General features: G+C 67.9%; 44 protein-coding genes, 1 tRNA gene and 1 other RNA gene. 28 read left to right on the top strand and 18 right to left on the bottom strand.

The features are described 5' to 3' along the window. From WKI94_RS02805 to deoC, 6 genes are all read right to left on the bottom strand, one after another. Nucleotides 1–1,673, bottom strand: a 1,673-nt coding sequence (locus tag WKI94_RS02805; protein WP_337844252.1) for a penicillin-binding transpeptidase domain-containing protein, incomplete at its 3' end; no start/stop codon positions are given. Continuing rightward, complete coding sequence (locus WKI94_RS02800) at nt 1,670–2,110, bottom strand: rod shape-determining protein MreD (RefSeq protein ID WP_337844251.1); 441 nt, start codon at nt 2,108–2,110, stop codon at nt 1,670–1,672. The genes WKI94_RS02800 and WKI94_RS02805, both read right to left, overlap by 4 nt. A 10-nt stretch (nt 2,111–2,120) precedes the next feature. Further along, nucleotides 2,121–2,906, bottom strand: a complete 786-nt coding sequence (gene mreC / locus WKI94_RS02795; RefSeq protein ID WP_337844250.1) for a rod shape-determining protein MreC — start codon at nt 2,904–2,906, stop codon at nt 2,121–2,123. Continuing rightward, on the bottom strand, nt 2,903–3,466 hold the full coding sequence (locus WKI94_RS02790) for a Maf family protein (RefSeq protein WP_337844249.1): 564 nt from the start codon (nt 3,464–3,466) through the stop codon (nt 2,903–2,905). The genes mreC and WKI94_RS02790 overlap by 4 nt, the downstream gene beginning before the upstream one ends. Beyond that, entirely contained in the window at nt 3,442–4,578 is a 1,137-nt protein-coding gene (locus tag WKI94_RS02785) for a phospholipase D-like domain-containing protein (RefSeq protein WP_337844248.1), read from the bottom strand. Before WKI94_RS02785 ends, WKI94_RS02790 begins: the two co-directional genes overlap by 25 nt. Continuing rightward, the gene (gene deoC / locus WKI94_RS02780; RefSeq protein ID WP_337844247.1) at nt 4,578–5,237 is read right to left on the bottom strand and encodes a deoxyribose-phosphate aldolase; all 660 of its coding nucleotides are present in this window, start codon (nt 5,235–5,237) and stop codon (nt 4,578–4,580) included. Before deoC ends, WKI94_RS02785 begins: the two co-directional genes overlap by 1 nt. Nucleotides 5,238–5,319: 82 nt before the next feature. On the opposite strand from deoC, the gene ychF reads away from it, so the two are divergent. The 18 genes from ychF to WKI94_RS02690 all read left to right on the top strand — a co-directional run bounded on the left by ychF (nt 5,320) and on the right by WKI94_RS02690 (nt 26,152). Continuing rightward, nucleotides 5,320–6,426, top strand: coding sequence for a redox-regulated ATPase YchF (gene ychF, locus WKI94_RS02775; RefSeq protein ID WP_337844246.1), 1,107 nt, complete (start codon nt 5,320–5,322; stop codon nt 6,424–6,426). Between the two features lie 49 nt (nt 6,427–6,475). Then, a tRNA-Gln gene (locus WKI94_RS02770) sits at nt 6,476–6,549 on the top strand. 46 nt (nt 6,550–6,595) lie between these two features. Beyond that, nucleotides 6,596–6,955: a response regulator gene (locus tag WKI94_RS02765; protein ID WP_337844245.1), complete on the top strand. Its 360-nt coding sequence runs from the start codon at nt 6,596–6,598 to the stop codon at nt 6,953–6,955. Between the two features lie 29 nt (nt 6,956–6,984). Beyond that, on the top strand, nt 6,985–9,045 hold the full coding sequence (locus tag WKI94_RS02760) for a transglycosylase domain-containing protein (protein ID WP_337844244.1): 2,061 nt from the start codon (nt 6,985–6,987) through the stop codon (nt 9,043–9,045). A 16-nt stretch (nt 9,046–9,061) separates the two neighbouring features. Beyond that, complete coding sequence (locus WKI94_RS02755) at nt 9,062–9,784, top strand: RNA methyltransferase (RefSeq protein ID WP_337844243.1); 723 nt, start codon at nt 9,062–9,064, stop codon at nt 9,782–9,784. Beyond that, nucleotides 9,771–11,318, top strand: a complete 1,548-nt coding sequence (locus WKI94_RS02750; RefSeq protein WP_337844242.1) for a sensor histidine kinase — start codon at nt 9,771–9,773, stop codon at nt 11,316–11,318. The genes WKI94_RS02755 and WKI94_RS02750 overlap by 14 nt, the downstream gene beginning before the upstream one ends. A gap of 5 nt (nt 11,319–11,323) precedes the next feature. Next, complete coding sequence (locus WKI94_RS02745) at nt 11,324–11,806, top strand: low molecular weight protein-tyrosine-phosphatase (protein ID WP_337844241.1); 483 nt, start codon at nt 11,324–11,326, stop codon at nt 11,804–11,806. Beyond that, nucleotides 11,784–12,575 carry a fructosamine kinase family protein gene (locus WKI94_RS02740; RefSeq protein WP_337844240.1) on the top strand — a complete coding sequence of 264 codons (792 nt, stop codon included), beginning with the start codon at nt 11,784–11,786 and terminating at the stop codon, nt 12,573–12,575. The genes WKI94_RS02745 and WKI94_RS02740 overlap by 23 nt, the downstream gene beginning before the upstream one ends. 4 nt (nt 12,576–12,579) lie before the next feature. Next, entirely contained in the window at nt 12,580–13,347 is a 768-nt protein-coding gene (locus tag WKI94_RS02735) for a DUF4388 domain-containing protein (protein ID WP_337844239.1), read from the top strand. A 104-nt stretch (nt 13,348–13,451) separates the two neighbouring features. After that, complete coding sequence (locus WKI94_RS02730) at nt 13,452–14,297, top strand: pseudouridine-5'-phosphate glycosidase (RefSeq protein ID WP_337844238.1); 846 nt, start codon at nt 13,452–13,454, stop codon at nt 14,295–14,297. A gap of 4 nt (nt 14,298–14,301) precedes the next feature. Further along, nucleotides 14,302–15,165: a RodZ domain-containing protein gene (locus tag WKI94_RS02725; protein WP_337844237.1), complete on the top strand. Its 864-nt coding sequence runs from the start codon at nt 14,302–14,304 to the stop codon at nt 15,163–15,165. A 41-nt stretch (nt 15,166–15,206) separates the two neighbouring features. Further along, nucleotides 15,207–16,511, top strand: a complete 1,305-nt coding sequence (gene rimO, locus WKI94_RS02720; protein WP_337844236.1) for a 30S ribosomal protein S12 methylthiotransferase RimO — start codon at nt 15,207–15,209, stop codon at nt 16,509–16,511. 12 nt (nt 16,512–16,523) lie between these two features. After that, nucleotides 16,524–17,861, top strand: coding sequence for a Trk system potassium transporter TrkA (trkA, locus tag WKI94_RS02715; protein ID WP_337844235.1), 1,338 nt, complete (start codon nt 16,524–16,526; stop codon nt 17,859–17,861). Next, nucleotides 17,833–19,311, top strand: coding sequence for a TrkH family potassium uptake protein (locus WKI94_RS02710; RefSeq protein WP_337844234.1), 1,479 nt, complete (start codon nt 17,833–17,835; stop codon nt 19,309–19,311). The genes trkA and WKI94_RS02710 overlap by 29 nt, the downstream gene beginning before the upstream one ends. Before the next feature lie 8 nt (nt 19,312–19,319). After that, nucleotides 19,320–21,767 carry an alpha-glucan family phosphorylase gene (glgP, locus tag WKI94_RS02705; protein ID WP_337844233.1) on the top strand — a complete coding sequence of 816 codons (2,448 nt, stop codon included), beginning with the start codon at nt 19,320–19,322 and terminating at the stop codon, nt 21,765–21,767. Nucleotides 21,768–21,879: 112 nt separating this feature from the next. Beyond that, nucleotides 21,880–22,644 carry an ABC transporter substrate-binding protein gene (locus WKI94_RS02700; protein WP_337844232.1) on the top strand — a complete coding sequence of 255 codons (765 nt, stop codon included), beginning with the start codon at nt 21,880–21,882 and terminating at the stop codon, nt 22,642–22,644. Nucleotides 22,645–22,751: 107 nt separating this feature from the next. Continuing rightward, entirely contained in the window at nt 22,752–23,537 is a 786-nt protein-coding gene (locus WKI94_RS02695) for an amino acid ABC transporter permease (RefSeq protein WP_337844254.1), read from the top strand. 26 nt (nt 23,538–23,563) lie between these two features. Then, nucleotides 23,564–26,152, top strand: coding sequence for a valine--tRNA ligase (locus tag WKI94_RS02690; protein ID WP_337844231.1), 2,589 nt, complete (start codon nt 23,564–23,566; stop codon nt 26,150–26,152). Here the strand turns inward: WKI94_RS02690 and WKI94_RS02685 are convergent. From WKI94_RS02685 to trpC, 5 genes are read right to left on the bottom strand one after another with little or no spacing between them, the layout of a single operon-like run. Further along, a complete protein-coding gene (locus tag WKI94_RS02685) occupies nt 26,136–26,699 on the bottom strand; it encodes a hypothetical protein (RefSeq protein ID WP_337844230.1) in 564 nt (187 codons plus the stop codon). The genes WKI94_RS02690 and WKI94_RS02685 overlap by 17 nt on opposite strands. Next, nucleotides 26,683–28,647: a DHH family phosphoesterase gene (locus tag WKI94_RS02680; protein WP_337844229.1), complete on the bottom strand. Its 1,965-nt coding sequence runs from the start codon at nt 28,645–28,647 to the stop codon at nt 26,683–26,685. Before WKI94_RS02680 ends, WKI94_RS02685 begins: the two co-directional genes overlap by 17 nt. Then, nucleotides 28,644–28,958, bottom strand: coding sequence for a LapA family protein (locus WKI94_RS02675; RefSeq protein WP_337844228.1), 315 nt, complete (start codon nt 28,956–28,958; stop codon nt 28,644–28,646). Before WKI94_RS02675 ends, WKI94_RS02680 begins: the two co-directional genes overlap by 4 nt. Continuing rightward, nucleotides 28,955–29,653, bottom strand: coding sequence for a 1-(5-phosphoribosyl)-5-[(5-phosphoribosylamino)methylideneamino]imidazole-4-carboxamide isomerase (gene hisA / locus WKI94_RS02670; RefSeq protein WP_337844227.1), 699 nt, complete (start codon nt 29,651–29,653; stop codon nt 28,955–28,957). The genes WKI94_RS02675 and hisA overlap by 4 nt, the downstream gene beginning before the upstream one ends. 4 nt (nt 29,654–29,657) lie before the next feature. Next, nucleotides 29,658–30,425 carry an indole-3-glycerol phosphate synthase TrpC gene (trpC, locus tag WKI94_RS02665; RefSeq protein WP_337844226.1) on the bottom strand — a complete coding sequence of 256 codons (768 nt, stop codon included), beginning with the start codon at nt 30,423–30,425 and terminating at the stop codon, nt 29,658–29,660. A gap of 113 nt (nt 30,426–30,538) precedes the next feature. On the opposite strand from trpC, the gene WKI94_RS02660 reads away from it, so the two are divergent. Together WKI94_RS02660 and WKI94_RS02655 are read left to right on the top strand one after the other, a co-directional pair. Then, nucleotides 30,539–31,600, top strand: coding sequence for a hypothetical protein (locus WKI94_RS02660; protein ID WP_337844225.1), 1,062 nt, complete (start codon nt 30,539–30,541; stop codon nt 31,598–31,600). A gap of 221 nt (nt 31,601–31,821) precedes the next feature. Beyond that, a complete protein-coding gene (locus WKI94_RS02655) occupies nt 31,822–32,670 on the top strand; it encodes a patatin-like phospholipase family protein (protein WP_337844224.1) in 849 nt (282 codons plus the stop codon). Here WKI94_RS02655 and WKI94_RS02650 read toward each other — a convergent pair. Next, complete coding sequence (locus WKI94_RS02650; protein ID WP_337844223.1) at nt 32,591–33,034, bottom strand: hypothetical protein; 444 nt, start codon at nt 33,032–33,034, stop codon at nt 32,591–32,593. The two genes, WKI94_RS02655 and WKI94_RS02650, sit on opposite strands and share 80 nt — an antisense overlap. A 43-nt stretch (nt 33,035–33,077) precedes the next feature. Between WKI94_RS02650 and WKI94_RS02645 the strand changes: the two genes are divergently transcribed. Genes WKI94_RS02645 through WKI94_RS02630 form a run of 4 tightly spaced genes read left to right on the top strand, consistent with a single transcriptional unit; the run spans nt 33,078 to nt 36,901 of the window. Further along, a complete protein-coding gene (locus WKI94_RS02645) occupies nt 33,078–34,190 on the top strand; it encodes an acyl-CoA dehydrogenase family protein (RefSeq protein WP_337844222.1) in 1,113 nt (370 codons plus the stop codon). Next, the gene (locus WKI94_RS02640) at nt 34,175–35,329 is read left to right on the top strand and encodes a thiolase family protein (RefSeq protein ID WP_337844221.1); all 1,155 of its coding nucleotides are present in this window, start codon (nt 34,175–34,177) and stop codon (nt 35,327–35,329) included. Before WKI94_RS02645 ends, WKI94_RS02640 begins: the two co-directional genes overlap by 16 nt. An 11-nt stretch (nt 35,330–35,340) precedes the next feature. Next, nucleotides 35,341–36,069: an SDR family NAD(P)-dependent oxidoreductase gene (locus tag WKI94_RS02635; protein WP_337844220.1), complete on the top strand. Its 729-nt coding sequence runs from the start codon at nt 35,341–35,343 to the stop codon at nt 36,067–36,069. Beyond that, nucleotides 36,041–36,901, top strand: coding sequence for a CoA transferase (locus WKI94_RS02630; RefSeq protein ID WP_337844219.1), 861 nt, complete (start codon nt 36,041–36,043; stop codon nt 36,899–36,901). The genes WKI94_RS02635 and WKI94_RS02630 overlap by 29 nt, the downstream gene beginning before the upstream one ends. A 23-nt stretch (nt 36,902–36,924) precedes the next feature. Here the strand turns inward: WKI94_RS02630 and secD are convergent, their stop codons facing one another. From secD to rimP, 6 genes are all read right to left on the bottom strand, one after another. After that, nucleotides 36,925–39,132 (bottom strand): protein translocase subunit SecD, encoded by a 2,208-nt coding sequence (gene secD / locus WKI94_RS02625; RefSeq protein WP_337844218.1) that lies wholly within the window; start codon nt 39,130–39,132, stop codon nt 36,925–36,927. 63 nt (nt 39,133–39,195) lie between these two features. Then, on the bottom strand, nt 39,196–39,462 hold the full coding sequence (locus WKI94_RS02620; RefSeq protein ID WP_337844217.1) for a hypothetical protein: 267 nt from the start codon (nt 39,460–39,462) through the stop codon (nt 39,196–39,198). A gap of 20 nt (nt 39,463–39,482) precedes the next feature. After that, nucleotides 39,483–41,198, bottom strand: coding sequence for a translation initiation factor IF-2 (gene infB, locus WKI94_RS02615; protein ID WP_337844216.1), 1,716 nt, complete (start codon nt 41,196–41,198; stop codon nt 39,483–39,485). Further along, complete coding sequence (locus WKI94_RS02610; RefSeq protein WP_337844215.1) at nt 41,104–41,442, bottom strand: YlxR family protein; 339 nt, start codon at nt 41,440–41,442, stop codon at nt 41,104–41,106. Before WKI94_RS02610 ends, infB begins: the two co-directional genes overlap by 95 nt. Further along, on the bottom strand, nt 41,439–42,602 hold the full coding sequence (gene nusA, locus WKI94_RS02605) for a transcription termination factor NusA (protein ID WP_337844214.1): 1,164 nt from the start codon (nt 42,600–42,602) through the stop codon (nt 41,439–41,441). Before nusA ends, WKI94_RS02610 begins: the two co-directional genes overlap by 4 nt. A 10-nt stretch (nt 42,603–42,612) precedes the next feature. After that, the gene (gene rimP, locus WKI94_RS02600) at nt 42,613–43,038 is read right to left on the bottom strand and encodes a ribosome maturation factor RimP (protein ID WP_337844253.1); all 426 of its coding nucleotides are present in this window, start codon (nt 43,036–43,038) and stop codon (nt 42,613–42,615) included. 157 nt (nt 43,039–43,195) lie between these two features. Here rimP and ssrA point away from each other — a divergent pair. From ssrA to WKI94_RS02580, 4 genes are all read left to right on the top strand, one after another. Continuing rightward, nucleotides 43,196–43,544: a transfer-messenger RNA gene (gene ssrA, locus WKI94_RS02595) on the top strand. A 68-nt stretch (nt 43,545–43,612) separates the two neighbouring features. After that, nucleotides 43,613–43,849, top strand: coding sequence for a CopG family transcriptional regulator (locus tag WKI94_RS02590; protein WP_337844213.1), 237 nt, complete (start codon nt 43,613–43,615; stop codon nt 43,847–43,849). Then, nucleotides 43,836–44,087 carry a PIN domain-containing protein gene (locus WKI94_RS02585; RefSeq protein WP_337844212.1) on the top strand — a complete coding sequence of 84 codons (252 nt, stop codon included), beginning with the start codon at nt 43,836–43,838 and terminating at the stop codon, nt 44,085–44,087. Before WKI94_RS02590 ends, WKI94_RS02585 begins: the two co-directional genes overlap by 14 nt. After that, complete coding sequence (locus tag WKI94_RS02580) at nt 44,014–44,238, top strand: PIN domain-containing protein (RefSeq protein ID WP_337844211.1); 225 nt, start codon at nt 44,014–44,016, stop codon at nt 44,236–44,238. The genes WKI94_RS02585 and WKI94_RS02580 overlap by 74 nt, the downstream gene beginning before the upstream one ends. The last annotated feature ends 123 nt before the right edge of the window (nt 44,239–44,361 follow it).

The following is a 44,361-nucleotide window of genomic DNA, read 5'->3' as shown; positions in this document are numbered from 1 at the left end:
CTCCCCTCCCCGCCGTTTTCAAAGAAGGCCACCACCACCAGGGGGGGGTAGGGGCTTCCCGGGTCCGTGGGGCCGTAGCCCATGTACCAGGCGTGCTCTAGCCCAGCCCGTTTGCCCGGGGTTTCCGCGGTGCCCGTCTTGCCCGCGGTGGGGACGGGGAAGCTCCCCAGGACGTGACGGGCGGTGCCCTCGGTGACGGTTTTCCGCAGGCCCTCCTGGAGGACGTTCCAGAACCTGCCCGGCACCGCCTCCACCCTAGGAGGCACCTCCTTCCCCCCGATGGCCTTCACCAGGCGGAGCCTGGGCTTCCGGCCCCCCTGGGCGATGGTGGAAAGCATCCGAGCGATCTGAGTAGGGGTGGCCAGGACTGGCCCCTGGCCGATGGCCACGGAGAGGGTTTCCCCCGGGTACCAGGGCTCCCCCAAGGCCTCTTCCTTCCAGGCCCGGGTGGGAAGGAGCCCCCTCCTCTCCGCGATCTCCAGCCCCGTGGCCTCCCCTAGGCCCAAAAGGCCCGCCCGCCGGGCCAGCCGGTCCACTACCCCTAGGGGGTCTTGGGCCACCGCCTGGTAGTACCAGGTGTTGCAGCTCCAGGCGATGGCCTCCCGCACGGTCATGGGGCCCATGTCCCGCCCCGCCCAGTTCCGCCGCACCTGCCCCCCGTAGACGATGTAAGGGGAGCAGCGGTAGGCGGTGCTTGGGGTGACGTACCCCTCCTCCAGGAGGGTGTAGCTGGTGGCCAGCTTGAAGGTGGAGCCCGGGGTGTAGGGCTGGACCGCCCGGTTCAGGAGGGGGAGATCCTTGTCCTCCAGGAGGGCCTGGACCTCCTTGGGCACCGGCCTTTGGGCGAAAAGGGCGGGGTTGAAGGCGGGGGCGCTGGCCATGGCCAGGACCTCCCCCGTGCGGGGGTCCAGGGCCACGATGGCCCCCTTGACCTTCGTGGCCGGGGGAAGCCCCTTGGCCTTGCGCCCGGCGTTGATGTCCGAAAGGGCCTCCTCCAGGGCTTGCTCCGCCGCCCTTTGCAGGTCCAGGTCTAGGGTGAGGACCACGTCCTGCCCCGGGGTGGGCTCCTCCAGCACGGTTTCCTTCAGGCGCTCGCCCCGGACGTTCACCTCCACCGCTCTCACCCCCCGCTTCCCCCGGAGGTAGGGCTCCAGGGCGGCCTCGAGGCCTGCCTGGCCCACCTCCTCGTCCGGGCTATACCCCCTTTTGACCTGCTCGGCGTTGGCCCGGAGGACATAGCCCAGCACAGGACCGGAGATGGGGTTAGGGTAGGTGCGCTCTATGCGCTCTACCAGCCTTAGGTTTTCCTGCCCCGCGGTGAGCTCCGCCAGGGTGGGCACCAACCCCTCCGGCACCCCTGCCTTGAGGACCGTGGGACCTTGGACTGTGGGGAGCTCCTTAAGCCCGAGCAGGGACAGGAGCCTTTCCCTAAAGGCCACCTCCCCCCCTTCATAGACCAGGTCCACCACCACCCGGTCCTGGGCGATGACCCGCCCTTTGCGGTCCAGGATCCGGCCCCTGGGGGCGGGGATCCCCTCGGTCTTCAGGTAGTTCCCCAGGCTACGGGTGGCGTAGCGCTCGTACTCCAAGACCTGGAGCTGCCAGGCCCGAAGACCAAGGAGGCCCAAAGCCAGGAGGAAAAAAATGGTGAGGGCATAAAGCCTCCCGGTCATAGCCGCCTCAGGAGGAGGTAAAAGGGAAAGGTGAGGAGCCCTTCGCCCAGGAGGGTGGCCCAGGCCAGGGGAGGGAGCTCCAGCCGGAGCCAGTAGGCCACCAGGAAGTACCCCGCCCACTTGGCCAGGAAGGCGTAGAGGAAGGCGAGCCCCATTCCAAGGCCTTCCCCCGCCACCAGGCGCTGGCCTGCCCCGTAGTGGGCGTAGGTGGCCACGAGGAGCCCCACCCCGTGGAGCCCAAGGAGGCCAAAGCCCAGGAGGTCCTGGAGGAGGCCTAAAGCGAAGGCCGCGGGCAGGCCCAGGAAGTAGGGCCTCGAGGCGGCGTACCAGAGGGCGTAGGCCAGGAAGAGGTCAGGGCCCATCCAGCCCTCGGGGAGCAGGGTGGCGAAAAGCCCCGAGAGGAAGAGGATGCCGAGGAAAAGGAGGAAGGTGCGCATCCCCACACCTCTAAAGGGGCCTCAGCACGATGACCTCCTCCAACAGGGAGGGCTCCACCAAAGGCCGCACCCAGGCCCATTGTTTCAGCCCTCCCTGCGCCTTTTCCACCCGCTCCACCCGCCCCACAGGGATGCCGTTGGGGAAGAGGCCCAAAGCGGCCCCACTTAGGAGGAGGTCCCCAGGCTTCACGCCCACCGTAGGGGGGAACTCCGCCAGGAGCCGGTCCGGGGGGGCGCCCCGGGCCACCCCCCGCCCGGGGGTGCCTTCGGGCCGCACCCCCACCCGGCTTTCCGGGTCCAGCAGGGTGCGCACCAGGGCCCGCTCCTCCTCCACCTCTACGATGAGGCCCACCAGGCCCTGAGGGGCGGCCACGGGCATCCCGGGGCGGAGGCCTTGGCGGCTTCCCATGCCGAGGATAAGCCGCCGGTAGAGGCCGGAGAGGTCCTCCCCCACCACGGGGGCCACGGCCACCACCCCCGGGGCCTTGGCCTTCACCTCCAGGGCCCGGGCTAGGCGCTCCACCTCGAGGCGAAGCCGGGCGTTTTCCGAGCGGAGGAGGGCCAGCTCCTCCTTTAGGGCCAGGTTCTCCGCGTAGAGGTCCTGCCGGTTTAGGAGGGCGGAAAGGCCTGCCCGGACGTTTTGCCCCAGGCGATGGCCCAGCTGGGGCAGGGGGGCGGTGAGGGGGGAGAGGAGGAGGGCCGCCTGGGGGGCGAGGGGCCGGGTGAGGGCGGAAAGGGCCAGGGCCAGGCCCAAGAGGAGGAGAAAGAGCCCCCGTCGGAGCGCCCTTTCGCTCACGGCCGGAACCCCCTTTCCCAAAGGAGGGCGAAGACCCGGGCGATGGGGAGGCCCATGACGGTGTAGAAGTCCCCCTGGATCTCCTCCAGGAGGACCATCCCGAGCCCCTGGGCCCCGTACCCGCCCGCCTTGTCCAGCCCCTCGCCGCTTTTCACATACCAGGCGATCTCCTCCTCGCTTAGGGCGTGGAAGCGCACCCGGGCGGTGTGGACCTCCAGGAGGACCTCCCCCGGGGTCCTTAGGTAGAAGGCGGTGTGCACCTGGTGCACCCTGCCGGAAAGGGCCCGGAGGAAGGCCCGGTTCTCCTCGGGATCCCTAGGCTTCCCCAAGGCCCTCCCCTCGAGGTCCACCACCGTGTCCGCCGCCAGGACCCACGCCCCCACTACCCCCTTCCCCTTCCGTTCCGCCAGGGCTAGGGCCAGGGCCTTGGGAGGGAGGCCTTCCCCTTCTTCCTCCACCTCGGGGACCACCACCTCCACCCGGTAGCCTAGGGCCTCGAGGAGGGCTTTTCGCCTGGGGCTTCCCGAGGCTAGGATCAAAGGGGGTTTCCCGCTTCCCAAAGCCTAAGCACCTCCTTCCGGTAGCGCTCCGCCAGGGCCTCGTCCTTGAGGACCAAGAGGTTTTCGTTGTTCACCGCCCGTGCCCGGTAGGAAAAGTTGTAGCTTCCGGTGATTACCCAGGTCCTGTCCACCACCATCACTTTGTGGTGCAGGGTGTAGGGGTTGCCGTCTTTGCGCACAGGGATCCCTGCCCGAAGAAGGGATTCCTCCTCGCTGGAGCCCAGGTTCCGGGTTTCCAGGAGGACCTGGACCCTCACCCCCCGGGTCTTGGCCTCGGCGAGGGCCCTTAGGAGCTCCTCGTCCGTGAGGACGAAGGCCGCCACCAGCACCTCTTCCCGAGCTATCTGGAGACGTTCCAGAATAGCTCTCTGGCCCCTTTCCCCGCCCGCGGGGCTGAAGTAGGCCGTGCCCTCAAGAGGCTGACCAAGCCCTTCCAGGCGGAAGGCCACGGGCATCCCCAGGCCCTCCTTCTGCCCCCCGTAAAGGGCGAGGAACTCCCGCCGGTACCCCTCTGCCAGGGTAGGGGAGAAGAGGAGGAGGCTGTTTTCGTTGTTGCGGGCGAAGGCGTTCCAGGTCATGTTGGTGCTCCCGGTGAAGACCGCCTTCCGGTCCACCACCAGGAACTTGTGGTGCATGAAGCCTTCCCGCTCGTCAAAGCACACGGGGATCCCCGCGATCTCCTCGCACCCTTCCCCCAGGGGCCGGATGTGGCCTTGAAGGAGGCTTTTCGTCACCCTCGGGGGTTCCTCCCTTTGGCCCAGCTTGGCCCCCACCAGGTAGCGGCGGAAATCCTCCCGGTAGTCGCTTTCCCCGTAGATCTTCACCTCCACCCCCCGGGCTTTGGCCTGGAGGAGGGCCTGGGCGATTTGGAGGTCCCGGAACTCGTAAAAGGCCCCTAGAGCCTCCTCTTTTGCCCCTTCCAGGAGGGCCTGGAGGCGGGCCTTGGCCCTTTCCCCCTCCTCCGGCATGAAGAAGGCTTCCAGGGGCCCCGCTTCCCGGGGTGGGGGAGGTGCGGGCCTGAACTCCTGGAAGAGCCAAAGGAGAAAGAGGATGAGGAGGACCAAATACCCGGGAAGGCCCCCGATGGTGCACTTCCGCCTCCTCCGGGCCATCAGTACCCTGCTCCCTCTTCGCCCCTTACCAGGGCCACCCCGCTGGAGGTGCCGAGCCGGCTGGCCCCGGCTTCCAAGAGGGCCAGGGCGGCCTCCCGGGTGCGGATGCCTCCTGCGGCCTTCACCTGGGCCCGCTCCCCGGCCACGGCCTTGAGGAGCTTTACGTCCTCCACCGTGGCCCCCCGGGGGCCGAAGCCGGTGGAGGTCTTGAGGAAGTCCGCCCCGCCCCGGATGGCGGCCTCGGCCATGGCCTTGAGGCCATCCGGCCCAAAGTACCCCGTTTCCAGGATGACCTTGAGGACCGCCCCCGGTGCCGCCTCCCGCACCGCCCGCACCTCGGCCTCCAAATAGGCGTAGTCCCCGGCCTGGGCCCGGCCCAGGTGGACCACCATGTCTATCTCGTCCGCCCCCTGAGCCCTGGCCCAGGCGGCCTCCAGGGCCTTCACCTCCCTGGCCTGGTAGCCCAAGGGAAAGCCCACCACCGTCACCAGCCGGAAGGGCGCCTCGGGGAAGGTCCGGCGCACCAGGGGCACGTAGCTTGGGGGGATGCAGAGGCCAAAGAAGCCGTAGGTAAGGGCCTCCTCCGCGGCCTTAAGGATCTCGTCTTGGGTGGCCGTGGGGCGAAGGAGGGTGTGGTCAATGTGGGCCTCGAGGTCCATACCCTGCCATCATACGGGAGGGCGTGCTAAGATGGGTTAGGCCCCGGATGGGGCCTTTTCTTAGGTCTTTTCTGAGGTGAAGATGCTGGCCGTAGGCATTGTGGGACTACCCAACGTGGGCAAGAGCACCCTCTTCAACGCCCTCACCCGGGCGAACGCCCTGGCTGCCAACTACCCCTTCGCCACCATAGACAAGAATGTGGGGGTGGTGCCCCTTTCCGACGAGCGGCTTTACGCTCTGCAGAAGGTCTTCGCCAAGGGGGAGCGCCTGCCCCCCATTGTGCCCACCCATGTGGAGTTCGTGGACATCGCCGGGCTCGTCCGGGGGGCCCATAGGGGAGAGGGGCTTGGCAACCAGTTTTTGGCCCACATCCGCGAGGTGGCGGCCATCGCCCACGTGGTGCGCTGTTTCCCTGACCCCGACGTGGTCCACGTGATGGGCCGGGTGGACCCCCTGGAGGACGCGGAGGTAGTGGAGACCGAGCTCCTCCTCGCGGACCTGGCCACCTTGGAGCGGCGCTTGGAACGGCTTAGGAAGGAGGCCCGGATCCAGAAGGAGAAGGAGCCCCTCCTTAGGGCGGCGGAGGGGCTTTACGCCCACCTCCAGGGGGGCAAGCCCGCCCGCACCTACCCCCTGGATGAGGAGGTGAGGGTCTTCCTCAAGGAGACCCCCCTCCTCACCGCCAAGCCCGTGATCTACGTGGCCAACGTGGCCGAGGAGGACCTGCCCGAGGGGAAGGGTAACCCCTACGTGGCTGCCCTGAAGGCCAAGGCCCGGGAGGAAGGGGCGGAGGTGGTGGTGGTCTCCGCCAAGCTGGAGGCGGAGCTGGCCGAGCTTCCCGAGGAGGAGGCCCAAGCGCTTCTGGAAAGCTATGGCCTTAAGGAAAGCGGCCTCCAGCGCCTGGCCCGGGCGGGGTACAGGGCCTTGGGCCTCCTCACCTTCTTCACCGCGGGGGAAAAAGAGGTGCGGGCCTGGACCGTGCGCCGAGGGGCCAAGGCCCCCGAGGCCGCGGGGGAGATCCACTCGGACATGGAGCGGGGCTTCATCCGGGCGGAGGTCATCCCCTGGGACAAGCTGGTGGAGGCTGGGGGGTGGGCCCGGGCCAAGGAGCGGGGCTGGGTGCGCCTCGAGGGCCGGGACTACGAGGTGCAGGATGGGGATGTCCTCTACATCCTCTTCAACGTTTGACGCAGGCCCCCCCTTGGGCTACAATCCCCCTTGGGCCTAGGGTCCGCGCTGGGGCGTCGTCTAATGGCAGGACAGCGGACTTTGGATCCGCCGGTCGTGGTTCGAGTCCACGCGCCCCAGCCAAATTTTTTTTCATAGGGTTTTCGCATCCTCTCGGTAAACTAACCCCGTGGCGGCCCCATCGGATGCCCTTCTCTTTATGAGCCGCAACGAAGCCCTGAGGGCTTACCTGGAGCTGGTCCTTATGGAGAAGGGCATCCCCCTGGTCCACTTTGACTCTGCCAAGGAAGGCCTCTTCTGGCTGGTGGACCACACCCCCCGGGCCATCCTGCTGGACACCGATCTGGACGTGGACCCCTTCTCCGTGGCCGCCCGCATCCGCCACGTGCGCCGCCTGAAGGAGGTGCTCCTAGGGGTGATCATTGAGCCCCAGGAGAAGCTCAGGACCACCGCAGAGGTGGTGCGGGTGAAGGCCTTGGAAAAGCCCCTTACCCGGGAGAAGCTTCTCCGCTTCCTCCAGCTGGGCTAAGCCTTAGGCCTTGTAAACTATTCCCCAGCATGCGCCTTTTGCGCTTCCTCCTCTTCGTGTTCCTGGCGGCCTTGCTGGGCGCTGGAGCGGGGCTTGGGTACCTGGCCTACGCCCTCACCCGGGACCTCCCCGACCTCGTGGCCTTAGACCGCCTCCGCCTCACCGCCACCTCCACCCTCTACGCCCGGGACGGTTCCCTTGTGGCCAGCCTGGCCAGTGTGGAGGAGGGGCGGGCCATCCACCGGAACCTGGTGCGCCTTTCCGAGGTTTCCCCTGCCGCCCTCGCCGCCCTCGTCTTCTCCGAGGACCGGCGCTTTTTCAGCCACTACGGCCTGGACTTCGTCCGCCTCGTGGGAGCTCTTTGGGCCATCCTGAAGGGGGACCTCCAGGGGGGGAGCACCATCACCACCCAGGTTATCAAGAACACCCTCCTCAAGGACCTGGCCCAGGCCCGCACCCTGGAGCGCAAGTTCAAGGAGTGGGCCCTGGCCCTGGAGCTGGAGCGGCGCTACACCAAGGCCGAGATCCTGGAGATGTACCTGAACGTGGTCCCCTGGGGGGGGAACGCCGTGGGGATCAAGGGGGCGGCGGAGGCCTACTTCGGTAAGGACCCTGCGGCCCTCACCCTGGCGGAGGGGCTTTACCTGGCCTCCATCGTGCCCGCGCCCAACGCCCGCTACGCCGACCTTAAGGGTGTGCGGGCCCGCATGCGCCTCCTCCTGGACGGGATGGTGGCCGAGGGCTGGGTGAGCCCGGAGGTGGCGGAGGCCGCCTGGCGGGAGCCCCTTGCGCCCAAGGGCTGGCGGGTGCGCTACGACGGGGAGGGGAACCTTTTGGAGGCGGAACTGGTGGACCCCGAGGCCAGGATCCTGAGGGCGGTGGACTTCCGCTCGGCCCCCCACTTTGTCCTGGAGGTGAGGCGCTTCCTCGAGGCCCGCTTCGGCAAGGAGAAGGTCTACGGCGAGGGGGGGCTTAGGGTCTACACCACCCTAGACCCCGCCATGCAACGGGCGGCGGAGGCCGCGGCCAAAGGGGCCCGGCTTCCCGAGGGGGCGGAGCTGGCCATCGTGGGCCTGGACCCGGAAACGGGGGAGGTCCTCGCCCTGGTGGGGGGGATCCGCCGCGAGGGGGACGAGTACAACCGGGCCACCCGCGCCCTGAGGAACCCCGGAAGCGCGGTGAAGCCCTTCGTCTACGCGGTGGCCCTGGAATCGGGCTGGACCCAGGCCAGCCTGGTCCCCGACCGGCCCCTGGAGTTCCCAGACCCTAGCCAAAAGGACGGGGTCTGGCGGCCCAAGAACTTCTCCGGCACCTTCCTAAACCGGGAGGTCACCCTGCGCTACGCCCTGGATCTCTCCCTAAACCTCCCCGCGGTCTACACCGCCCACCAGGTGGGTATAGAGAAGGTGGCGGAGAGGCTGGCCCGGGCGGGGTTTTACGTGCGCTACCCCACCTTGGCCATCGCCATCGGCGGGGCCTCCATCACCCCTTTGGACCTGGCGGCGGCCTACGCCGCCTTCGTGAACGGGGGGTACCGGGTGGCCCCCACCTTCGTCACCCGGGTGGAGGACGCGCGGGGCCAGGTCCTCTACCAGGCCACACCCGAGCGGGTCCGCCTTTTCTCCCCCGAGGTGGCCTACCAGGGCTGGGACCTCCTCAAGGGCTATGTGTACGACCTGGGGGAGAAGGGCCTGGCCAAGGGGGCCCGCATCCCAGGGCGGGTGGTGGGGGGGAAGACGGGCACCACCAACGAGGCCCGGGACCTTTGGTTCGCTGGGGTGACCCGGGGGCTTTCCGCGGTGGTCTGGGTGGGGCGGGATGACAACCGCCCCATGCGCATGGGGGGGCGGGAGCCCTCCAGCTCCGTGGTCAACCCCCCCATCTGGCGGGCCTTCGTGGCCGAGGCCCTAAGGGGCCGCCCGGGAGGGGACTTCCCACCACCCCCGGGCCTGGTGGCGGTGCGGGTGGACCTCCTCACCGGCCTCCCCTCGCCCGATGGGGTGACCATGTACTTCCCCCGGGGCCAAGAGCCCCAGTCCCCTCCCCCGGTGGAGGCGCCCGAGGGGGGGCTGCCCCCAGAGGCGCCATAAAAAGAAGGAGGCTTCCGTGGCGGACGTGCGCATCGTTTTGGTGGAGCCCCAGGAGCCCATGAACCTGGGCGCGGTGGCCCGGGCCATGCGCAACTTCGGCCTAAAGGAGCTTTACGTGGTGAACCCGGGGCCTAGGGTGGGCCCCCCCTGGGCCAAGGAGGCCTACTGGCTTGCGGTGCACGCGGAGGAGGTGTTGGAGGGGGCCAAGGCGGTGGGCTCCTTGGAGGAGGCCCTGGAGGGGGTTCACCTGGTGGTGGCCACCACCGGGCGCCCCAGGGAGCTCTACCCCGCCCCGGTGCGCACCCCCAAGGAGGTGGCCCAGGTCCTAAGGCGCACCCGGGGTAAGGCGGCCTTGGTTTTTGGCCGGGAAACCTTCGGCCTCACCAACGAGGAGCTGGATCTGGCCCACCTCGTCGGCTCCATCCCCACCGCCCCGGAGCAGCCCAGCCTGAACCTGGCCCAGGCGGTGGTGGTCTTCGCCTACGAGCTTTTTGCCCTGGGGCAGGGGGAAGGGGAGGAGGGGGTTGCGGAGCTTAGGGCCCTCGAGGCCTTCTTCCAGGACCTGGGCCGCTACCTTTTGGAGATCGGCTTTACCGACCAAAACCGCTTCCCCTACGCCATGCGCCGCCTGAGGCGCATCTTCCACAAGGCCCTCCTCACCCCAGGGGAGGTGCAGATGCTGAGGGGGCTTCTCCACCAAAGCCGCTACGCCATGGGGAGGAAGGATGCTGGGGACTAACCTCTACCAGTTGGTGCGGCTGGCCCAGCGGGTCCTGCCCCCCCTCATCGCCTTGGTGGTGGTCCTCTTTGAGGTGGCCCTCCTGCCTTACCGCTACGCGGACTTCGCCTTTTGGGTGCGCCTCGGCTTTTACGGCCTGGTGGGGTCCTTGGTTACCTTTGCCGTTTTGGAGTGGATCGCCCAGGAGGTGCTGGAGAAGGCCCGGGCGGAAAGGGCTTTGGAGGAGGCCAACCGGCGCCTGAGGGCCGCGGGGCGGGTCTTCCGCGAGGCCCTGGAGAGCGAGAACCTGGAGGAGGCCGTGCTGCGCATCGCCCAGGCCCTGGAGGGGGAGCTCGGTTTCCCCGTGGTGGTGGAGGCGGAAGGGGTGCGCTCGGGGGAGGAGTGTGGGGGGGTGAGGGTGGAGCTTCCGGGGCTTAGGGGATACCTGGAGGCCTGCACCTCCGAGCCTGACCGGCCCTTTTTGGAGGTCCTGGCCCACGAGGTGGGGAGTGCCCTCCAGTCGGTGGTGGCCAAAAGCCGGGACCTCCTCACCCTCTACGAGGTGGACCAGGCCCTGAAGGCCGAGGCCAACTTGGAAAGGCTTCTGGAAGGGCTTTTGGAAAGGATTCGCGCCTGGGCGGAGGCCGAGGGGGGCGGGGTTTTGCTCCTGGACGAGGAGGGGTTTTTGGTGCCCCGGGTGGTCCAGGGCCTGGACCTCCCGCCCCACCCCTTCTTCCCCGAGGGGCCGTGGCGGGGGGCCTTGGAGGGGCCCCTCTTCGTGGCCCCAGGCACCTTGGCCATTCCCCTGAAGGCCCGGGGGACGGTGGGGGTGCTGGTCCTGCGGGGGAGGGGGCTTTCCCAACGCATCCCCTTCCTCTCCTTCCTGGCCTCCCAGGTGGCCCTGGCGGTGCGGAACGCCCAGGCCTATCTGAGGGCGGAGGAGCTCGCCATCAACGAGGAGAGGAACCGCATCGCCCGGGAGATCCACGACGGCATTGCCCAGAGCCTGGCCTTCATGGCGCTCAAGCTGGATTTGGCCGAAAGGATTCTGGATAAGGACAAGGAGGCGGCCATGAAGGCCCTTTCGGAGGTGAAGGAAACCCTGAGGGCCCAGATCCGGGAGGTGCGGCGGAGCATCTTCGCCCTAAGGCCCATAGACCTGGAGCGGTATGGCTTCCTGGAGTCCGTGCGCCGCTACGCCCAGGCCTTCGCTGAGCAGGCGGGCTTCCGCGTCCACCTGGCCCTGCCCGAGGAGGTGGGGCTTTCCCAGGCCAGCGAGCTCGTCCTCTTCCGCGTGCTCCAGGAGGCCCTCACCAACGCCGCCAAGCACGGCCGGCCCAGCCGGGTGGAGGTGATCCTGGAACCCTTGGGGGAACGGGGGGCAAGGCTCGTGGTGCGGGACAACGGGCGGGGCTTCCAGACCCCCGAGGCGGGGGCCTTAGGGGGGTTTGGCCTCACCCAGATGCGGGAGCGGGTGGAGGCCCGGGGCGGGCGGTTTTGGGTGCGCTCGGAGCCGGGGAAGGGGACGGAGGTGGGGGCGGAGCTCCCCTACTGAGTACCATGGAAGGCATGGAGCGCTCCATCCGCGTGCTCTTTGTCTGCCTGGGCAACATCTGCCGTAGCCCCATGGCCGAGGGGCTTTTCCGCAAGCTTCTGAAGGAAGCGGGCCTCGAGGCGCGCTTTGAGGTGGACTCCGCGGGCACCGGGGCCTGGCATGCGGGGGAGCCCATGGACCCCAGGGCCCGGCGGGTTCTGGAGGAGAAGGGGGCCTACTTCCCCCACGTGGCCCGGCAGCTCACCCGGGAGGACGTGGAGCGCTTTGACCACATCCTGGTCATGGACCGGGAGAACCTCCGGGAGGTCCTAAGGCGCTTCCCCGAGGCCCAGGGCAAGGTGCGCCTGGTGCTGGAACCCTTGGGCGGGGGGGAGGTGCCCGACCCCTACTATGGGGACCTGCACGAGTGCCGGGAGGTGGCCCTCCTCCTGGAGGAGGCCCTGAGGCGACACCTGGAGGCCTGGGTTGGACCCCAAAGGGCTTCTTGAGCGGGCGGGGCTTCCCCCCTACCCCCTAGAACCCCTTGCTGGAGGGGATATCGCCCGGGTCTACCGGGCAGGGCCCTATGTGGTCAAGGTCCACCCTAACCCCCCCAAGGGCCTCTTCCCGGCAGAGGCGCGGGGGCTAAAGGCCCTGGAGGAGGCGGGGGTGCGGGTGCCCCGGGTCTTCTGGGTGGGGGAGGAGGGGCTTGTCCTGGAGTACCTCCCCCCAGGCCCGGAGGACTGGAAGGCCCTGGCCCGGGCCCTGGCCCGGCTCCATAGGGCGGGGCAGGAGGGGTACCGGGCGGAGCCGGGCTTCCTCGGCACCTTTCCCCTGCCTGGGGGGGAGGGAAAGGGCTGGGGGGCCTTCTTCTTTGAGGCCCGCATTCTGCCCCTTCTGGAGGCCACGAGGCTTCTCCTCGGGGCCCTGGCCCAGGAGGTGGAGCGGGCTTTTCTAAAGCCCCTTCCCACCGAAGGGCCCGTCCTCCTCCACGGGGACCTCTGGCAGGGGAACGTCCACTTTGCCCAAGGGGGGCCCGCCCTTCTGGACCCCTCCCCCTTCGTGGGGGAACGGGGGGTGGACCTGGCCATGATGGGCCTTTTTGGGGGGTTCCCCAGGGCCTTTTGGGAGGCCTACGAGGCCCTTTGCCCCATCCCCGAGGCGGTGCGGCGGGCCCTTCCCTGCTACCAGATCTACTACCTCCTGGCCCACGTACACTTCTTCGGGGCGGGCTACCTTCCCGCCCTGAGGCGCGCCCTTTCCGCCTGCGTATCCTAAGGGGGTGGAAGGGGATTTCCGGCTTCTTGGGCCCATAGACCTCCTCCAGCTCCTCGCCCAGGGGGGGAAGACGGGGGTCTTCCAGGTCCTGCCCCAGCCCTCGAGGCCGGTGGAGGGAGAAGCCTACCTGGAGAAGGGGCGGCCGGTGCACGCCCACCTTGGGGAGAAGGAGGGGCCTGAGGCTTTCTTGGAAATCCTTCTGCGGAAAGAGGGGGCCTTCCGCTTCCTCCTCGGGGTCCGGTCGCCCCGCACCACCCTCGAGGCCCCCCTGGAGGCCTACCTCCTGCGCGCGGTCCAGCTTTTGGACGAGCGGGTGGAGGTGGGCCCCTTTGACCGCTTGAGCCCTTCCCCTAGGGCAAGCCAGGCCACCTTAGACCCCGAGGCCCTGGCCCTCCTTCTGGCCTTAAGGGAAGGGGATAGCCCCCTGGACCTCTCCGCCCGCACGGGGCTTCCCCTGGGGGAGGTCCTGAAGCGCTTGGGCCAGCTGGCGAGGCTTCGCTTCCTCTCTGTAAGCCCCCGCGCCCCCAGGACCGCCCGGCTCCGGGTGGCCCTGGGGGGGAGGCAGCCCGAGATGGAGGCCCTGCTCTACGAGGCCTGGAAGGCCCATTTCGGCCCTTTTCGCCGGGTGTGGGTGAAGGCGGGGGAAAGGCTTTTCGCCCTGGAGGCCCACCCCCGGCCTGGCCTAGGGGTGGAGCTTTTCCTGCCTCCGGAGCACCTCCTCTTCCACGGGCTTAAGGTGGGGGAAGAGGTCTTGGTCTGGCCGGAGGTCTAGGTACCCCACCGAAGCTTTCGCTTCGGTGGGGGCCCCGCGCGCCTTCCCTCCAAGCCCCGTGAGGAGGTTTCAATGCCGCCTAGGGCTTAGGTATACTTACACCCATGCCCGAAGCCCTGGTGGCCCTGGAGTCGGCCCTCCTCACCCACGGCCTGCCCTACCCCCCGAACCTGGAGACCGCCCTGGCCCTGGAGAGGGCGGTGCGGGCGGAAGGGGCTACCCCCAAGACGGTGGGGCTGGTGGACGGGGCGGTGCGGGTGGGCCTTACCGAGGAGGAGATGGCCCGCCTGGCCCAAGGGGGCGCGGAGAAGGCGAGCCTTTGGAACCTGGCGGCCCTGGTGGCGAAGGGCAAGAGCGCGGGGACCACGGTGGCGGCCACGGTCCACCTGGCCCACCGCCACGGGATCCCCGTTTTCGCCACCGGTGGGATCGGGGGCGTGCACCCCGAACCCTTTGACGAGAGCGCGGACCTCTTTGCCCTCTCCCGCACCCCCATCCTGGTGGTGGCCTCGGGGCCCAAGGCCATCCTGGACCTCGAGGCCACCTTAGAGCGCCTGGAGACCCTGGGGGTCAGCGTGGTGGGCTACCGCACGGACCGCCTCCCCGCCTTCTGCAGCCCCGACTCCCCCTACCCCCTCCCGGCCCGGGTGGAGACCCCTTTGGAGGCGGCCCTCCTCTTCCAGAAGGCGCGGGCCTTGGGCCTGGGGGCGGTCCTCCTCCTGAACCCCGTGTCCCAGGGCCTTCCCTACGGGGAGGTGGCGCGGTGGGTGGAGGAGGCAAACCGCATGGCGGCCCGGGAAGGGGTGAGGGGTAAGGCCCTCACCCCCTACCTCCTAAGGCGGCTTTCCGAGCTTTCGGGCGGGGAGACGGACCGGGTGAACCGGAGGCTATTGGAGGAGAACGCCCGCCTGGCGGCCCGGGTGAGCCTGGCCCTTATGGGGCTAGAATAGGCCTGTGTGCGAGCTAGGGGCGAGGCTCAAGGAGGCGCGGGAGGCCAAGGGGCTTTCGCTGAAGGAGGCGGCCCAGGCCTTATCCCTGAAGGCCAAGGTCCTGGAGGCCCTGGAGACCTGCCGCTTTGAGGAGCTTCCCGAGCCTCCCTTGGCCAAGGGCTACCTCCGCCGCTACGCCCTCCTTTTGGGCCTGGACCCCGAGCCCCTTTTGGCCCTGTACCCGGTGAGGCCAGCGGAGGCCCCCCCTCCGCCCCCCTCGAGGCGGGGCCTTCCCCTCTGGCCCCTTGCCCTCCTCCTCCTCCTCGCCCTTTTGGGCCTTGGCGGCTTCCTCCTCCTTCGCCCCAAGCCGGCCCCGGTGGTGGAGGTGCCCGAGGCCCCGCCCCCTCTCCCGAAGCGCCACGTCCTGCGCCTGCAGACGGACCCTCCAGGGGCACGGGCTTACCTGGACGGGTTTTACCTGGGCCAGACCCCCCTCGTCACCCCGCCCTTGGAGGGGGGAAGGCGGGTCCTGCGCCTGGAGCTTCCCGGGTACAAGCCCTTGGAGGAGACCCTGGCCCTGGACCGGGACCTCGAGCTCCGCCTGGCCCTTAAGCCCCTGCCCAAGGAGGAGGCCCCGCCTCCGGCCCAAGAGGGTCAGGACCTGATCCTCCGCTTAGAGGGCCGGAGCTGGCTCCGGGTGACCCAGGGGGAGAAGCGGCTCTATGAGGGCATCCCCGAGGTGGGGGCCGAGCTTTCCTTCCCCTTGCCGGTGGAGGTGCGCGCCGGGAACCCGGGGGCGGTCCGGGTCATCCTGGCGGGGCGGGACCTGGGGCCCATGGGGGAGCCCGGCCGGCCCCTCACCCGCCGCTTTGAAGCGCCTTCACAGTGAGGTATACTTGCCCTTTAGGGCTTCGGCCCTTCGGGAGATCTATGGCGAAAATCGGCTTCGTAAGCCTGGGCTGCCCCAAGGCCCTGGTGGACTCCGAGCAGATCCTTTCCCGCCTCAAGGCCTTAGGCTACGAGACGAGCCCCACCTACGAGGAGGCGGAGCTGGTGGTGGTGAACACCTGCGGCTTCATCACCCCGGCCATAGAGGAGAGCCTCGAGGCCATCGGCGAGGCCCTTAGGGAAAACGGCAAGGTGGTGGTGACGGGCTGCCTCGGGGCCCGCCCCGAGGTCATCCGGGCCAAGCACCCCGAGGTCCTGGAGGTTACGGGCCCGGGGGAGGTGGACAGGGTCCTGGAGGCGGTGCAAAAGGTCCTCCCCCCCCGGCGGGATCCTTTCTTGGACCTGGTCCCCCCCCAGGTCAAGCTCACCCCCCGCCACTACGCCTACGTGAAGATCAGCGAGGGGTGCGATCACCGCTGTAGCTTCTGCATCATCCCCAAGCTCCGGGGAGGGCTCCGCTCCCGCGACGCAGCGGACATCCTCGCCGAGGCGGCCAGGCTCGTGGCCACGGGCACCAAGGAGCTTCTCCTCATCGCCCAGGACCTCTCCGCCTACGGGGTGGACCTAGGCCACCGGCCAAGCTTCTTTGGGGACCGGTTGGTGAAGGCCGACCTCAAGGATCTCCTTTCCGCCATGGCGGAGCTTGGGGCCTGGATCAGGCTCCACTACGTCTACCCCCACCCCAAGGTCCAGGAGCTCCTCCCCCTCATGGCCGAGGGCAAGGTCCTGCCCTACCTGGACGTGCCCCTCCAGCACGCTTCCCCCAGGATCCTCAGGCTCATGCGCCGCCCCGGGGGGGCGGAGAGCCACCTCAAGACCCTGGAGGCCTGGCGCAAGGAGGTGCCCCACCTGGCGGTGCGTTCCAGCTTCATCGTGGGCTTTCCCGGGGAGACGGAGGAGGACTTCCAGATCCTCCTGGACTTCCTGAAGGAGGCCCGGCTGGACCGGGTGGGGGTCTTCACCTACTCCGAGGTGGAGGGGGCAGAGGCCAACGCCCTCCCCGGCCATGTCCCCGAGGAGGTGAAGGAGGAGCGCCGCGCCCGGCTCATGGCGCTGCAGGAGAGGATCAGCCTGGAGAAAAACCGGGCTCTATTGGGAAAGGTCCTGGAGGTCCTGGTGGACGAGCTGCCCGAGCCCGCCTTGGCCGTGGGCCGCACCTACCGCGATTCCCCCGGCATAGACGGGGTGGTCTACGTGGAGACGGACGGCACCGTGCGGGTAGGGGAGAGGATCCCCGTGCGCATCACCCGGGCCGAGGTCCACGACCTTCACGGGGTCCAGGTTTAGGATAGGGGCGGTATGTACATCGTCATCGCGGGCGGCGGGGAGGTGGGGGGGGAGCTGGCCCGCACCCTGGAGAGGGCCCACGAGGTGGTGGTCATTGACCGCAATCCCCAAGCCCGGGACCGCCTGGCCCACCTGGACGTAAAGGTGGTGGTGGGGGGGGCCACGGACCCCGACACCCTCAGGGAGGCAGGGGTGGAGCGGGCCGACCTCTTCATCGCCTCCACGGACTCCGACGAGGTGAACCTCCTGGCATCTCTCCTGGCCAAGGGGCTTGGGGCCAGGGCCGCCCTCTGCTTCGTGGGCAAGGGGGGGTACGTGGATGTCCTAGCCGACCCCCGCACCGCGGAGATCCTGGGCACCCGCATAGACAAGGTCCTCTGGCCTCAAAGGGCCCTGGCCCGGGAGATCGTGGAGGTCATCCTGGTGCCCGAAGCGGTGGACGTGGAGCTTTTGGCCGAGGGTCGGTTGCGGTTTGTGGAGTACCGGGTGAAGCCGGGGGGGCCCTATGTCCACCGCCTCCTTTCGGCCCTGGAGTGGCCAGAAGGGGTGTTGGTGGTGGGGGTGGTGCGAGGGCAGGCTTTCCTAAGCCCGGTCCACCCGGAGTACGCCGAGCTCATCCTGGAGCCCGGGGACAAGATCCTCTTTGTGGCCACCCCCCAGGCCTTTGCTGAGCTGGAGGCCTACTTCTCCACTGGCCGGGGGGTGCGCCGGGTGATGGTCATCGGTGGGGGGAACGTGGGGTACATGGTGGCCCGGGAGCTCCTTGGCCGCCGGGTGGAGACGGTGCTCATAGAGCCCAGCCGGGAGCGCTGCGAGTGGTTGGCGGGGGAGCTTCCGGGGGCTTTGGTCATCCAGGGGGATGGGACCGACCTGGAACTTCTCCAGGCGGAGCAGATGGCTGAGGCGGACGCGGTGGTGGCGGTCACGGACAACGACGAGAAGAACCTCCTGGCCTCCCTTCTGGCCAAGCAGCTTGGGGTGCGGAAGGTCATCACCCGGGTTTCCCGCTCGGAAACCCGCTGGCTCTTTGAGCAGGTGGGGATAGACCTGCCCCTCACCCCCCGCCAGGCGGCGGTGCGGGCGGTGCTGGACTGGATGGGGCCGGAGGAGGTGGAGCACGTGTCCACCATGGAGGAGAGCATTGAGCTTTTGGAGGTGGAGCTTCCCCAGGACTTCGCCCCAAGGCCCCTAAAGGACCTGGCCCGCCCCGACGCCATGCCCGTGGGGCTGGAGCGGGACCACCGGGTGATGCTCTACCGCCCGGACCTGGAGGCCCTCCCCGGGGACCGGGTCTACCTGGTGGCTGCCCGGGAGGTGGCGGATGAAATCGTGGCCCGTCTCGTCGCCTAGGCGGGGGTTTGGAGCCACCCTCTACCTCCTGGGGGTGGCCTTCCAGGGCTTTGGCCTCCTCTTCCTCCTTTTGGGCCTCCTGGCCTTGGCCCTTCAGGAGGAGGCCTCGGGCTTTTTCTGGGCCGCCCTTTTGGGCTTCCTCTTGGGCCGGGGCTTTGCCTTTCTTGGCCAACCCCAAGCCCAGCCCAACCGGGCGGAGGTCCTCCTTTCCGTGGGTCTTCTTTGGCTCTTTGTACCCCTCCTCGGGGCCCTGCCCTTCGCCCTTTCCGGCGGGCTTTCCTACTTGGATGCCCTTTTTGAGGCGATGTCGGGCCTCACCACCACCGGGGCCACCGTCCTCACAGAGGAGTTCTCCACCTGGGGGAAGACCCTTTTCCTTTACCGGGCCCTTACCCAGTGGATGGGGGGCATCGGCATTGTGGTGCTCTTCGTGGCCGTACTCCCCCAGCTTAGGGTGGCGGGCCGCCAAGCCTTTTTTGCCGAGAGCACCGGGGTGGAGAAGGACCGCCTCACCCCCAGGCTCCGCCACACGGCCCAGGCGGTGCTCCGGGTCTATGTCCTCCTCACCCTCCTGGCCCTCCTGGCCTATGAGCTTTCGGGCATGCCCTGGTTTGAGGCCCTGGCCAACGCCCTCGCCACCCTTCCCGCGGGAGGGTTCAGCCCTAACCCCCAAAGCTTCGCCCAGTACCCCCCTCTGGCCCAGTGGCTGGGGGCCTTCTTCATGTTCCTGGCGGGGGTGAACTTCCTCCTCCAGTACCGCCTCCTCTTCGGACGGGAGGTGCGGCCCATCCTGAGGGACGCCGAGTTCCGGGCCTACACCCTTTTGATCTTCTTTAGCGGGCTCCTCCTGGCTTCTTACCTCTACACCCACCACCTCTATGGCCTCGAGGAGAGCCTCCGCCACGCCTTCTTCCAGGTGGTGTCCATCGTGACCACCACCGGCTTCGCCAGCGTGGACTTCGCCCAGTGGGTGGTGCCGGCCCAGGCCATCCTGGTCCTCCTCATGTTCGTGGGGGGGAGCGCGGGCTCGGGGGCGGGAGGGGTCAAGGTGGTGCGCTGGCTGGTCCTCTTCGGTTTCCTGCGCCGGGAGATCACCCGCACCCTCCACCCCCAGGCCGTTCTGCCCCTTCGGCTTGGGGGACGGGCCTTGTCGGACGAGGTGCTCCGCCAGGTTTCCGTCTTCGTCTTCCTCTACACCCTCCTCTTCGCCACCGGGACCCTTCTCCTGGCCCTTCTTGAGAGGGATTTCGTGGTGGCCTTCACCGCCAGCGCCCAGGCTATTGGCAACATCGGCCCTGGGCTTGGCCCCGTCGGGCCCATGGGCTCCTATGTGGAGCTCCACCCCCTTTCCAAGGTCATCCTCATCCTGGAGATGTGGGCGGGGCGGATCGAGCTCCTGCCTGCCTTCCTCCTCTTCACCCCGGAGCTTTGGCGGAGGGTAAAGGTATAATCCGGGGCATGAAGGTGCTTGGCCGCATCACCGCCATGCCCGAGCTCCCGGAGCCCCTAAAGGGCCTAAAGGAGCTTGCCTATAACCTCTGGTGGAGCTGGAATCCGGAAGCGGCGGAGCTTTTCCAGGAGATAGACCCCGTGCTATGGAAGCGCTTCCGGGGTAACCCGGTAAGGCTTCTCCTGGAGGTGGACCCCGCCCGCCTCGAGGCCCTCCTTTCCACCAGCTTCCCTGCCCGGCTCCAGGCCACCCTGCAGGCCCTAAGGGGGTACCTCGCGGGGAAGCCCAAGGTGGAAGGTCCCCTCACCGCTTACTTCTCAGCGGAGTTCGGTTTCCACAGCTCCCTGCCCATCTACTCCGGGGGGCTTGGGGTCTTGGCGGGGGATCATATCAAGGCGGCGAGCGACCTGGGCCTCCCCCTTTTGGGCGTGGGGATCTTCTACCACGAGGGCTACTTCCACCAGCGGCTGAGCCCCGAAGGGGAGCAGCTTGAGGTCTATGAGCCCCTCCACCCCGAGGAGCTTCCCCTCCTCGCCGTTTCGGACGGGGAGGGGCGCCCTTTGAGGGTGGGGGTGGAGTTCCCGGGGCGCACGGTGTGGGTGGGGGCCTACCGGGTCCAGGTGGGAGCGGTGCCCGTGTACCTCCTCACCACCCACCTACCCGAAAACGCCCCCGAGGACCGGGCCATCACCGCCAGACTCTACGCCCCGGGCCTGGAGATGCGCATCCAACAGGAGATGGTCCTGGGGTTTGGGGGGGTGAGGGTTTTGAGGGCCTTGGGGCTTTCCCCCGGGGTCTTCCACATGAACGAGGGCCACTCCGCCTTCTTGGGGCTGGAGCGCCTGAGGGAGCTGGTGGCCCGGGGGGTGCCCTTCCCCGAGGCCTTGGAGAGGGTGCGGGCCTCTGGGGTCTTCACCATCCACACCCCCGTGCCCGCGGGGCACGACCTCTTCCCCGTGGACCTCGTGGACCGCTACCTGGGCTTCCTCTATCCCCTTCTGGGCCGGGAGGAGGTGCTGGCCCTGGCTCGGGAGGAGAAGCCCTGGGGTACGGTCTTTTCCATGTCCAACCTGGCCCTTTCCACCGCCCACCAGGCCGGGGGGGTTTCCGCCCTCCACGGGGAGGTTTCCCGCAGGATGTTCCACCATCTCTGGCCGGACCTCCTCCTGGAAGAGGTGCCCATCGGCCACGTGACCAACGGGGTGCACACCTGGACCTTCCTTCACCCGAGGCTTCGCCGCCACTACGGGGAGGTGTTCGGCCCTGAGTGGCTGAAGGCCCCTGAGGACCCCAACACCTGGCGGGTGGAGGGCCTGGGGGAGACCTTTTGGCGCATCCGCCAGGAGCTTAAGGGAGACCTGGTCCGGGAGGTGCGCCGCCGTCTCTACGAGCAAAGGCGCCGCAACGGGGAAAGCCCAAGCCGCCTACGGGCGGCGGAACGGGCCTTGGACCCTGAGGTCCTCACCCTCGGGTTTGCCCGCCGCTTCGCCACCTACAAGCGGGCCCTCCTCCTCTTCAAGGATCCGGAGCGCCTCCTTAAGCTCCTGAAGGGGCCTTACCCCTTCCAGGTGGTTTTTGCGGGCAAGGCCCACCCCAAGGACGAGCCGGGGAAGGCCTACCTGCGGGAGCTGGTGGGCAAGATTCGGGAGCTTGGCCTCGAGGACCGCTTCGTGGTCCTGGAGGACTACGATATGTACCTGGCCCGGGTCTTGGTCCACGGCGCGGACGTCTGGCTCAACACCCCCCGCCGCCCCCTGGAGGCCTCGGGCACCAGTGGGATGAAGGCTGCCCTCAACGGGGCCCTCAACCTGAGCGTCCTGGACGGGTGGTGGGCGGAGGCCTACAACGGCAAAAACGGCTTCGCCATCGGGGACGAGCGGGAGTACGCCAACGAAGAAGCCCAGGACATGGCCGACGCCCAAAGCCTCTACGATGTCCTGGAGTCCGAGGTCCTGCCCCTCTTCTACGCCAAAGGGCCGGAAGGGTACTCCTCGGGGTGGCTTTCCATGGTCCACGAGAGCCTGCGCACCGTGGGCCCCCGTTTCAGCGCAAGCCGCATGGTGGGGGAGTACTGGGGCCTATACCAGAGGGCTAAGGCCCTGGGGGAAAAGGCGCAGGATGAGGCCTTTCTAAGGGCTTTCCGGGAGGCTTTGCCCACCTTCTTTGGCCTGGGCCTACGGGCGGAGGTGCCCGGGGACCTCACCCTAAATGGCACCCCCATGGAGGTCCGGGCCTGGGTGGAAGGGGAGGTGCCTGGGGTCTTGAGGCCCTTCCTCGAGGTCCAGCTTCTCCTCAGGCGGAGCACGGGGGAGCTGGAGATCCGGCCCCTTAGGGAGGAAGGAGGGGTCTATGGGGGGCTTTTCCACCTCGAAAGGCCCGGAAGCTACACCTACGGCCTGCGCCTGGCCCTCCGCCACCCCCTTACGGGCCGGGTGGGGTGGGTGCGCTGGGCTTAGGGGCGTTTTCCCCGGACGCCGTGGGGGGTTCTCATCGGAGGGCGCCGGGTTGGGGTATACTTGGCCGCTGTTGGGTGGGGTGTATAATCCCCTCGGTACGAAAGGAGGCCTTATGCGGAAACTGTTGGTGGCGCTCGCGGTGCTCGCTTTGGGTCTGGCCTTGGGCCAGGTGCGCACCCTGGACCAGATCAAGCGCTCCGGGGAGATCCGCATCGGCACGGAAGGGGCTTTCCCCCCTTTCAACTACTTTGACGAGAAGAACCAGCTCACGGGCTTTGAGATAGACCTGGGGAACGCCATCGCCGAGAAGCTCGGCCTCAAGCCCCGCTGGATCGCCCAGTCCTTTGACACCCTCCTCATCCAGCTCAACCAGGGTCGCTTTGACTTCGTCATCGCCTCCCACGGCATCACCGAGGAACGGGCCAAGGCCGTGGACTTCACTAACCCCCACTACTGCACGGGCGGGATCATCGTGGCCAAGAAGGGCGGCCCCAAGACGGCCAAGGACCTTCAGGGCAAGGTGGTGGGGGTCCAGGTGGGCACCACCTACATGGAAGCTGCCCAGAAGATCCCCGGGGTGAAGGAGGTCCGCACCTACCAGAAGGACCCCGACGCCCTCCAGGACCTCCTGGCGGGCCGACTGGATGCCTGGATCACCGACCGCTTTGTGGCCAAGGAGGCCATCAAGGAGCGGAAGCTGGAGGGCACCCTGCAGCTTGGGGAGCTGGTCTTCCAAGAAAAGGTGGCTATGGCGGTGGCCAAGGGGAACAGGACTGTCCTGGAGGCCCTCAACAAGGCCCTTTCCGACCTCATGAAAGACGGCACCTACGCCAAGATCAGCCAGAAGTGGTTCGGGGAGGACGTGCGGTGCCGGTAAAGGCCCCCTAGGCCTTGGGGGGTGCCCTGAGGGGGCACCCCTTCCTTTGAACCCAAGGCCTTCGGCGTTGGCTTACGGTAATTTCCATGGGACAGCACCTGGTTTCCATGCGCCCTCTGCGCTGGCTTTTCTTCCTTCTCCTTCTTGTCCTGGGGTACCTGGGGCTTTTCGCCCTCTTGGGCTTTCTCCTAGAGCGCTACTTCCTCCTCACGGGCTTCGGTCCCGAGCGGGCCGCCTCCGCCGCGGGAGCCATGGCCTTAGGGGCGGAGATCACCCTGAAGCTCACGCTGATCTCGGGGCTTGCGGGGCTATTCATCGGGGTCTTTGCGGGGATGTTCCGGCTTTCCACCAGGCCCTGGGTCCGCCTCCCCGCCACCTTTTACATCTGGGTGACCCGGGGCACGCCCCTTCTCGTCCAGATCCTCTTCGCCTACAACGCCCTGCCCCTCCTCCTAAGGCCCCTTTGGCCCGAGGCCCAGGCCGTCCTCACCCCCTACTGGGCGGCCTTTATTGCCCTTTCCTTCAACGTGGGGGCCTACAACGCCGAGGTGGTGCGGGCCGGGATCCAGGCCATCCCCAAGGGGCAGTGGGAGGCTGCCTGGTCCTTAGGGCTTTCCCCGGTGGATACCCTGCGCTTCGTGGTCCTGCCCCAGGCCCTGAGGATCGTGGTGCCCCCCTTGGTGAACAACGTGGTGGCCCTCCTTAAGGATTCCTCCCTGGCCAGCGTCATCACCCTGGCGGAGCTTTCCCTCTCGGGGCAAAGGGTCATTTCCGCCACCTTCCGCCCGGTGGAGGTCTACCTGGCGGTGGCCGCCATCTACCTCCTCCTTACCACCGTGCTCACCCTCTTCACCAACGCCCTGGAGGCGCGGCTCAAGGTGGCGGGCCGCTAGGCCTTTGGGTAAAGTAGGAGACCAGGATGGACCTACCCAAGGCCTACGATCCCCAAACCGTGGAGCCCAAATGGGCCCGGCGCTGGGCGGAGCGCCCCTTTGTGGCGAACCCCAAAAGCGGCAAGAAGCCCTTCGTCATCTTCATGCCCCCGCCCAACGTCACGGGCTCCCTGCACATGGGCCACGCCCTGGACAACACCCTCCAAGATGCCCTTATCCGCTACAAGCGCATGCGGGGGTACGAGGCGGTCTGGCTGCCCGGCACGGACCACGCGGGGATCGCCACCCAGGTGGTGGTGGAGCGTCTCCTCCTCAAGGAGGGCAAGACCCGGAACGACCTGGGCCGGGAGGCGTTTCTGAAGCGGGTCTGGCAATGGAAGGAGGAGTCCGGGGGGCGGATCCTGGAGCAGCTCAAGCGGCTTGGGGCCAGCGCCGACTGGAGCCGGGAGGCCTTCACCATGGACGAGGTGCGCTCCCGGGCGGTGCGCTACGCCTTCAGCCGCTACTACCACGAGGGCCTGGCCTACCGGGCCCCCCGCCTGGTGAACTGGTGCCCCCGGTGCGAGACCACCCTCTCGGACCTGGAGGTGGAGACCGAGCCCACCCCGGGCCGGCTCTACACCCTTCGCTACGAGGTGGAGGGGGGCGGGTCCATCGCCATCGCCACCGTGCGCCCGGAGACGGTCTTCGCCGACCAAGCCATCGCCGTTCACCCCGAGGACGAGCGCTACCAGGACCTCATCGGGAAGAAGGCCCGCATCCCCCTCACGGACCTCTGGATCCCCATCCTCCCCGACCCTGCGGTGGAAAGGGAGTTCGGCACCGGGGCCCTTAAGGTCACCCCGGCCCACGACCCCCTGGACTACGAGATCGGCGAGCGGCATGGCCTAAAGCCGGTCTTCGTCATAGACCTTTCGGGCCGGATGGTGGGCGAAAGGGTGCCCGAGGCCCTTAGGGGCCTGGACCGCTTTGAGGCCCGGAAGAAGGCGGTGGAGCTTTTCCGGGAGGCGGGCCACCTCCTCAAGGAGGAGGACTACACCATCCAGATGGCCACCTGCTCCCGTTGCGCCACCCCCATTGAATACGCCATCTTCCCCCAGTGGTGGCTTTCCATGCGCCCCCTGGCGGAAAAGGTGATCCAGGGCCTCGAGGGGGGCGAGATCGCCTTTGTCCCCGAGCGCTGGAAGAAGGTCAACCTGGACTGGCTTAAGAACGTTCGGGACTGGAACATCTCCCGCCAGCTCTGGTGGGGGCACCAGATCCCCGCCTGGTACTGCGGCGACTGTGGGCAGGTGACGGTGCCCCCTCCGGAGCGCTATCTGGAAGACCCTACCCGCTGCACCCACTGCGGAAGCCCAAACCTCAAGCGGGACGAGGACGTGTTTGACACCTGGTTCTCCTCTGCCCTTTGGCCCCTTTCCACCCTGGGCTGGCCTGAGGCGACGGAGGACCTGAAGGCCTTCTACCCCGGGGACGTTCTGGTCACGGGGTACGACATCCTCTTCCTTTGGGTTTCCCGTATGGAGGTCTCGGGCTACCACTTCCTTGGGGAGAGGCCCTTCAAGACGGTGCTCCTCCACGGCCTGGTCCTGGACGAGAAGGGGCAGAAGATGTCCAAGTCCAAGGGGAACGTCATCGACCCCTTGGAGATGGTGGGGCGCTACGGGGCGGATGCCCTCCGCTTCGCCCTGGCCTACCTGGCCACGGGGGGGCAGGACATCCGCTTGGACCTCCGCTGGCTGGAGATGGCCAGAAACTTCGCCAACAAGCTCTACAACGCCGCCCGCTTCGTCCTCATGGCCCGGGAGGGCTTTGCCCCCCAAAGGGACGAGCCCACCCTGGCTGACCGCTGGATGGGAAGCCGCCTGGCCCGGGGGGTGCGGGAGGTCACCGCCCTCTACGAGGCCCTGGACCTGGCCCAGGCGGCCCGGGCGGTGTACGAGCTCGTTTGGAGCGAGTTTTGCGACTGGTACCTCGAGGCCAGCAAGCCGGCCCTCAAGGCGGGGAACGCCCATACCCTAAGGACCCTCGAGGCCACCCTGGCGGATCTCCTCAAGCTCCTCCACCCCTTCATGCCCTTCCTCACCAGCGAGCTTTACCAGGCCCTCACCGGACGGGAGGAGCTCGCCCTGGAGCCCTGGCCCGAGGCGGGGGCAGAGGACCTCGAGGCCGAGGCCCGCTTTGAGGCCCTGAGGCAGGCGGTCACGGGGGTGCGGGCCCTCCGGGCGGAGGCGGGGCTTACGGCGGGGCAGGGGGTGCGGGTCCACCTGGAGGGGGAGGTGGGCCCCGTGCTTGAGAACCTCGAGGTCTTCCGCTTCCTGGCCCGGGCGGACCTCTTGCCGGAAAAGCCCCCTCGAGCCCTGGTACGGGCCGAGCCCAAGGTTACGGTGCGCATGCCCTTGGAGGGGCTTTTGGACGTGGAGGCCTGGAAGGCCCGCCAGGAGAAGCGCCTGAAAGAGCTCCAGGCCATGGCGGAGCGGAGCGAGAAGAAGCTTTCCGCCCCCGGCTTCCGGGAAAAGGCCCCCAAGGAGGTGGTGGAGGCGGAGGAGGCGAGGCTAAAGGAGAACCTGGACCAGATCCGCCGCATCCGGGAGGCCCTCAGCCAAATAGGGTGAGCCGGGGGTCTTGGCCCTCCCCGGGGGCCTCGGCGATGGCCTCCGTCTCCCGCAGGTTCACGGTTACGAAGGGAAACTCCTCCAGGGGGGTGAGGTCCAGGATGGGCCGGTCCGGCAGGAGGAGGTAAAGCCCCGCCTCCAGAAGGGTCTGGAAGGGTTTGGCCTGGGAGAGGTAGTCCGAAAGCCTGACCCCCTTGGGCACCTGAAGCCGCCCGGAGAGGAGGTAGTCCCCGAAGAGGAAGGCCAGGCGCCGCTCTTCCAGGAGGGCCGGGCTGGTGCGGGGCTGGGCGGGCCTGCCCCCGGCCACCCACCGGATCCGTTCCTTGCGCAGGGCAAGAAAGCCTGTGCTCCCCTTGAGCTCCTCCGCCTCCGGTGGGTGGCGGAAGCCCGGGGTGTAGATGAGGGCCCCGGTCACGGGCAGGTAGGGCTTTTCCGCGTTCAGGAGGTCGGCGGTGCCGGTGCCCGGCACCAGGTGGATCAAGCCGTAAATGCGGTAGGCCCGGGTGTGGATGCGGGCCTCCAGGGCTTCCCTAGGTTGCCTGTACACCCTTCACCTCCCAGTACCGCTCCAGGGCCTGGCTGAAAAGCCCCGCGTGGGGAAGATCGTAGGCCAGGAGAAGCCTCCGTACCAAAGCCCGGGCCAGGGGGTCTGTTTCCTCCAAAAGCCGGGCCCGGCTCTCCCGCCCCAGGGTCACCCGCACCCCGTTCCCTTTGGCCGGGTAGGGGGGGAGGCCCAGCCAGAGGGGGGCGCGCTCGGGGGATTCTAGGCGGAAGCCCTGGGCCTTGGCGTAGGCCAGGCCCTCGGGGTTCTCCTCGGGGACGTAGACCCCTTCCCCCAGCCGCGCCCGCCCCAGGGCCTCGAGGAGGGGGATGGGATGGGCCCAGGCCTCCTCCTCGGCCCAAAGCGCCCCCTCCTCCCGGAAGGCCGCCACCTGGGCCTCGTAGCTCACCGTACCGTTCCAGCGGTTTTCCATAAGCAGGACCGCGGCCTCCACCCTGCCCAAGGCCCTTTCCCCCTGGCGCCAGGCCAAAGCCCGCACCCCCTCCACCCGGAAGGCCAGGTGCCGGCCCTCCCCCAGGGTGCGCACCTCCTCCGCCTTCCCGTGGAGGAAGAAAAGGGGCTCTGGGTTCCCCGATCCGAAGGGCTCCAGGGCCTCCAGGGCCCGGTAGAGGGCGGGGAGCTCGGGGAGGGGGGGGAGGGGCCCTAAGACCTCCACCTCCTTGAGGGGGGCGGGGTGGCGGGCGGCGTAGGCCTGGATCCGCCGCTTGAACTCGGGGAAAAGGGCTTCGTCCAGAGCAAAGCCCGCGGCCTCCCGGTGGCCGCCGAAGCGCTTCAGGAGGTCCGCGGCCTCCCTCAAGGCCCCCACCGCGCTCACCGGGGGGAGGCTCCGCACGCTCCCCTTGCCCCCCGCCACCAGGAACACGGGCCGGAGGGTGGCCTCGAGGATGCGGCTCGCCACGATGCCCATGACCCCAGGGTGCCCCTCCTCGTCCAGGAGGACGATGGCAGGCTCGTTGGGGTCCGCCTGGGGGAGGAGGCGGGCGAGCATCTCCTCTTCAATGCGCTGCCGTTCACTGTTTAGCCGGTGGAGCTCGGCCACCAGGGTCTCCGCCTCCCCCTGGTCCTCCGTGAGGAGGAGCTTCAAGGCCACCTCCGCCTGGCCTAGGCGGCTTGCCGCGTTGATGCGGGGGGCGATGCGAAAGGCCACCTCCACCGCCTTCCCCGTAAACCCCACCGCCTCCGCCAGGGCCCTTAGGCCCACGTGTTCGGAGGTCATGAGGCGGCTTAGCCCCTCTTGCACCAGGGCCCGGTTCCAGCCCGAAAGGGGGGCTACGTCGGCGATGGTGCCCACCGCCGCGAGGTCGGCTAGGGAAAGGGGCGGGGGAAGGCCTAGGCGCCGGTGGAGGGCCCAGAGGAGGAGGAAGGCCACCCCGGCCCCCGTGGGGTGCTCCCCTAGATCGGGGGAGAGGGCGGGGTGGACCAGGACCCCGGGGGGGAGGGTGGGGCCTGGGGCGTGGTGGTCCGTGACCAGGACCTCCACCCCGTTTTCCACCAGCTCCGCGAGCTCCGCCACGTTGGCGATGCCGCAGTCCACGGTGACGAAGACCTCGGCGGCCAAGAGGTGCTCGGGCACCCGTTCGGGCAGGACCCCGTACCCCTCCTCCAGCCGGTGGGGGATGAAGGGGTGGACCTCGGCCCCTAGGGCCCGAAGCCCCTTTAGGAGGATGGCCGTGCCCGTAAGCCCGTCTGCGTCGTAGTCCCCGTGGATGCGGATGCGCCTTCTTTCCCGGATGGCCCTTTCCAGAAGGGCCGCCCCCTCCTCGAGGCCCCTTAGGGGGAGGAGGCGGAGGGGAGGCCTGAGGTCCTCAAGGGTTTTAAACCCCCGGAGGAGGTAGGCCAGGGCGGCTTCCGCCCCCACCCCGAAGCGGGCCATGGCTTCGCGCCAGGCCTCTACAGGGGGCAAGGGGGTGAAGCGCCAGCGGACCCGGCTCATGCCTCATCCCGGTCGGGGATGCGGGGGATCTCCTCTATGCGCTCCCGCTTAAGGGCGTTTACCTCCTCCCTTAGGCGGCGGATCTCCCGGAGAAGCCCCCGCTTCTCCCCGTAGGCCTTGATGAGGAGGGCCAGGGCATAAAGCCCCGAGAGAAGAAGGCCTAAGGCGTAGGCCGAAAGGAGGGCCAGGCTCAGGGGCCAGGGCCCAAGAGGGGTGGGGAGTTCCAGGAAGGGCAGGGCCAGGTGGAGGTAAAGGGCCACCCCCCCCACGAGGAGGCTTGCCAGGAGGAAAAGCCAGTGGAGGAGGTTCATCCTGCCCTCCTCAAGCTGACCCGCCCCTCGTAAAGGGCCTTGCCCACCAAAGCCCCCTCCACCCCCAAGGCCTTGAGCGCCTCCAGGTCCTCAGGCCCCCCGATCCCGCCCCCCGCGATGAGCTCGTGGGGCCAGGCTGCCCGCACCTGGGCCACGGCCTCGAGGTCCAGCCCCTCTAGGGTCCCATCCCGGCCCACATCGGTGTAGATCACCGTCCTCACCCCCATCCCGGCCCAGGCCTTCAGGAGGTCCAGGGCGGAAAGGGGGGTCTCCTCCTGCCAGCCCGCCACCACCACCCTAAGCCCCCGGGCGTCCAGGGCCAGGGCCAGGCGTTCGGGGCCGGCCAGGGCCAGCATCCTCTCCAGGAGCTTGGGGTCTTTCACCGCCACCGTGCCCACCACCGCCCGCCGGGCCCCCAGGTCCAAGACCTCCTCCAATGCCTCCAGGGAGCGGATCCCCCCGCCCACCTGGAAGGGGATTCGGAGGTGCCGGGCCAGGTGCCTCAGGGTCTCCCGGTTATCCCCCCGCCCCAGGGCCCGGTCCAGGTCCACCAGGTGGAGGAGGCCTGCTCCCTCTTCCTGCCAGCGCAGCGCGGCTTCCAGGGGGTCTCCATAGACCGTGGCCGCCTCGGGGCGCCCCTCGTAGAGGCGCACGGCCTGGCCCCCAAGAAGGTCCACCGCGGGAATGAGCTCCATGGGCCTATCCTAACCCCAAAAGCCCCCTTAGGGCTTCCTCCTGGCTCGCCTTCTCCATGAGGCTCGTCCCGATGAGGACCGCGTCAAAAAGTCCCTCCAGGGCCCTAAGCTCCTCCCGCCTCCGGTAGCCTGACTCGGCCACCAAAAGCCCAGAAAACCCCCGGGCCCGGGCCAGGCGCCCCAGGCGGGGGGCCGTGGTGAGGTCTATGGCCAGGGTGTGGAGGTCCCGGTTGTTCACCCCGAGGATCTCCGCCCCGGCCTCGAGGGCCACCTCCAGCTCTCGTTCCGTGTGCACCTCCACCAGGGCGTCCAGGCCTGCCCGCCGCGCCCACTCCAGGTAATCCCCCGTGCGCTCCCCTAAAAGGGCCACGATGAGGAGGGCGGCGCTCGCCCCGAAGGCCCGGGCCTCCTCCAGCATGAAGGGGTCCACCACGAAGTCCTTGCGCAGGAGGGGAAGGCCCGCCCCCCGGGCCCGCACCAGGTCCTCGAGGCGCCCCCCGAACCAGTGGGGTTCGGTGAGGACGCTTAGGGCCCTGGCCCCGCCCCGGGCGTAGGCCAAGGCGGCCTCCAGGGGGTCCACCTCGCGGATGGGCCCTTGGGAGGGGCTTTTCTTCTTGATCTCCGCGATGACAGAAAGCCCAGGGCCAAGGAGGGCTTCCCGGAAGGAGGGGATGGGGGGTGGGGGCGGTAAGGGGTAGGGGCGCACCTCGGCGAGCCGCTTTCGGGCGATCTCCCCCAAGACCCCAGGCACCTTCTCAAGGTCGGGCTGCATGGGGCTATTGTAGGGCAGAACTTCCCTAGAGGCGGGTATAACCCCCCTTGGGGCTATGAAGTCAAGGGGGTCAGCCTGTAGAACCACACCCGCCTCCCCTAGAGTAATGAGGTATGCCCGCTGAAGATAGAACTCCGCACGAGCTAGAGGAAGCAGAACCCCCCCCAAGCCCAGCGGAGCTGGAGACCCTACGACGGTGGACTCTCCTCTCCTCGGCGGTCCTTTCCCTCCTGGGGGTGGGGGTGATCCTGTGGGCGGGAAGGGGCTGGGTGGTCCTGGTGGGGGCCCTCTTTTTGGCCCTAGCCCTGGCCCTTTTGTGGGTTTACCAGGAGAGGCTCAAGGAGGCCTTCCTGCCCCGGATGGCAGAGCGCCTGGGCCTCCGCTATGACCCCGAGGGGATCCCCTGGGAGGAGGTGGCCTCTTCTGGCCTTCTGCCCCCACCGGAAAGGTGGGCCATGGCGGACCTGAGGAGGAGGGGCTACGAGAGCGAGGACCGGGTGGAGGGGGAGGTGGAAGGCCTCCCCTTGGTTGCCGCCGATATCCACCTGTGGCGGGGCCGGTGGGCCTTCCCCTACTACCGCTTCCGGGGGCGGGTCTACCGCTTCCGCCTTCCAGGGAAGGTGGCGGGGTCCTTCCGGGTGGCGCCCAAAGGCGCCCTCTCCTACCCCGGCCGGGTCAACTGGGCCCTTTTGGCCTTCGTCCCTTTGGGCCTTCTCCTCGTGGGGGGACTATTCCTCTACGGGCTCCTGAGGATGAGCGGGAAGAGCCTGGGGGAAGTTCTCGTGGTCCTCTGGCCCATGGTCCCCTTCTTTCTTTTCGTCTTGGGCTACCTGGTCCGGGAGGCCCTCCGCTTCCGCCCCCGGGAAGGGCTTAGGGTGGACCACCCGGGGTTCAACCGGTACTTCCAGGCCTTTGGGGAAGGGCCCATTCCCCTCCCCCTGGCGGAGGCCCTGGTGGAGGCCAGGGAAGCCCTGGGCCGTCCCTTTTGGAGATCGGTCTCAGGGCAGGACCTCTGGCTGGCTCTTCCCGGGGACCGTTTCCGGGTGAACCCCTTCGTGCCGGTGGAGAGGCTTTTGCAAAGGGAGGAGGAGCGCTGGAAAAAAGAGCTAGAGGAGGGCATCCTTCTGGGTAAGGCCCTAAGGGCTCAGGAAGGAAACACCCCCCAGGGGTTCTAGGGAGCACGGCCTTTATTCACCTGATCTGGCCCTTATTCCGAGGCCACAGGAAAGGGCCCTTGTAGCTCCGCCAGGCTTGGACTTTTAAAGGGGCCGATGGGGCTTTTGTCTTGAGCGGGTGGGGGCGCAGGTGTGAGGGATCGGTCAGATGCTCAGGGCGGTGGCGTGAGTATGCGGTTGAATATCCGAAAGGGGGGGCGGGTATAAGCTTGGACTCGGGTATGCGGGGTGTTGCGCTGGCCCTGGGTGGGGGGGGTGTACGGGGTTACGCCCATCTGGGGGTTCTCAAGGTCCTGGAGGAGGCCGGGGTTCCCATTCGCGCCCTTGCGGGAAGCTCGGCGGGGGCCTTAGCCGCCGCCGCCTGGGCCTTCGGCCACAAGGACCCCTTCCGGATCCAGGAGGCCCTCTTTGACCAGGAGGTGGCCTCTTTGCAAAAGGCGGGAAGCCTCAGGGCCTTGGCCCGCCTCTTCACCGCCCTAAGAAGGCCCCACCTGGTGGGCTGGGAACGGGTGGAGGAGGGGCTTAAGGCCCTTTTCGGGGAGGCCCATCTAGAGGAAAGCCCCATCCCCTTGGCCCTCCAGGCCGCGGACCTCCTCACGGGGGAGGGGGTGGTCTTGAGGGAGGGCCCGGTGTGGCGGGCGGTCTTGGCCAGCATGGCCATTCCCGGCCTCTTCCCTCCGGTGGAGTGGGAGGGCCGCCTCCTGGTAGATGGGGACGTGGCGGAGAAGGTGCCCGTGCGGGCGGCCAAGGCCCTTTTCCCCAAGGTGGTGGCGGTGGACGTGTCCAACCTGCCCCCCATGGAGGGCCCCAGGACGGCCCTCGAGGCCGCCCTCCTGGCAGGAGAGGCAAGCCGGAGAAGGCTTAAGGAGCTGGCCCTCAAGGAGGCCGACGTGGTCCTCCGCCTGAACCCCCCTGTCCCCATAGACACCTTTGACCACGGGAAGCTGCCCCTGGTCTACTGGCTCGGCCAGGAGCGGGCCCGGGCGCGGCTTAAGGAGATCCAGGCCCTGGCCCGTTCCCGCCCCCTGGATGTTCTTTTGGCCTGGCGAGCGCGGTCTCCGCGGCCTTGAGGGCCAGGAAGAAGAAGCCCCCCCCAAGGGGAAAAAGAAAAAGCCCCTCGGGCCTTAGGAGAAGGCCCATCACCCCCAGGAAGAAAAACCCCGCCCCCCCAAGCCCGAGGGCCACCAGGGGGGCGAGGGGGTCCCTTTCCCTTAGGCTGCCCCGGACCCCAAGCGCCACCCCGCCCAGGCCCAGAAAGGCCAGCCCCCAAAGGAGGGGGTGGCCCGCAGGGGGAAGAAGGGGGAAGAGGGAAAGGAGCACCAGGCCGTGGAGGGCCAGGATCCCACCGGCGTAGGCCCAAAGGCCCCTCTTGCGCAGAGCCAGGGGGGCTTTGGGGTTGGGCAGGGCCTCGAGGACCCGCAAGACCCCCTTCACGGTTCCCCAGTCTACAGGGGTGGACGCCCGGTATACTTGGGCCGTGGAGGAACAAGTCCGGGCCCTGGCCCGTCGGTTTGCCCGGGAGCGGATCCTGCCCCAGGCGGCCCACTGGGACCGGGTGGCCCGTTTCCCTTGGCCCCTTTTCCGGGAGGCGGCGGAGCTGGGGTTCCCTGTCCTGGTAGTCCCCGAGGAGAGGGGAGGGGCGGGGCTCGGCCCGCTGGCCCTGGTGGGGGTGGCGGAGGAGCTGGGCTACGCCTGCACGGGCATCGCCGCGGCGCTCCTCCTCAACAACCTGGTGGCCGATGCCCTCCTCCTTTCGGGAAGTCCCTACGCCCAGGGCTTTCTTCCCCGTCTCCGGACGGAGGTGGCCAGCTACGCCCTCACCGAACCCCAGGCGGGTTCAGACGTGGCCGCCATAACCGCCCGCGCCGAGCCCGTGCCGGGAGGGTACCGGCTCTGGGGGCGAAAAACCTGGATCAGCCACGCTCCCGAGGCCGCCTTTTTCCTGGTCTTTGCCCGGCTGGGGGAAGGGCGGGAGGGGATCGCCCTCTTCCTGGTGGAGCGGGAACGGGGGGTGGAGGTGGGCCCCCCCTTGCCCAAGCTGGGCCAGAAGGCTTCCCCTGCGGCAGAGGTTTACTTGGAAGGGGTGTTTGTGCCCGAGCAGGCCCTCCTCACCCGGGAAGGGTTCCGGCTGGCCATGCGGGTCTTCAACCGTTCCCGGCCCATGGTGGCGGGGTTGGCCCTGGGCCTTTTGGGCCGCGCCCTGGACGAGGCCCTCGCCTACGCTAACCTTCGGGAAGCCTTCGGCAAGCCCCTTTGGGAGCATGAAGGGGTGGGATTCAAGTTGGCGGAGATGGGCATGGACCTCGAGGCCCTCCGCCTCCTCGCCCTCCGGGCCGCGGGGCTGGCGGAAAAGGGAGAGCCCAACGCCTTGGAGGCCGCGGCGGCCAAGGCCCTGGCTGCGGATGCCGCCCTAAGGGGTGCGGTGGAGGCGGTCCAGGTCTTCGGGGCCAACGGCTATAGCGAGGAGTACCCCGTGGCCAAGCTCTACCGGGACGCCAAGGTGCTCCAGATCTACGAGGGCACGGGGGAGATCCAAAGGCTCATCGTGCTGAGGGAGCTTTTAAGGAGGCGGGGATGGGAGAAGCGGTGATCCTCGAGGCGGTGCGCACCCCCATCGGCAAGCGGAACGGGGCCCTTAGGGCTTGGCGGCCCGATGCCCTTTACGCTAAGGTGCTGGATGCCCTCCTGGAGCGGACGCGTTTGGACCCCCACCAGGTGGAGGACGTGGTCACGGGCTGCGTGACCCAGGTGGGGGAGCAGGGGGCCAACGTGGGGCGGCTTGGGGTCCTCCTCTCCCGCCTCCCCAAGGAGGTGCCCGCGGTCACCCTAAACCGGATGTGCGGTTCCAGCCAGCAGGCCGTTCACTTCGCCGCCCAGGCCATCGCCGCGGGGGACATGGCCTTCGCCATGGCGGGGGGCGTGGAGAGCATGACCCGGGTGCCCATGTTCTCCGACATCGGAGGTGGGTTCCAGACCCTAAACCCCGAGCTCTTCCGCCGCTATGAGCTGGTCCACCAGGGGGAGAGCGCGGAAAGGATCGCGAGGAAGTATGGCTTTTCCCGGGAGGACCTGGACCGGTGGGGGCTCCTTTCCCACCGGCGGGCCGCCCTGGCCACGGAGAAGGGCTACTTCCGCGCCCAGCTTCTGCCCCTGGAGGGCCTGGAAGCGGAGGGCCGGCCCTTTCTCCTGGAGTGGGACGAGGGGGTCCGTCCGGACGCGAGCCTGGACAGGATGCTCGCCCTCAAGCCCGCCTTCCGGGAAGATGGGGTGGTGACCGCCGGGAACAGCAGCCAGATCTCTGACGGGGCCGCGGCCCTACTTCTTGGGGACCGGGGAAGGGCCGAGGCCCTGGGGCTTAGGCCCAGGGCCCGCTTCCTGGCCCGGGTGGTGGTGGCGGGGGACCCCACCTTGCAGCTTTTGGAAGTCATCCCCGCGGCCAAGACGGCCTTGGAGAGGGCCCGGCTTTCCTTTAGAGACCTGGACGTGATAGAGGTCAACGAGGCCTTCGCCAGCGTGGTCCTGGCCTTTTTGGAGGAGACGGGGGCCGACCCCGAGCGGGTCAACCCCCTAGGGGGTGCCATCGCCCACGGCCACCCCTTAGGGGCCACGGGGGCGGTGCTCATGACCAAGCTCCTCCACGAGCTGGAAAGGCGGGGCGGGGAGTTCGGCCTCCAGGTGATGTGCATCGGCCACGGCCAGGCCACGGCCACGGTGATCCAGAGGCTTTAGGGGGGATGGGCATGGAGCGGAGCGCCTTGGTCACGGGTGGGGCCTCGGGGCTTGGTCGGGCGGCCGCCTTGGCCCTGAAGGCCCGGGGCTTCCGGGTGGTGGTCCTGGACCTCAAGCCGGGCCCCGACGACCTCCTCTACGTGGAGGGGAGTGTTGTGGAGGAGGAGGAGGTGAGGCGGGCGGTGGAAAAGGCGGTGGGGGAAGCCCCCCTCTTTGCCCTGGTGAACGCTGCGGGGGTGGCCCACGCGGAGAAGGTCCTCACCCGGGAAGGCCCCCATGGCCTGGCCGCCTTCCGGCGGGTTTTGGAGGTCAACCTCCTTGGTACTTTCAACGCCCTGCGCCTGGCCGCCTGGGCCATGCGGGAAAACAGCCCGGACTCGGAGGGCCAGCGGGGGGTCATCGTGAACACCGCCAGCGTAGCCGCCTACGAGGGCCAGATCGGCCAGGCGGCCTACGCCGCCAGCAAGGCGGGGGTGGTGGGCCTCACCCTGCCTGTGGCCCGGGAGCTTTCGGAGTGGGGCATCCGGGTGGTGACCGTGGCCCCCGGGGTCTTCGCCACCCCCATGCTCCAGGGGCTTCCCGAGAAGGTCCAGGAGGCCTTGGCCGCCCAGGTGCCCTTCCCCAAGCGCCTGGGTCGGCCAGAGGAGTACGCCGCCCTTGTCCTCCACATCCTGGAAAACCCCATGCTGAACGGGGAGGTGATCCGCCTGGATGGGGCCCTCCGCCTTCCCCCCCGGTAGGGTCTTGGACCTGACCCGCTTCCTTCCCGGGCCCTTGGCGGGGCGGTTCCTCCTCAGGCTCGGCTTCCCCGTGCTCAAGCTGGAGCCCCCAGGGGGCGACCCCCTTTCGTCCCTCGCCCCCGAGGCCTATCGCTTCCTGAATGCGGGGAAGAGGGTAGAGGTCCTGGACCTGAAAGGGGAGGCGGGCCGCAAGCGCCTCCTCGCCCTGGCGCGGGAAAGCGCCCTCCTCCTGGACTCCAACCGCCCGGGGGTCATGGAGCGGCTTGGGGTGGGGCCGGAGGTCCTCCTCCGGGAGAACCCCCGGCTGGTCTACGTGCGCCTCCGGGGGTACCCGGACCGCCCCGACCCCGGCCACGACCTCACCTACCTGGCGGAGGCGGGGCTTTTGGGGCGCTTTCCCTGGCGGGCCTTCCAGTTCGCCGATCTGGCGGGGGCCTTGGCGGTGGCCCTCATAGCCCTGAAGGGGCTCCTCTTGGGCGGGGGCTTGTACGAGGTGGCGCTTTCGGAGGCGGTGAAGGAGCTGGCCTACCCCGAGATCCCCTTCCTGGACGGCTCCGTCCTCTGCTACGGGGTCTACCCCGCTAAAGGGGGTGAGGTGGCCCTGGCGGCCCTCGAGCCCCACCTCTGGGCCCTTTTTTGTGAGAGGGCGGGCCTTTCTGAGCTCTTAGGGGCGGCCTTTTCCCCCGCTTGCCCGGAGAACCCGGCTTACCAGAAGATCTGCGCCTTTTTCAGGGATAGAGAGGCGGAGGCCCTCGAGGCCTGGGCCAAGGCGGAAGGCCTCCCCTTGAGGCGGGTGGCGCCTTTTGCAGTGGAAAATCCCCCGGACCCCTAGGGGCCCGGGGGGCGAAGGGGTCTTTAGGCGGGCTTCTTCACCCGGGCCTGCCGGAAGCTCCGCCAGAAGACCACCAGGGCCGAGACCACGTAGATGGAGCTGTACGTCCCCACGAAGATGCCCACCAGGATGGCCAAGGAGAAGTCCCTAAGGACGCTCCCCCCAAGGAAAAGGAGGGCGATGATGGGGAGCAGGGTGGTGAGGCTGGTCATCACGGTGCGGGAGAGGGTCTGGTTGATGGAGCGGTTCACCACCTCCACGAAGGGCACGCCCCGGAGGAGCTTCTGGTTCTCCCGGATCCGGTCCGAGACCACGATGGAATCGTTGATGGAGTAGCCCACAATGGTGAGGAGGGCAGCGATGGTGGGGATGGAGAACTCCAGGCCAAGGAGGCTATACATTCCCGCCACCAGGGCCACGTCGTGGGCCACGGCCAGGACGCTGGCCACCCCGAAGGCCCAGTCAAAGCGGAAGGCCACGTAGATGAGGATCAGGCCAAGCCCCACCAGAACCGCCTTCACGGCGTTCTGCCGAAGCTCGGCCCCTATGGCCGGCCCCACGGTTTCGGAGGTGAGGACCTCGGCCTTGAGCTCCTCCCTGAGCAGGCGTTCTAGCCTAAGCCGCTTCTCGTCAGAGAGGGGCGGGAGCTTCAGGGCGTACTCCCGGTAATCCGCCGCTGGGGCCTGGACCTGGGTGATCACCGCCTCCTTGGCGGGGAAGCCCTTCGCCTCCAGGAAGCGCCTTAGGGTGTCCACCCCCACCTCGGGGCTGGTCCTTAGGGTGAAGGCCGTGCCCCCGGTGAAGTCAATGCTGTAGTTGAAGCCCTTGGTGAGGACCACCCCTGCGGCCAGGAGGGCTAGGAGGAGGGAGGCCACGGTGATGAAGCGGGCCGGGCCCATGAAGTTGAAGCGGGGGTTCACCAGCCACATGGGCGGGCGGATCTCCCCCCGCTCGGCCATCCGCTCCAGGAGGTAGCGGCTGAACACCAGGTTGGAGAAGACGCTGGCCACCACCCCGATGGCCAGGATGACCGCGAAGCCCCGCACCGGGCCGGTGGCGTACTGGTAGAGGGCGGCCGCGGCCAGGAGGTGGGCCGCGTTCACGTCCAGGATGGTGAGGGTGGAGTGCTTGAAGCCCTCGGGGATGGCCTGGCGGAACCTTTTTCCTGCCCGGAGCTCCTCCTTGATGCGCTCAAAGGAGAGCACGTTCCCGTCCACCGCCGCGCCCAGGGTGAGGACCAAGCCGGCGATGCCGGGGAGGGTCAGGGTGGCCCCGAGCCCCGAGAGGAGGCCCAGGATGAGCACCGAGGTGTAGATGAGGCCTAAGGAGGCCACCAGGCCTAGGCTTGGGCCGTAGTAGGCGAAGATGAGGAGGAAGATGGCCAGGGTGCCGATGAGGGCTGAGCGGATGCCGGCTTGGATGGCGTCTTGGCCCAGGGTGGGGCCGATGGCCCGGATCTCCGCCACCTTGAGGGGCACGGGCAGGGAGCCGGAGCGGAGGACCAGGGCGATCTCGCTGGCCTCTTCCAGGCCGGAAAGCCCCTCAATCACCGCCTGGCCGCCGGTGATGGCCTGGCGGATCACGGGGGCGGTGTAGACCTTCCCGTCCAGGACAATGGCCAGGCGCTTGCCCACGTTGGCCCGGGTGACCTCCTCAAACTTCTTGGCCCCTTCCGGGGTGAAGGTGAGGGACACCTGGGGGCGGCCAAACTGGTCAAAGACCGCCCGGGCGTCCGCCAGGTCGGCCCCCGTGAGAAGGGGAGGCCCCAGGTCCTCGGGCTTGATGAGGTCCTTTTCCAACTCCTCCCGCTTCAGGCGTGGGTTTTCCCGAAGGGCCTGGTTGATCTGGGCCACGGTGGTGCCCGTGGCCCCGTCTTTTAGGATGCGGAACTCCAAGACGGCCCGCTGGCCGATGAGCTTCAGGGCGCGGTCCTGGTCAGCCTGGGAGAGGCCGGGGAGCTCCACCACGATGCGCTTCTGTCCCTGGATCTGGATGAGGGGCTCGGCCACCCCCAGGGCGTTGATGCGGTTTTCCAGGACGGTCCTGGCCTTTTCCAGGTCGTCCAGGGTGGGGTTCTCCACGTCCGCCTCGAGGACGATCCTCAGGCCCCCTTTAAGGTCCAGCCCCAGGCGGATTTTGGGCTCCTGAGGAGCCCAGGGTTTCCAGACAACCAACAGGGAAACGAGGAAAAGCCCTAAGAGAAAGAGTCCGGTCCAAAGCCTCGGTTTCATGTACCACCTCGCTCTTTTTTGCCAAACGCCTTAACGCCGATGGGCCCGTTGGGGTGGGGGGTGTTACCCCCCATCCATCTGCAGCCGGGCGTAGAGGAGGTGAAGCCGCCTTCCCGGAGGGGGGCTTGGGGGTGGGGCTAGGGGCGAGGGGAGGGGCCTGGAGAGGAGGAGGGTTGGGGGGCGTGGGGCGGGGAGGGGGGAGGAGAGGACCAGCTGGCCCCGGTCCTCCTTGAGCACCAGGGAAGGCCCCCCGGGAAGGAGCCCCACCTCCCCTTGGGCCTGGCCTCGAGGCCAGGACACCCCCTGGCCCAGGAGGGCCAGCAGGGCCAAGAGCTTTAAAGCGCCGAGCCTCAGGCGGGCACCTCCACCATCTGGAAGGCCTCTATGATATCCCCTTCCTGGAACTCGTCAAAGCCCTCGAGGCCAATCCCGCACTCGTACCCCTGGGCCACCTCGCGCACGTCTTCCTTGAAGCGCTTGAGGCTGGCAATCCGGCCTTTCCAGATCTCCTGGCCCTTGCGCAGGACCCGCACCTCCGCGCTCCGCACGATCCGGCCCTGGGTCACCATGCACCCCGCCACCTGCTTGCCCCCAGGCAGGCGGAAGATGGCCCGCACCTCGGCCCGGCCCAGGACCTCCTCCTTGTATTGGGGCTCCTTCTGCCCCCTCACCATGGCCCGCACCTCGTCAATGAGGTCGTAGATGATGCGGAAGGTTTTGAGGAGGACCCCTTTCTGCTCCGCGGCCTTCTTCACCGAGCCCGGAGGGTTCACCCCAAAGGCTAGGATGGCCGCCTGGGCAGTCTGGGCCAGGAGGATGTCGGACTCCGTGGGGGCGCCCACCTGGGCCAGGAGGACGTTGATCTTCACCTCCTCCGTGCTCTCCTTGGCCAGGATGTGCTGGATGGCCTCCAAGGACCCCTGGGTGTCCGCCCGCAGGATGAGGTTCACCTCCTTCTTTCCCTCCTCCTGCATGGCCTTCAGGAGGTCGGCCATGGTCTTGGGGCGGCGGGCCTGGGCCTCCTCTTCCTGGGCGCGGCGGGCCTCCTTGCGCTCCTCGGCGATCTCCTTGGCGGCCTCGAGGTCCGGCACCCACTCCACTACCTCCCCGGCCTGGGGAAGCTCCTGGAAGCCCAGGACCTGGACCGCGCTCCCGGGCCCCGCCTCTTTCCTTTGGTTTCCGTCCGCGTCGGTCATGGCCCGGATGCGCCCATAGGCCTCCCCGGCCAGGATATAGTCCCCCACGCGGAAGGTGCCCTCCTGGACCAGCATGTTCACCAGGATGCCCGCCTGCTTGTCCAGCCGGGACTCCAGGATGACCCCCTTGGGCTCGGCGTTGGGGTCCGCCCGGAGGTCTTCCAGCTCCGCCAGGAGGAGGATCATCTCCAGGAGGTCGTCCACCCCTTTGCCGGTCTTGGCGCTGATGGGCACCACAATGGCATCCCCGCCGTACTCCTCGGGGATGAAGCCCCGCTCCATGAGCTGCCGCTTCACCCGTTCGGGGTCGGCCTGGGGCAGGTCCATCTTGTTGAGGGCGAAGATCATCTTCGCCCCGGCCGCCTTGGCGTGGGCGATGGCCTCCTCCGTCTGGGGCATGATGCCGTCGTCCGCAGCGATGACGATCACCGCGATGTCCGCCACCCTCGCCCCCCGCTGGCGGATGGTGGTGAAGGCCTCGTGGCCTGGGGTGTCTATGAAGACCACCGTGCCCCCTGGGGTCTTCACCTCAAAGGCGCCCACGTGCTGGGTGATGCCCCCCGCCTCCTTCTCGGCGATGCGGCTTTTGCGGAGGTAGTCCAGGAGGGTGGTCTTCCCGTGGTCCACGTGGCCCATGATGACCACCACAGGGGGGCGCTTAGGCAGGCTTTTCCTCCGCTCCTCCTCCGCCAGCTTTTCCTGAAGCCCCCGCTGTTCCCTGACCAGCTCCCGCACCGCCTCCGCGTCCTTTTCCTCCAGGGTGGAGGCGTGGGACTTATAACTCACCCCCATCTGGGAAAGGAGCTCCAGGAGCTCCTGGTTTTCCATGCCCAGCTCCTTGGCCAGCTGGTAAATGCGTACCTTCGCCATCCTTACCTCCTAAAAGGGCGTGTAGGGCTTCGCTTAAGGCCTTGGCCCTGGCTCCAGCGAAGCGCCTGAGCTTTTTTTCCGACCAGCACTCGGGGGTGTCGGGGCAGACGTAGGCCCCCCGGCCTGGCGCTTTTCCGCTTGGGTCTATCTGAAACCCTTCGGGCGTGAGGAGAATCCGCAAAAGCTCCCCCTTGGGCCGCCTTCTCCGGCAGGCCACGCACATCCTTATGGGGACGTGCTTCATGTGAGGTCACGGAAGAGCTTCTCAAAGGCCTCACGGCCCTTCTTCTCCCGGGCTTCCTCCTCTTCCTCTGCCGCACGGCGCAGGGCCTCGTCCAGGTCGGAGATCTCCGCCTCCTCAAACTGGATCTCGTAGCCGGTGAGCTTGGAGGCCAGGCGCACGTTCTGCCCCTGGGCGCCGATGGCCAGGGAGTGCTGGTCCTTGCTCACCTTTACCCGGGCCACCTTCTTCTCGGGGTCCAGCTCAATGGAGCCCACCTGGGCAGGGGAGAGGGCGTTCCTTATGAACTCCTTGGGGTCCTTGGCCCAGAGGATGATGTCCACCTTTTCCCGCCCAAGCTCCGCGGAGACCGCCTGGATCCTCTGCCCCTTATGGCCGATGCAAGCCCCGATGGGGTCCACGTTGGGGTTGTGGCTCATGACGGCCACCTTGCTCCGGCGGCCGGGCTCCCGGGCGATGGCCTTGACCTCCACGATGCCCTCGGCGATCTCGGGCACCTCCTGCTTGAGGAGGTGCTCCAAGAGCTTCTCGTGGGCCCGGCTCACCAGGAGGGAAGGTCCCTTGGCCGAGCGGTCCACCTTCTTGAGGTAGACCTTGATGCGCTGGCCTGGGTGGTACTTCTCCGTGGGGATCTGCTCGGATTTGGGCAGGTAGGCCTCCCCCCGGCCCAGCTCCACGAAGACGTTGCCCCGATTGTCCACCCGGGTGACCACCCCGGTGAGGACCTGGCCCTCCTTGTCCTTGTACTCGTTGTAGATGCGGTTGCGCTCGGACTCCTTCAGGCGCTGGGTGAGCATCTGCCGGAGTTCCTGGATGGCCATCCGGGAAAGGGCCTCGGGGTCAATGGGGAACTCCATCTCGTCCCCCACCTGGACCTCGGGGTCGTACTGTAGGGCGTCCGCGAGGGCGATCTCCTTATCGGGGTCCTCCACCTTCTCCACCACGGTGCGGACCTCCACCATCTCAATCCGGCCCGTCTGGGGGTCAATGTAGACGTCCACCACGGGCCCCTTGCCCTCGTCTATCTCTTCTTTTCTAAGCCCCTTTTGCCGCTTGAGGTAGGCCTTGCGCAAGGCCTCCTTGAAGGCCTCCAGAACCTCTTCCGTGCTGACCCCCCGTTCCAGGGCCAGCTGCTGCATGGCTTCTATGAACTCCCGGTTCATCCTTACACCTCTATCTCGGCTCCTCGGGCCACTCGGCGAGGTGGGCGCGGAAGGTGCCGATCTTGAGCGCCTTTTCCTCTCCACCGACCCCAAAGACCACCAGGTCCCCTTCCACCCTCAGGATGCGCCCCGTGAAGCTCTCCTCTCCCTGGACCTTGGCCTTAAGGCCCTGGAAGCGCTCAAAGTGGCGGCGGGTGAAAAGGGGGCGCTTGGGGCCTGGGGATTCCACCAGAAGCCTATAGCTTCCCGGGATGGGGTCCTCTCGGTCCAGGAGGGCCTCTATGGCCCGGCTGGCCCGCTCCAGGTCGGCCACGGTGATGGGCCGCTCGTCCTTGCGCTCCAGCCTTACGAGAAGCTCCCCCCGGCCCAGATGGACCTCGAGGACCTCGAGGTCCAAGGGCTCCACCGCTTCCTTCACCAGCTGCCAAAGGTCCACCGGCACCTCCCCACCTCCCTTCACAAAGGAAGGGTGGGCTGAGCCCACCCCCCTCCCTTGGGAGCACTGCCCCCAGTTTACACCGCCCTGCCCCTTGACTACAACCCCTTTAGTCCCCTATACTCAAGCTTGGTCGGTCCAAGCCCGGCCCGCACATGGGGGTGAACGGTCTCGACGGGGGTCGCCGAGGGCGAGCCTGCGCGCCGAGGTGCGGGTGGCCTCGTCAAAACCCGCAAACCCACAAAGGCCAACAAGCCTGCTTACGCGCTCGCGGCCTAATCGCCGCGCCCTCGCCTGGAAGCCTCGCCGGTGGCTCGCCAGCGTGGGGACACAAAACCGGCTAGCCTGGGGCCACGCCCTCTAACCCTAGGCGAAGCCCAAGAGGGCTTGCCCCTGGCCGCCCGTCCGCGGGCTAAGCCTGGGGGACACCCAAAACGCGGACTACGCGCGTAGACGGCCGCTGTAGGGACCTTCGGACGGGGGTTCAACTCCCCCCACCTCCACCAGATGGGCGCCCCAAAGGGGGCGCGCTTTTTTATGCCCTGTGGGGTCCTGGTGCCGGTAGAATGGAGACATGGAGAAGATCACCCTATACCTGCCCAAGGAACTTAAACGCCTTCTCGCTCTCAAGGCGAGGCGGGAAGGCCGTTCCCAATCGGAGATCATCCGGGAGGCTCTGGCTCGTTATCTTGCGCGCCCAGAGCCGAAGTCCTTGGGGGCAGGCCAGGATCTCGAGCTTTCAGGGAGGACCGTGGAGGCTTGGCTGGAGGCTATATGGGAGGGGAAGACTGAAAGCCGTGCGCACGGGTAGCAGGGCTTTGGTTATAGATACCTCCGCACTTTTTGCTTGGGTGAACGCGAGGGATCCAGACCACGCCTGGGTTAGGCAAGAGTTAGAAACCTTTCCGGGGGAGCTCCTCTTCCCCGTTCCTCTCCTTGCGGAGGTGGCTTATCTTTTGGAAAGGCGCATGGGGATTGGGGTACCGCTTTCTGGAAGACCTCGAGGCGGGGTTCTTCACAGGCTATTGGGACCGGGGGATCCTTCCTGAAGCCCGTCGCTTGGCTCTGCGCTACCAGAACCTACCCCTTGGGTTTTCCGACGCGTATGTGGCGGCCACGGCCCTGGCCTGGAAGGCCCCGGTGCTTACCCTGGATGCGCACTTTCTCGTCCTTGCCGGTCGTGTAAGGAATTATGTGTAAGGGTATGTGTATGAATGGGGGTACCAACGGGAGAGGAGGTACCCCATGGATCAGGATACCCTCCAGATGATCTTGAGGGAAGCAGTGAGGGAAACGGTAACCCAGGTTCTGCAGGCCCTGCTC

The sequence above is a fragment of the Thermus sp. genome (genome assembly GCF_037444525.1).
GTDB lineage: Bacteria > Deinococcota > Deinococci > Deinococcales > Thermaceae > Thermus.
Note: the sequence above shows the minus strand (reverse complement) of the source record. Positions and strands in the feature narration are given on the sequence as shown.

What these genes read in the sequence shown, in the direction of transcription:
- WKI94_RS02750 (WP_337844242.1), top strand. Translation starts at nt 9,771, where the DNA reads ATGCTGGGGACTAACCTCTACCAGTTGGTGCGGCTGGCCCAGCGGGTC.
- WKI94_RS02610 (WP_337844215.1), bottom strand. Translation starts at nt 41,442, where the DNA reads ATGAAGCACGTCCCCATAAGGATGTGCGTGGCCTGCCGGAGAAGGCGG.
- WKI94_RS02655 (WP_337844224.1), top strand. Translation starts at nt 31,822, where the DNA reads ATGCGGGGTGTTGCGCTGGCCCTGGGTGGGGGGGGTGTACGGGGTTAC.
- WKI94_RS02680 (WP_337844229.1), bottom strand. Translation starts at nt 28,647, where the DNA reads ATGAGCCGGGTCCGCTGGCGCTTCACCCCCTTGCCCCCTGTAGAGGCC.
- deoC (WP_337844247.1), bottom strand. Translation starts at nt 5,237, where the DNA reads ATGGACCTCGAGGCCCACATTGACCACACCCTCCTTCGCCCCACGGCC.
- ychF (WP_337844246.1), top strand. Translation starts at nt 5,320, where the DNA reads ATGCTGGCCGTAGGCATTGTGGGACTACCCAACGTGGGCAAGAGCACC.
- WKI94_RS02630 (WP_337844219.1), top strand. Translation starts at nt 36,041, where the DNA reads ATGGGGCCCTCCGCCTTCCCCCCCGGTAGGGTCTTGGACCTGACCCGC.
- WKI94_RS02690 (WP_337844231.1), top strand. Translation starts at nt 23,564, where the DNA reads ATGGACCTACCCAAGGCCTACGATCCCCAAACCGTGGAGCCCAAATGG.
- WKI94_RS02800 (WP_337844251.1), bottom strand. Translation starts at nt 2,110, where the DNA reads ATGCGCACCTTCCTCCTTTTCCTCGGCATCCTCTTCCTCTCGGGGCTT.
- WKI94_RS02660 (WP_337844225.1), top strand. Translation starts at nt 30,539, where the DNA reads ATGCCCGCTGAAGATAGAACTCCGCACGAGCTAGAGGAAGCAGAACCC.
- WKI94_RS02590 (WP_337844213.1), top strand. Translation starts at nt 43,613, where the DNA reads ATGGAGAAGATCACCCTATACCTGCCCAAGGAACTTAAACGCCTTCTC.
- WKI94_RS02785 (WP_337844248.1), bottom strand. Translation starts at nt 4,578, where the DNA reads ATGGCCCGGAGGAGGCGGAAGTGCACCATCGGGGGCCTTCCCGGGTAT.
- secD (WP_337844218.1), bottom strand. Translation starts at nt 39,132, where the DNA reads ATGAAACCGAGGCTTTGGACCGGACTCTTTCTCTTAGGGCTTTTCCTC.
- WKI94_RS02730 (WP_337844238.1), top strand. Translation starts at nt 13,452, where the DNA reads ATGCCCGAAGCCCTGGTGGCCCTGGAGTCGGCCCTCCTCACCCACGGC.
- WKI94_RS02640 (WP_337844221.1), top strand. Translation starts at nt 34,175, where the DNA reads ATGGGAGAAGCGGTGATCCTCGAGGCGGTGCGCACCCCCATCGGCAAG.
- WKI94_RS02695 (WP_337844254.1), top strand. Translation starts at nt 22,752, where the DNA reads ATGCGCCCTCTGCGCTGGCTTTTCTTCCTTCTCCTTCTTGTCCTGGGG.
- WKI94_RS02710 (WP_337844234.1), top strand. Translation starts at nt 17,833, where the DNA reads ATGAAATCGTGGCCCGTCTCGTCGCCTAGGCGGGGGTTTGGAGCCACC.
- WKI94_RS02675 (WP_337844228.1), bottom strand. Translation starts at nt 28,958, where the DNA reads ATGAACCTCCTCCACTGGCTTTTCCTCCTGGCAAGCCTCCTCGTGGGG.
- trpC (WP_337844226.1), bottom strand. Translation starts at nt 30,425, where the DNA reads ATGCAGCCCGACCTTGAGAAGGTGCCTGGGGTCTTGGGGGAGATCGCC.
- WKI94_RS02760 (WP_337844244.1), top strand. Translation starts at nt 6,985, where the DNA reads ATGCGCCTTTTGCGCTTCCTCCTCTTCGTGTTCCTGGCGGCCTTGCTG.
- glgP (WP_337844233.1), top strand. Translation starts at nt 19,320, where the DNA reads ATGAAGGTGCTTGGCCGCATCACCGCCATGCCCGAGCTCCCGGAGCCC.
- WKI94_RS02700 (WP_337844232.1), top strand. Translation starts at nt 21,880, where the DNA reads ATGCGGAAACTGTTGGTGGCGCTCGCGGTGCTCGCTTTGGGTCTGGCC.
- infB (WP_337844216.1), bottom strand. Translation starts at nt 41,198, where the DNA reads ATGGCGAAGGTACGCATTTACCAGCTGGCCAAGGAGCTGGGCATGGAA.
- trkA (WP_337844235.1), top strand. Translation starts at nt 16,524, where the DNA reads ATGTACATCGTCATCGCGGGCGGCGGGGAGGTGGGGGGGGAGCTGGCC.
- rimO (WP_337844236.1), top strand. Translation starts at nt 15,207, where the DNA reads ATGGCGAAAATCGGCTTCGTAAGCCTGGGCTGCCCCAAGGCCCTGGTG.
- WKI94_RS02635 (WP_337844220.1), top strand. Translation starts at nt 35,341, where the DNA reads ATGGAGCGGAGCGCCTTGGTCACGGGTGGGGCCTCGGGGCTTGGTCGG.
- hisA (WP_337844227.1), bottom strand. Translation starts at nt 29,653, where the DNA reads ATGGAGCTCATTCCCGCGGTGGACCTTCTTGGGGGCCAGGCCGTGCGC.
- WKI94_RS02745 (WP_337844241.1), top strand. Translation starts at nt 11,324, where the DNA reads ATGGAAGGCATGGAGCGCTCCATCCGCGTGCTCTTTGTCTGCCTGGGC.
- nusA (WP_337844214.1), bottom strand. Translation starts at nt 42,602, where the DNA reads ATGAACCGGGAGTTCATAGAAGCCATGCAGCAGCTGGCCCTGGAACGG.